Here is a 50255-nt window from a genome sequence, read left to right on the forward strand (position 1 = left end):
TTCCGAACAGAGAAGTTAAGCCCACCAGAGCCGATGGTACTGCGGTAACACGTGGGAGAGTAGGTCGGTGCCAGATCTTAAAGAGAAACCCTTCAATAGAAATATTGGAGGGTTTTCTTGTTTACGGGCAGATTAAAGACGAAAGCATAAAGACGAAAGCGAAAAATGTAATACAACAGCTTTAAGGCCTTGGTCTTTTTCCTTTAAGCTTTTTAAACCATTAAGAAGTTAAGAAGATAAGTTGGTTTTCAGGTTTAACAGCGTAGGATATTAAATATTATTAATGTCCTTGATCCCTTAATGGTCGGAGGCAACGCAATCCGTTAATATTTATTGGTTTTTTCGCTGATACGGCAGGCTTTCTTAATGTTCTTAATTCCTTAATGGTCAACGGGAGCAGTGAATAGCTTTTACCTTTGTTTTCCCTCAGATTAGGCTGATCACCGAAGAACAATATTCCTTAAATATTCACCCCATCAGAAGTTAAATAGCCCTGATGGCAGTGGAAATCCCTTTTGGTTGGCAATTAAACCCGTTTACACCGAAAACCTCCAAAAGGATTGAAACGCACAGCAGGACAGAAACTTTACCATAAGCACAGGTTTTGCGCTTCAAAAAATAGAAATCATAAAATGGCAATGCTGATTAGGACTGACTATTAACCAAAATATTGTTTTGATTATTTATTTCTAAGTTTGGCTGTGAGCAATTATGGTAATTTTCATCATTTTCAATCAACTTTAAGGTTTATGGTGTTTTAGTTTTACCATAGAGCCGCTCTAGGAAGTTCTAACGTACTTATGGCAAATCACTAATGGCAAAGCATACTTTGATAATTGTTTGCTGCTGCAGGGATGAGATTGTTAATGGAAGCAAATAATTAAAATGATGTTGATAATTTAAAGCTATTTTGAAACTGATTTATTGCTAAATATGTTAATATCATAAGGTTTGCCATAATATTTGGTTATCTTTGCTTTTACAAATATATAAACACGAATAATGAGTTTTTTTGCAGATAAAAGAAGGGAAGTAATGGTGCATATAGAAAAATATATGCTTGAGATGATGGATACCTATCTTAAACCAATTGATACAAACTGGCAACCGTCTGATTTTCTTCCTGATTCTACTAGCGAAACATTTTATCAAGATATAAGAATATTGAGGGATAATGCTAAAGACCTTTCTTACGATCTGGTAGCCGTATTAATCGGTGATACAATTACAGAAGAAGCTCTTCCAACTTACGAATCGTGGTTGGCCATGGTGCAAGGCCCAAGCATGAAAGAAGATGGTGGTTGGATGAAGTGGAACAGACATTGGACTGCTGAAGAAAACCGTCATGGTGATTTATTAAACAAATATTTGTATCTATCTGGCCGTGTTGATATGCGCCAGATGGAAATATCAACCCAGTATCTTATTGCTGATGGTTTTGATATTGGTACTGGTCACGATCCGTACCGCAACTTTATTTATACCTCTTTCCAGGAGATGGCAACCAATATTTCGCACAGGCGTGTAGCTTCTCTGGCTAAGAAAGATGGTGATACTTTATTGTCGAAAATGTGCGGTGTTATTGCATCTGATGAGGCCAGACATGCCAAAGCATACAAGGATTTTATGAACCGTATTTTTGAAGTGGATCCTAACGAGGCAATGCTTGCTTTTGAAGACATGATGCGCAAGAAAATTGTGATGCCAGCACACTTTTTACGTGAAGTAGGTCTTAAAATTGGTCAAACCTTTGGTCATTTCACTGATGCTGCTCAGCGTTTGGGGGTGTATACCGCAATTGATTATGTTGATATTATGCAACAGCTAATTATTGACTGGAAAATTGAAGGCATGCGTGATTTGAATGAAGCTGGAGAAAAAGCACGTGATTACATTATGGCTTTGCCATCGCGCTTACTACGAGTTGCGGAAAGAATGAAAAATCCGACTATTGATTATAAATTCAGTTGGATTGCTGGATAAGCAAATGTCCGCTTAAAATATTTAAAACCTATTGCTTTTTGCAATAGGTTTTTTTATGCCTTTTTATTTAAAACAACCTCTTGAGAGGGCAGATCAAGTGGTTTTAAGCTTTATCCCCGTACGAGGTTTATTATTACATATTCCTTCTGTACTGCCCGCCAACTTCGTATAATGCATTGCTGATTTGCCCTAGCGAACAGATTTTACAAACTTCCATCAGTTGTTCAAAAATATTATCGCCTGCAACAGCTGATTTTTGGAGCTGTTTTAATAATGATGCAGCTTTGTCCACATTACGCTCCTGAAACTTCTGTAAGGCCTTAATCTGGTATTGTTTTTCTTCTTCGGTGGCCCTAATTACTTCTCCTGGAATAATTGTTGGTGAACCATTCTTATTTAAAAAAGTATTTACTCCTACAATAGGATATTCTCCGGTGTGTTTGAGGGTTTCGTAATATAAACTCTCTTCCTGAATTTTACCTCGTTGGTACATGGTTTCCATGGCACCTAAAACGCCACCACGATCATTTATGCGCTTAAATTCGGCAAGAACGGCGTCTTCTACAAGATCTGTTAACTCTTCTATAATAAAGGCGCCCTGCAATGGGTTTTCATTTTTGGCCAATCCAAGTTCCCTGTTAATAATCAACTGTATGGCCATGGCCCGCCTTACCGATTCTTCTGTTGGGGTGGTAATGGCTTCATCGTAGGCATTTGTATGTAGGGAATTGCAATTATCGTAAATGGCATACAGCGCCTGCAATGTTGTACGGATATCGTTAAAATCTATTTCCTGTGCATGCAGCGATCTTCCTGAAGTTTGTATATGGTATTTAAGTTTTTGCGAACGATCGTTACCCTTGTATTTGTTTTTGATGGCTTTTGCCCAAATTCTGCGCGCTACACGGCCAATTACGGCGTATTCAGGATCAATTCCATTGGAGAAGAAAAAGGATAAGTTAGGTGCAAAATCATCAATGTGCATGCCCCGGCTTAAATAATATTCAACAAATGTAAAACCATTGCTCAGCGTAAATGCCAATTGAGAGATCGGATTTGCACCGGCCTCTGCAATGTGGTAGCCTGAAATGGAAACGGAATAGAAGTTTCTAACCTTTTCATCGATAAAATATTTCTGTATATCGCCCATCATGCGGAGGGCAAACTCAGTAGAAAATATACAGGTATTCTGTGCCTGGTCTTCTTTTAAAATATCAGCCTGAACGGTTCCTCTAACCGAGCTGATGGCTTTTGCCCTTATCTGCGCATAAATATCGGCTGGTAAAACTTGGTCGCCTGTTACGCCGAGCAGCATTAAGCCTAAACCATCATTTCCCTGTGGAAGTGTTCCATTGTACGATGGCCGTTCTGCGTTTTTAGTTTTGTAAATAGACGCTATTTTAACCTCGACTTCTTTTTCTAAGCCGTTTTGGATAATGTATTTTTCGCATTGCTGATCAATAGCTGCATTCATGAAAAAGCCCAAAAGCATAGGAGCAGGGCCATTAATTGTCATGGATACAGAGGTTGATGGCGCACAAAGATCAAAACCGGAATAGAGTTTTTTAGCATCATCCAAAGTGGCTATGCTTACCCCTGAGTTACCGATTTTACCATAAATATCAGGTCGGGTGTGTGGATCTTCGCCATAAAGGGTAACTGAATCAAAAGCTGTTGATAGGCGGTGTGCGGGCTGCCCTAACGATACGTAATGAAATCTTTTGTTGGTTCTTTCAGGGCCACCTTCTCCGGCAAACATCCTGGTTGGATCTTCTCCATCTCTTTTTAAAGGGAAGACCCCTGCTGCGTAAGGAAACTCGCCAGGAAGATTCTCTGTTAACAGCCATCTTAAAATATCGCCCCAATCTTCATACCTTGGGAGGGAAACCTTCGGAATATTGAGTTTTGAAAGCGACTCGTAAAATAATGGCTGCTTAATTTCTTTATCGCGTACCTTATAAATAAAAAACTCTTCTTTATAAGCCCTTTTGGTATCGGGCCATTGGCGTAGTAGTCTTTTACACTCCCCATCCAGTTGTTCTTCAAAGAAAGTGAAGGTTGCATTTAGGCTCTCAGACACCCCGTCCTGCGGACACCCCTCTGAAAGAGGGGAATTCTTATCGGCTAACAAATCAATTACGCCTTTAAGCTGGTACATCTTTCTAGCTATTGTGGTCTGTTTATCTACCCACTCATTGTACATTTGGCTCGATTCGGCAATTTCTGCAAGGTATCTGATGCGATCGGGCGGAATAATGTAAATCTTCTCCGATTGATCTGCCGTCAGTTCCATCTTTGCTTTAAAATCTGTACCGGTTTTCAGTTTAATCTGCTCCATTAAGGCAACAAACAGGTTGTTCATGCCCGGATCATTAAACTGAGAAGCCATAGTGCCGTAAACGGGAATTTCTTCGTCTTTGGCATCAAAAATATTATGGTTACGCTTATATTGCTTGCGTACATCTCTTAAAGCATCTAAAGCACCGCGTTTATCGAACTTATTGATGGCCACCAAATCAGCAAAATCCAACATGTCGATTTTTTCCAATTGTGTAGCTGCACCAAATTCAGGTGTCATTACATACAGCGAAACGTCGCAATGTTCGGTAATTTCGGTATCAGATTGACCAATGCCGGAGGTTTCTACGATAATTAAATCATAGCCAGCAGCCTTGCATATATCGATGCTCTCCTGCACATTTTTAGAAAGGGCAAGGTTGGCCTGCCTGGTAGCTAAAGAGCGCATATAGACCCTGCTGTTGTTAATCGCATTCATGCGGATACGGTCGCCCAGTAAAGCGCCCCCTGTTTTTCTTTTCGAAGGATCGACCGAGATAATGGCAAGTGTTTTATCTTTTACTTCGACCAAGAAACGGCGTACAAGCTCATCTACTAAAGATGATTTTCCGGCACCGCCCGTTCCGGTAATCCCTAAAATGGGTGCAGTATTATTTTTGGATAGTTTCTTTAATTCATCAACAAATTTTTGAGCACCTTCGGGGTCATTTTCTGCAACGGTAATGGCTCCGGCAATGGCTTTGATATCTTTTGTTGGGATGGTATCTAGCTCGGTGATATTGGCTTTGGTAACAAAATCTGTTTGTACCAGCATATCATTAATCATGCCCTGTAAACCCATCTTGCGCCCATCATCTGGTGAGTAGATTTTGGAAATTCCGTAAGCTTGCAGTTCTTCAATTTCTGAAGGTAAAATTACACCACCGCCACCAGCAAATATCTTGATATGACCTGAACCTTTTTCCTGTAGCAGATCGTACATGTATTTAAAGTATTCGATGTGCCCGCCCTGATACGAGGTCATGGCAATACCCTGAACATCTTCCTGAATGGCGCAGTTTACCACTTCATCTACAGACCGGTTATGGCCAAGGTGGATTACTTCCGCTCCTGACGATTGCAGGATACGGCGCATAATATTGATTGTTGCATCATGCCCATCAAACAGGGATGCGGCTGTGACAAAACGGATTTTATTTTTGGGTTTATATATTTTTACTTGTTGCATACTATGGGATTTAGCAGATGGGGTATACTAAATGATCAACCCCTGTTCCAAATATTTGGTATGCAAATGTACTAAATTAAGCAGCTTAAAGCACGAATACCCTATACCGTTATGGCTTTTGGTTCAGTTATAATTCCTTTCCAAACTGTAATAAATAGCCATTATTGTCGTAAATGGCGAATTCGCGCATGCCGTATTCAAAATCTTCGAGCGGGTAGCAGATTTCGCAAACATCCTTTAGGCTTTCCCACAGTTCGGCCACCTCATTGGTATATATGTAAAACGAGCCGCTCATGATTGATTTAGGGAAGGGACGGTGTTCGTTAGGTGTTGAAAACATAATTTCTATTTGGTTTTTGCTCAGAGCAAACCAACTTAGATCGTCCAGTTTGGCCACACAGGTAAAGTTTAATATTTCTGTATAAAATTTTAAGGTTGCCGCCATATCATGCGAGTTAAGCATAGGCGTAAGTTTGATGGCGTTATAGTTTGACATAATCTAAAATAAGAAAAAACGGAGAGTTTTTACACGTTATCCTCATTTTGAAGATATGGTATGGTATAAAAATTAATATGGATTACTGTTCCCGAGGCCGTCATTTCGAGCTGATCCGATAGCTATCGGGTGAAGCGAAGTCGAGAAATCTATGATCATAGATCTATCCATTCCACTTCGTTTCAGTCGAGATGACGACTCCTACAAAACAAAAAAACTATGCCGGTTAGCATAGTTTTCTTAAAATTATTTATTGGTAATCTCTGTTATCGGTTCTCCAACAGTTCCGTTTGGTGTTTGTATGTGGAGCAACGCAGCTAGGGTAGGTGCAATATCTGTCATGTAATGCATTTTATTTGTAGCGCCTGCTTTGATTCCCCAACCCATAAAAACCAATGGAATGTGCGAATCGTATGGGTTCCAGTTCCCATGTGTGGTACCGGTACTGCCACCGTTAAACCAATTTGGATTTAAAACATAGTAAATATCACCGCTTCTGCGTGCATTATAACCATTGGTAATCATCTTCTTCTGGGTTTCCTGAAGGGTTGTTTGCGATATTTTTGCAATATCTACCGCATTTTGGAATCCATCAAGTCGTTTCAAAAAATCTACAGAAGCTGATTTAATTACATCGAAGCTAACATTGCCTTTATCTGTTTTATCGTGATCGAAAATGATCTGGTTGTTCATCGATCTTAAAACGATGTTGTTTACCTTAAATTTCTCGTTCAGAAAAGCATTTAACTTATTGGCAACATCTCTATCGTTTACCACACCTGCCGGTAAATGGTTTTCCTGCATAAATGCCGGTACATGTGCCGCGCCATGATCGGCAGTTAAGAATACGGTATAGTTTCCTTTGCCCACTTTTTTATCCAGATAGTTGAAAAACTCTTCAAAATCTTTATCCAAACGTAAATAGGTATCTTCTGCTTCTACAGAATTAGGTCCATAAGCGTGACCTACATAATCGGTAGATGAACAGCTAACAGCTAGGAAATCGGTAATGTTATCCTGTCCAAGATCTTCAGAAAGGATGGCCAGTTTAGCCAGATCTAAAGTAATGGTATTCCCGTAAGGGGTACTTCTGATGGCATCGAAATTTTTATCGATATTTTGGGTAAGCTGGTGCGGGAAAGTACTGGTTTTACCTTCGTAGGCATTTTCATCTTTGGTACTGTTTACATAGGTATTAATTGGATACAATGTTTCCCAGTTTTTAGTATAGAATTTGTTTGCCAGTTTAAGTTTATTGTAATCGGCAATCCAGGTAGGTACTTCTTTCATGTAATATGTACTGGTAATCCAGTTTCCGGTACTGCCTTGATACCAGTATGCCGCATTTGCCGAATGACCTGCTGGCAGGATTGAACCTCTATCTTTTAAAGAAATACCAATTACTTTTCCTTTAAAATTGGTTGCCAGGCGCAACTCATCGGTAATGGTATTGGTTAACATGTTTTTTGGCGACATATTCCCTTCAGATGAAGGTGTGCTGCCCACAGTTGTTACGCTCGAATCTTCTGTACAGTATACATTCTTTTTGGTTTCCGGATCGTACCAATCGTTGCCGATAATACCATGGACCGCAGGAACTGAACCGGTGTAGATACAGGTATGCCCACAAGCAGTGTAAGTAGGTGTGTAAGGAATAAATGTATTTTCTACCGAAAAACCTTCATTGATCAATCTTTTAAAACCTCCATTGGTATAGCGGTTGTAGTAACGGTACAGATAATCCCAACGCATTTGATCTACCACAAGGCCAACCACCAATTTAGGACGGGCAATTGTTGCTGGAAATGCTTTTGGCTGCGCTGTTACTGGTTTCTTGGTTTGGGCAAAAGCCACCGGAATGGAGAGGAGTGATATGGAAAGGATTAAACTCGATATTTTATTCATTATGTTTTAGTTAAAGGGCTAAATTAATAACTTTTAAGTGAAGAAATTTTGAACTTTATGTAAAGATTTTATAGCGCTTCGGCCACCACAAATGTACTGCCACCAATAAAAACCAAATCTTTTGCATCGGCTGCCTGGATGGCCGCATCTTTTGCCTTGGCAACTGAGTCGAAACTATTTCCGGTTAGGTTAAATCCGGCAGCCTGTTGTTTAAGCTCATCTGCTGCTAAACCACGTTCTAAATCTGGTTTACAGAAATAATAGGTGGCGTTTTTGGGCATTAGGGATAAAACTTTGGAAATATCCTTATCCTTAACCATCCCGAAAACGACGTGCAGGTTTTGATAAGGTGTTTGGGAGATATTTTTGATGACTTCAGTAATGCCAGCTTCGTTATGGCCGGTATCGCATATTACCAACGGGTTTTTATGCAAAGTTTGCCAGCGGCCCTGCAAACCGGTCTGTTTTTTAACCTCGCTGATGCCTTTATAAATACTGGCCTCAACGGTTTTTATTTCAGTTTTTTCGTTAAGGACAGAAAGCGTTTCTAAAACGGTTAAGATATTTTTATGCTGATAAACCCCTGTTAAATCGCTCTGCAGATTTTTGTAGCGGATCTGACCATCCTGATACACTGAAAGGGAAAGTTTATTGTTTTTGATCTTGAAATCCTGGGCGTTTAGAACAGCATCGGCAAAAATAATGGGTGCAGCTTCGTCCGCGGCTTTTTTGATAAAAACCGGAGCAGATGCTGGATGTGTTTCACCAATTACAACAGGTATATTATTTTTGATGATCCCAGCTTTTTCTCCCGCAATTTCGGTTAAGGTATTGCCCAGCATATTGGTATGGTCTAGGCTGATGTTGGTAATTACTGAAATAAGTGGGGTAATGATGTTGGTCGAATCTAAACGGCCACCTAAACCCACTTCGATTACGGCTACATCTACCTGGTGTTTGGCAAAATGATCGAATGCCATGGCGACAGTTACCTCAAAGAAGGATGGTTCTGTTTTTTCGATCAGCTGCTGTTGGTCTTTTACGAACGATACAACTTCGGTCTTACTCATCATTTTTCCATTGATTCGGATGCGCTCACGGAAATCTTTCAGGTGTGGAGACGTGTATAATCCGGTTTTATAACCTTGGGCCTGCAACACCGATGCGAGCATATGGGAGGTTGAACCCTTGCCGTTTGTACCCGCAACATGGATACTTTTAAACTTGTTTTGCGGGTTACCCAATGCATTGCAAAAAATGATGGTATTGGTTAAATCTTTTTTAAATGCTGATGCGCCAACCCGGGTAAACATAGGGAGTTTACTGTATAAAAAATCAAGTGTTTGCTGGTAGTTCATAATTATGGCCCAAATATAAGCCGACTATCTTTATTCTGGAATGAAAGAAGAAGATTTTGTTAGGGAATGGTAACCTTTAAAGTTCATGGTTTTTGTGATGGTCTGTGAGGACACAGACCATGGAGAAAGAGGTTAAAAGGTTCTGATTTGATGCTTTTAGGTTCAAGCTAGAGGCTAAAAGGTTATAATTTGATACTTTTAGGTTCAAACTGGAGGCTAAAAGGTTATAATTTGATGCTTTTAGGTTCAAATTAGAGGCTCATCGAATCTGAGCGCAATTGGCATTAAATTCTATATTCCACTATACCTCAATCAAAACAAAAAATGGCCTGCGAAACGCAGGCCATTTTTGTTTTTTAATTAATCTAATTGAAGATTATAGCGGTTACTTCACTTTAAAATTAAACACTACTACGCCGGTTTGGTTATCTCCTCCAACATCAGTTTTGCTTAAAGATGATTTTAATACCGCTTGAATACATTTATTTACCAATTCGGTATCGGTAATGGTAGAACCCTTAAGTTCTTGATTAGCACGGATAATGTCGCCGTTTTTGTTGAAATAAATCCGGATGGCCACTCTACCCGTTTTTTGTCCATCATCCTGCGGGACTACCAAATTGGAGAAATGCCTTAAAGCGATAGGTTTATTACCGAAGCCAGAGCCACCTTCACCGTAATTGTTCGATAAAGGATCGCCGTTAACCGAACCTTGGTTGCCTGCAGTAGTACCTGTTCCATCGCCCTGGCCCTGGCCGGTATTCTTTTTGCCTTTATATAAAGCATTTTGGTTAATTACCGGTTTGGCAGGTTTTTCTTCTTCCTGTGCCGTTGGGGTAGTGGTTTTAGTTTTGGTAGGCTTGGTATTAACCGCCAATGCATCTTCGGTATTTTGCGTCTGTATTTCCTTTTCGCTCGATTCAGTTGAATTGTTTGGCGTAACCTTTTCTTCCGGTGTTACTTTTTCAGGTGCTTTTTGGTTTGCATTGGGATCAGCAGATGGTTCTTCAATACTGGTATAATCATCGCCCATACCTTCGGCCGATGTACCATAATTTACAACCATACCACCCATTCCTAAATCTTCCGGGGGTTGAAAAGATCCTATTACAATGAAAAAGCTTATCGCAAGCAGAAATACCATAATCCCTGTGGATATGGCAACGGCTTTTGGGTAATTATTTTCTTCTGCAGTGTTCATTATTTTTTAGGCTCAACTGCTAAAACAAGTTTTAATTTCAATTTGTTGGCTACATCGTAAGCCACCATGATGTTTTCTGCCGGTACATTTTTGGCCACGTATAAAATGATGGTCAAATCAGGGGCCAGTTTTTGATAGCCCTCTATTACGGGCTGTAACTGATCTTCTGTTGTTGGTTTCTTATCAACGAAATATTTTAAATTTTCGTCTATCGTTACCGTTACTGCTTTTTTGGCTGTAGATTGCTGTCCGCTTGATGATTGTGGCAATAACAATTTAACTATCTGAGGATTTACTACCGCAGATGCCAAGAGGAAAAACAGCATCAAGAAGAACATAATATCGTTCAGTGCTGATGTATGTACTTCTACACCTCCTTTTGTTCTTTTGCGTAAATTCATTATTTGCCCGGTTCTTCTAATAAATCAATAAAATCAATTGCATCGGTCTCCATTTTTAAGATGATTTTCTCTACCATGATATTCAGGATATGATACAGCACGTAAGCAATGATACCGATAATTAATCCCGTTGCTGAAGTGATCATTTTGGTATATAAACCGCCAGAAATGGTTCCAATTTCGATGGCTCCTTTAATAGATACCTGGTGGAAAATGGTAATTACCCCAACTATTGTACCTACGAAACCCAACATCGGTGCAATACCTGCAACAATACCCAAAATGCTGATGTTCTTTTCTAATTTGGATACTTCTAATTTACCTACATTTTCGATAGCACCCTCAATTTCTTTGATCGGGCGGCCAATGCGCCTTAAACCTTTTTGCAACATGCGCGAAAGGGGAGAATTGTTATTTCTTAAAAGTGATGTGGCCCCATCTAAATTTCCAGATTGGATATAAGATCTGATCTGTCCCATGAGGTTCGACTCATCTTTGGTTGCTTTTTTTATCGTTAAGTAACGTTCAACAAAAATTACCAGCGCCAAAAAGGCTAAAAATGCCAGTGGGATCATTACCCAGCCGCCTTTAAACAGGAGGTCGATAAAGTGTAGTTCTGGAGCCGGTTGTGTTGCCGCTTGGTTAAGCGCATTCACCGTGTCTTGTAATGCTTGTGTGGTGTCTTGAATTAATAAAGTTATCATTATGGTTGTGTGTTGTTAGATTCTTGTTGTACGAAATATCCTTTTCCCTTTAATTTTTTCTGTAAAATGTCCCTTTGTTCCTTAGCTTCTTTTTCTGTTTTAAAGCTTGCCAAACTTACTTTTTTCAAACGGCCCGGCACATTTGCAATTTCTGCTTTTAAGCCGATTTTTTCCATCTGTTTGATAAATTCAAGTGCTTTTTTCTCTGATTGAAAAGAAGCTGCAATAACGTAGAACGTAGAAGGACGGGTGTTTGGTACAACTTTATTTTCTTTAGGTGTTTCGATAGCTGCTTTAGCTGCAGGTTTTGCTACCGTTTTTTTAACGGTATCGGTTTTCTTTTCTACCTGGTTGGCCTTTAAAATACTATCCGTTTTCGCTATCGAATCCTGTTTGGCCTTTAAGGTATCAACGGCAACTTTAGGCGAATCGATTACAGCAGGAACAGGTTTTACCGGCTCTTGCTGACCTGTAAATAATTCGGGCTTAATCAAATAGGTTATGGCAGCGATAACCACCAGCGCTACAACGGCAATGGCAACCATTAACCAGGTAGACATGCCCTGGGCCGGTTCTTGCTCGTGCGCAATAGGATCGTGGCCAAAACGGTTTGGATGCTCTGCATGCTGTTCTTTTATAAATGCAGGTGCTTCAATAATGGGCTCTTCTGCTTTGCTGTCATCTTCCAGGTGAAGATATGTTTTGGCCGTTTCGGTTTCTGGTGCGTGACCAAAACGGTTGGGATGTTCATCGTGCTGCTGCTTTACCGATTCAGGAACATCAATTTCTTGATGATCGGCGGTTTGGGCTGTATCTTCCGTCTCTGGGGTATGGCCAAAACGTCCAGGCTGTTCATCATGCTGCGCTTTAATAAATTCTGGAGCCTCATTAATTTCCTCAGCAGGTTTTTCCGAATGTTTTAAGGTGTTTTTAAGATCATCTTTTACCTCGTCCAGTTCGATGTTTTCGATTACCGGATGGCGGTAAGATTTATTTTCAAAAGGACTAGTGGCAACAGGGGCCTCAGCAATTTCATCATAAACTTCTTCCTCTTCTGCCGTTTCAGTTGGCTTTACTTCTTCTGTAGCGGTTTCTGCTAAAGTTGGCAGTCCATAAAATTCAGAACCATAGTTAATATTGTTAACAGGTTCGAAGCTTAATCCTTCATGCTCGGTAAAAAACAAACGGCCAACATTTTCCAGTTCGGCCTCGCTGTTTATCTCCAGTTTTTGTTTTACGTCTTCAGCAAATTGCGTAACATAATATTTCGCACTTTCGGCAGAGATACTGCGCTTAGCCGAAATAAGGGTCACAAGCGATTCTTCTTCGGCAACATCAGTAGTAAATTGCAGCGTATATCCGGGAGGCAAAAACGTTTGTTTTTCCTTATCGTATCTTCCTGGGTATTTCTTTTTATAAAAAGTGCCCAAGCCGGTAATACCAACTTCTTTGCGTTGTTGCAAAAGTTCTAAAAGGTATGATAAGATATCCATTCGGGTAAAATTAAGCGTTTTTATCTATTAAATATAATTTACCTTTTAAACACCGTGCTAAGTTTTTCTCTGAAAGTAACAATTTATCCATTATTGCTTTTAAAATTAGATAAGTATGTGTTATCGCCTTGCATTGTAATTGTAACGATTAACAAGATAAAAATGGTATTTAATTTTGTAAATGAGGCAAATCGGCTTCCATATTTTTAAGCGAAAAGGGCATTTCCGGATGGAATGCCCTTTCGCTTAATGGTTTTGGTTAATTAAAAACTGTAAGTTAAACCACCAAAAATATTAAAACCGTTTACCTGGTAATATAGGTACCTGCTGTAGTTTGTATTTAAGATATTGTTTGCTTTGGCAAACACAGAGAATTTTTTGTTGATCCTGTAATCCGCACCTAGGCCTAAATCAACAAAGCCTTTTACGGTAACAATCGATTCTATTAACGGATTCGGAATTACATATTGTAATGGATTAACCGGGGTACTGATGTTTACTTTGGCTTTAACATCATCTTGGATAACTACCCCTGCATTAAAACTTAATTTTTTGTTGTAAGTATAAACAAGGTTAGAGCTTACTTTTAAACCTGGTTTAAACCACGAGTAAGTTTCCTGTGCCGGCTTCCAATCGTCGATGTTCAGCTTGCCGGTCCATTTTAAGGCATCGCTTACCTGAACCGAAATTTCGCCTTCTAAACCCGTTAGTTTGGTTTTGCCAAAATCGTAAATCACATCAAACTTATTAAAGTCGGTGTAATTGTTGATGAAGAGGGGCATATCATCAAACTGCTTCACATATACACGGGCCTTGTAGCCAAAACCTGGTCCGCCGGTACCTTTAATACCTGCACTAAAGCTTAGTTTTTCTACTGTATTTTTAACCAGGATATTGCTGTTTAACCAAGGGTTTTCATCGGTAAAGGCTTTTAGAGAATTTCTGTTCACATCACCTTTAACTTCTCCGAAAACCTGTAAATAATCAGGAATCAGCGTAAAATCTGCGGTAATGGCCGGGAAGATTTTTGAACTGCTAAAAGCGCCAAACTCTTGAACAAAGTTGATTCCGGCGGTAATTTTAGCTCCGTTTACCTGTAAGCGGATATAAGGGTTTAAGCGCAACAGGTTATTGCCAACGCTGGTTAAGGCATCTTTGGTATTGCCAAATTCGGTGGAGGCCGCTAAGCCCAGGTTTAGTGATTTAATGCGCTTGTTTACATACCCATTTAAACTCAGGTAGTTTTCTTTAGCATTAAATTTATCGCTCCAGATGTAGCCATTTGCTTTTAAGGCATAACTAAACGCATCAGGGTCTTCGGTAAAATTGTTTACCAGTTCGCCTTCTAGTTCGATGGTAGTTAAAGCCTGTTTTTCTGGATTGGGGTTCAGCGTGGGCTTATCGTTATCAAAACCGTAAAAATAGGTTCCGTTACGTTCAAAGTTAATGCGCCCGCTAACGGTATTCTGCTCTAATATGCTACGGCCAAAAACACTCAGCTGCTGGTTGCTGCTGTTCTGCTTGTTCAACTTTCCTTCCTGACTAAAATGTTTAAAGTAACCGCCAAGCTGTAAACCTTCATCTTTACCTGTATTAAAATAAGCTTCGCCCAGGAGGGTGGCCAACGAACCGAATGCACCTTTAACATAATTGTTAACCAGGATGCTTTCTTTTTCTTCTGCCAAAGCCTGTGCCTGCAATTTTTGGATATCACTGTTCAGGTCCAGTTTCTTATCAGTAATGCTGTAATTCAGTTTTGCCTTGTAGGTTTTAACATCATCCAGGTTCGGACTTCTTCTGAGCTTTACAGCTTCAGCCAAAATGGGTTTATAGGGGCGAACAACTTCAATTTCTTCGTTTACTACAGCTTTTTCATCCGTTTTTTTATCCTGCGCCTGCGCGGTCAGTATTCCGGCAGCCAAAAAAAACAGTGAACTATATATATATTTAATCGATTTCATAATGCTACTTCTTCTTGTTTAGTTTTTCTAGTTTTTCTTTGGCTGTTGGGATAATATCATCCTTGCCTTCGTAATTATCAATTATACTGAGAAGTGTACTTTTCGCCTGTAAATTATCTTTTAATGCAACATAGTTATCCGATAAAAGGATAAATGCCTTCGCTACCCAATAATCGTAAGAAGCCATGTTGTTGATCAGATCGAAACAGGTTTTAGATGAGGTTTTGAAATCACCTTTGCTGTACTCAAGTAAAGCCAAATTGTATTTAGCCTCTGCAGCTGCAATGGTTTTTGTTTTTGAAACTACATTTTTAAACTCTTTAACAGCTGTTGTGGTATCGCCTTTTAACAGATAAGCTTTTCCGGCAAATAGGCCCGAGCTGTTTTTTTCCTCCTCAGATGCTTTTTCTGATTCTTTGGTCAGCTGCGCATATTTCAGCATATCATCAGGCATGTTTAAAGCCGTATAAGCCTTTAACAGGTTGTTGATGGCAAAACTATAGTGCGATTTGTAATCGGTTGTGGTTTCCAATCTCTTAAGGTAAACAATGGCCTCATTGTATTTCTTCTGATCAAGAAAAACCTGCGAAATACTTACCAGTGAACGTTCGGTATAGTCGCTGGTCCAATCGTTTAAAATAAACTCGTAATCGGCTACGGCTTCATCCGGACGTTTCAGTTTTACCAAAGACTCTGCCCTGATAAACTTGGCTTCTTTTTCGTGTATGGCTTTCGGAAATTTATCAAAGTAAGCATTAATTGCTTGAAAAGCACCGTTGGCATCGCCTTTTAAATAGATGTTGTTTGCTGCGGCAAAAACGATATTGTCCTGCTCGGCGTTAGAGTAATTGCCGAGTGGAGTAGTGCCGGCATAAGCAATAAATCCATTGGCATCGCCACGGTCTACATAAATATTCTTTATCGATTCTAAAGCTTGTTTGGCTTCATCGGCACTTGGATAATCCACAATTACTTTCTTGAACGATTCCAAAGCCGCATCATCCTGATCCTGGTTGTACTGAACCAGTCCGATGGTTACCAATGCTTTTGGCACATAGCTGCTGCGCGGATATTTGGCCACCAGTTCTACCAGATCCGATTTCGATTTGTCGAAATCGCCTTTGTTAAAATAGGTATAGGCCGTTTCGAAACCTGCGTCATCTGCGTAGTTAGAATTCGGAAACTGTTTCAGCAAACTCTGCATGGTAGCAATTTTTGCATCATACTGGTTTTCCAATCCCTGGATCATTCCTTTTTGGAAATTGGCATAATCTTCGGCCGAGGTTTTACGGCTGATGATTTTGTTGTAGTTGGCCATGGCGTCGCCGTAATTCTTGTTTACGAAATACGAATCGGCTAAACGGATGGTCGCATCATCAATCGTTTTTTGATCTTTATCGTTGCCCGCCAAGAATTTTTCAAAGTAATTTGCGGCTTTACTGTATTTTTCATCTTCGAAAGCAGCATAGGCCAAAGCATAGTTAGCGAAGTTATAAACCCCGGTTTTATCAGCATCTGGCATTTTTAAAAACTTCTCGAAAGTAGCAACCGATTCGCCAAACTTGCGGAGCTCATACATCGATTCGGCTTTCCAGTAAGTGCTTAAGGCATGTATTTCATTATCTTCCGGAAATTTTTCGGAACGTAAAAACATAGATAGGGCATTAGGAAATGCTCTTTCGTTATAAAATTCCAATCCGCGGAAATAAGTAACCTTTTGGTAAGCTTCTTTTGCTTCTAAGGTTTTATCAGGGATGGGTTCCAAGATATCAACTGCAGCCTGGTAGTTTTTGGTGGTTAATAAAACCTCGCCCAATAAGGTTTTGGCTTCGTTTAGTTTACGCGATTTTGGGAAGGTTTTTAAGAAACCCTGTGTAGCCTCTAAAGCTTGCTGGTGAAATTCAAGTTCATAGCTTAATTTCGCATAGTTTAACCAGGCTTCCTCCTGGATGGTTTTATCAAAGGCCAAACGCGATGCCCTGAAGAATGCACTTTGTGCTTTTTGTTTATCGCCCAGTTGGATAAAGGCCTTACCCAGGGTGTGCATACCATTTTGTAGGTAAATATCATCCGTGTTTAGTTTTTCTAAAACGGAAACCGACTCTTTGTACTTTTTATTTTGGAACAGCGAATAACCGTATTGGTAAATAAACAGGTTATTTTTGGTTTCGCTCTTATCTTTTGCATAATATTCGGCAAAATACTTTTCAGCATTTTTAAACTCCGATTTAGCAAAGTACGAGGCGGCAACCAAGCTCAACATTTCTGGTTCGAACTGCTGTTTGGTTTTTTGCATGGCTGGTAGAGCATAGCTGATTACATCATCATAACGCTCGTCCAGATAGTACATTGAAGTAATGTAATAGGGATAGCTGGCTTCGTAGGTTGGCGAGCCTTTTAATTTTTCAAAATTGGCAAGTGCTGTTTTGTACTCTTTGTTAAGATAATTGATATAAGCAAAATAGTAAGTGGCACTTTCCTGAAAATCGCCTTCTTCTTTTTTTACTTTTTCGAATAAAGGTTCAGCTTTTTCGTAATCTTTCAATTCGAAATAGGCATATCCCTGTTTAAACTGGTATTCGTTTCTTTGTTTGCCCGAAAGGGTAGAAGGATCGGTTTTTTCGAACCACTCTAAAGCTTTTTTATAGTTTTTTTGGTTGAAATAGGTTTTTCCAACATAAAAATAAGCCAGTTTCGTGTTCGGGTTAAGCGGGTAATCGCGAATAAAAGCCTGGAACAAACTCTCGGCATCGCTGTTGGTTAATTCAAGCGCACAAACTGCCGCATAGAATTTTGCATTCTCTTTTAGTAAAGATAATTCTGCATTACTTTCTGCTTGGGTAGAAGGTTTATAGCGTTGCAGCTCAACCAGTTTAAACTGTTGCGCAGCTGCGGTATATTTTTCTTTTTCTAATAATTCTAAGCCCGTTTGATAGTTTTTGTTGAGGTTCTGCACTGCGCTAACCTGAGCGTAGGTGCTAAAACTTCCTGCTAAAAATAGCGGAATTAGGAGGTATTTTTTCTGCATTGGTTTCAAATATGGTTGGTACTAAATTAGAAATAGTATCAAAGCTTATCAACAGAAGTAATTAACATCTGTTAATAACACAAGTTAACGATGGGATTTTTGGTTTGGTATTATGAATGATACGAATGTGGAAAATTTGCGGGGTTTATTGGTTCATTAGTTCATTTGTCATTCGTTCATTGGTAAGGGCAAAAGTATATGGCAAGGCGCAATGCAAACCATTTGAATCGTAAGCGTTCGTCTGATTGTCATACTGATCCGATGTTTCGTGGTGACACGAACCATGGCGAGAGGAGGGTTCATTTGTCATTCGTTCATTGGTAAGGGCAAAAGTATATGGCCAGGCGCAAAGCAGACCATTTGGATCGTAAACGTTCGTCTGATTGTTATACTGATCCGATGGTTTGTGGTGACACGAACCATGGCAATAGGAGGGTTCATTTGTCATTCGTTCATTGGTAAGGGCAAAAGTATATAGCCAATCGCAAAGCAAACCATTTGAATCGTAAACGTTCGTCTGATTGTTATACTGATCCGATGTTTCGTGGTGACACGAACCATGGCGAGAGGAGGGTTCATTTGTCATTCGTTCATTGGTAAGGGCAAAAGTATATGGCCAGGCGCAATGCAAACCATTTGAATCGTAAACGTTCGTCTGATTGTCATACTATCCGATGGTTTGTGGTGACACGAACCATGGCAAGGGGAGGGTTCATTTGTCATTCGTTCATTGGTAAGGGCAAAAGTATATGGCCAGGCGCAAAGCAAACCATTTGAATCGTAAACGTTCGTCTGATTGTTATACTGATCCGATGGTTTGTGGTGACACGAACCATGGCAATAGGAGGGTTCATTTGTCATTCGTTCATTGGTAAGGGCGAAAGTAGATGGCCGAGCGCAAAGCAAACCATTTGAATCGTAAACGTTCGTCTGATTGTTATACTGATCCGATGGTTTGTGGTGACACGAACCATGGCAAGAGGAGGGTTCATTTGTCATTCGTTCATTGGTAAGGGCAAAAGTATATGGCCAATCGCAAAGCAATGTCCCCACGAACCAAGGCAAGAGATTTTGAACCCGCTACTTGGCTATCAACTATAGACTAATAAACTATTGACTAATAAACTATTGACTAATGACCAATGAACTATTGAACTAACCTACCCCTGGCTAGCCAACAAATACAGCACGGCCATTCTTATCGCTACGCCATTTTCTACCTGTTCTAAAATGATCGATTGCTTGCTATCGGCCACATCACTGGTAATCTCCACACCTCTGTTAATTGGGCCTGGGTGCATTACTATAATTTCTTTATCGAGGTTATCTAGAATCTGTTTGTTAAGGCCATACATCATGGCATACTCTCTTAGTGAAGGGAAATATTTAATATCCTGACGCTCTAACTGGATGCGCAGCATATTGGCTACATCGCACCAGTTTAGTGCCTTGATAAGGTTGTGTTCTACTTTTACACCAAGTTGGTGGATGTGTTTAGGAATAAGTGTTGTTGGACCGCAAACCATTACTTCAGCACCTAAGCGCTGTAGGCAAAGAATGTTCGAAATGGCCACCCTTGAGTGAAGGATATCGCCCACAATTACTACTTTTTTACCGGCTACATCGCCTAATTTTTGGCGGATAGAGAAAGCATCGAGTAAAGCTTGGGTAGGATGCTCATGCGCGCCATCGCCAGCATTTACAATCTGCGCTTTTACGTGTTTGCTTAAAAACTGACCAGCGCCGGCATAAGGATGGCGCATTACCACCATATCTACTTTCATAGATAGGATATTATTAACGGTATCAATCAGTGTCTCGCCTTTGCTTACCGAAGAAGATGAAGCGGCAAAATTGACCACATCGGCTGAAAGTCTTTTTTCGGCCAGCTCAAAGGAAAGCTTTGTTCTGGTAGAGTTTTCGAAAAAAATATTGGCTATAGTAATATCACGAAGCGAAGGAACCTTTTTTATGGGTCTGTTAATCACCTCTTTAAAATTATCTGCAGTTTCAAATATCAGTTCAATATCATTCCGGTTAATATCTTTAATTCCTAAAAGATGTCGGGTTGATAGTTTTTCTGCTGCCATTTTTATTTATTGTTTTTCCGATAATAAAATCACTTTGTCTTCTCTTCCTTCACTCGCCCAGGTTACTTTTACCTGTTGTGAGTTTAAGCTATCTACCTGATGCCCAATATAATCGGGTTCAATTGGTAAATGCCTGCTAAACCTACGGTCTATTAATACCAGCAGCTCTACTTTTTCTGGGCGCCCATAAGCCAGCAGTGCATCAAGCGCTGCCCTAATGGTTCTGCCAGTCCAGAGTACATCATCAATTAAGATTACTTTTTTGCCCTCGATAATAAAATCGATCGAATTGCTGCTTGCAGTTACCAATCCGTCCTTGCGGCGGAAATCGTCTCTAAAGAAAGTAATATCCAGGTTGCCTTTTAATATTTTTTTGTTCTTAAGGATCAATTGAAGCTCTTGATGGATACGATCGGCCAAAAAGATACCCCTTGGTTGAATGCCAATTAAAACGGTATTCGAGAAATCGTCGTGGTTTTCAATTAACTGATGGCAAAGCCTCTTAATTGTAATCTGAATTTTTTGTCCGTCAAGAAGGGTTTTCTTTTGCATTGAAGAAGGATTGGGCAAATATAGAAAAATGTTTTAAGCTTGGAAAGTTGAATTTGAAATTAGCTGATGTTAAAGCCAAATATCATTTTCAGCAGTAAGAATAATGGGTTTATCGCCGGTAATCATAATGGTATGTTCGTGCTGCGCAACGTAACCGCCTTTATTCCCGGTTAATGTCCAGCCATCTTCTTCAGTTTCTGCAATGCTCGATGCTGTGGAGATAAAGGTTTCGACGGCAACGGTTGTATTTTTTCTGAAGCGGTCATGATTATATCTATCGTAGAAGTTTGCAATATCATGAGGAGCCTCGTGCAGACTTCTTCCAACACCGTGCCCGGTTAAATTTTTAATTACCCTGAAACCCGATTTTCTGGCTTCGGTTTCTATTAACCTGCCAATTTCGGCAATGCGCACGCCGCCCTTAATGTTATCAATGGCTTTTTTAAGGATAATTTTTGAAGCGTTTACCAGTATGTTATGTCGATGTAAATCTTGGCCCAGTACAAATGAACCACCATTATCTGACCAAAAACCGTTCAGCTCTGCAGAAACATCTATGTTGATCAGATCGCCTTCACGTAAAATCCTTTTCGCGGTTGGAATGCCATGGGCAATTTCATTGTTAACACTGATGCAGGTCCAGCCCGGGAAATTGTAAGTTAGCCTCGGTGCCGATTTTGCCCCAAAATCTTTCAGAATTTCACCGCCAAAATCGTCTAACTGTTTTGTAGATATACCTGGTTTGGCAAAATTGCGCATTTCTTTAAGTGTATAGGCAACAGCTTTGCTTACCTGTTGCATCCCTATTAATTCTTCTTCGCTTGTGATTGACATGGGTGTGAATTTTAATACGAAGATAGGATTTTAGCCATTAAACTAATAAAATACCTAACTTTATGACTGTTATGTTGTATAATACAGTAATATTTTTTGACGGTGTTTGTAACCTCTGCAACAGTTCCGTTCAGTTTGTTATTAAGCACGATAAAAATAAAAGGTTTAGCTTTGCGGCCTTGCAAAGCCAGTATGCGCAACAATCATTAAAGCCTTTTAGGGTTAGCCCAGGTGAGCTAAATTCGATTATGCTGATGGAAAACGGCAAACTTTATTTACGTTCATCGGCCGCATTACGGATCGCCAGGCATTTAAATGGATTTTGGCCCTTATTGTATGGTTTTATAGTTGTTCCTAAGTTTATCCGCGATTGGGTTTATGGTATAATTGCAAAAAACAGGTACAAATGGTGGGGAAAAAAGGAGAGCTGCTGGGTGCCCACCCCCGAATTGAAAAGTAAGTTTTTGGGTTAATGCTTTATTGACCGTTATTTTTCCTTTTGGGTATCCAGAGCCAAAAACTTAAAATAAACAGCGGAACGGTAATACTCAGTGCAATCACAATCAGAATGGCTTTTTGCTTAACCATATCGGGTTCGGTAGAAGTAAAAACATATACCGTTTCTTTTATGGCAAATAAAGTAATCAGACTACAGATAACAGCAAGAATTTTTCTCATGATTTATTTTTGTGCAAAGATTACATTTATTTTTAAAATTATACATGTGTTCTGTAAAAGTCACAAATTGTCCTGCTTCTCCGATGAATTAATTTTAAACGGTTAGTAAGCGATGGAGCTTAAAAATTACAGCGAAAGAAATTAATTTTCGAGGTATCTTTTTGAATAAGTAATTCCCATTAAATCGTAGCGTTTAAACTGGGCTTTAAGCCTTTTTTGAAAGTCAGGGTAATTTTTCTTTTCTTTCAGACTCCATAGTATTTCGCTCAGGGCATCCAATCTGGGGAAGAGCAGGTATTGTACTTTTGCCGGATTTGTAATATACTCGCTCCACAGGCAGCCTTGGCCGCCCCAAATGTATTTGGCCTGGTCATCTGTTAATCCGGCAGGGATAGGCTCATAATTGTAAACATCAATCAACGGTGAAAATTTGTTGGCCGTTAAACTATCTTCTTTCGCAAATTGAGCATGGTTAAAATACATCTTTTCTTCAGGTGTCATAATGGCTTTGTGCTGTTGCTTGGCAGCTTCTATACCGCCTTTTTCGCCCTGCCAGCTCATTACTACGGCATTGGGAGCCAAGCCGCCCTGTAATATCTCGTTCCAGCCGATAATGGTTTTGCCTTTGCTGTTTACAAATTTTTCCATCCGGCGGATGAAATAACTCTGAAGCTCACTTTCATTTTTTAAGCCGTTCGCCTTCATAATCTGTTGCGAAACGGCAGATTGTTTCCACCACACTTTCGAAGCCTCATCGCCACCAATGTGGATATAAGGCGATGGAAATAATGCCATCACTTCTGTCAGTACGTTTTCCATGAATTTAAAAGTGGTATCCGAAGCCTGTAAAACATTGTTGTATTTGTTCATCATACCCCAGGTTTGGGCAACTTCATATTTTTTATTGGGTTCAGTTCCCAGTTCGGGGTATGCTTCCAATAGGGCCATGCTATGCGCGGGCATTTCAATTTCGGGGATAATGGTAATGTAACGTTTAGCGGCATAATCTATTACATCTTTAATCTGTTCCTGGGTATAATACCCACCATGACGAATGCCATCGGTTTTAATCACGGCATCTTTTGGCGTAATTTTTACCTCGTTTGGTAATACCTGATATTTAATGCTTTCGTTCCCTTTGCCTGGGTATAAACCAATAATGCTGCCGTTGCGCCAGGCACCTATTTCGGTTAGTTTAGGATATTTTTTGATCTCGATCCGCCAGCCATGATCATCCGTTAAATGCCAGTGGAAGTAGTTCATTTTGTGGAGCGCAAGGTAGTCGATGTATTGTTTTATAAATGCTACGTCGAAAAAGTGGCGGCTTACATCCAAATGCATTGCCCGGTAACCGAAACGGGGGTAGTCGGTAATTTCCACTGCCGGAATTGCCAATTGGGCAGATTTTGAAGTGGGTAATAACTGTATCACGCTTTGGATGCCATAAAAGGCAGCGGTATCCGATCCAGCCGTAATGGTAATGGCGTTTCTATCTACTTTTAATTGATATTGGTTTACTTTTGAAATTCCTTTATCAATGATCACATTGATCATGTTTTTTCTTTTGATATCGGCGTTTTTAAACCATTTCAATTTTAAATTATAGTATTTATACAGGTATTCATCTAAAAAACTGATCGAACTGTTGCCGCCCAAATCGGTGTAAAAGCTTGTGGTAATATCTAATTGAAAAGGTTTTTCCTGCGCCTTGAATTGAAGTGATACAGGCTGCGGAATAATGCTCATCTCCTGTGCCGAAATTTTGAACGAAATAAGGATCAGGAACAAAAAGATAATTTTTCTCATGGTGAAAAGGCTAGGTTACGCTTTTCAAAAGTAGTAATAATAGGATGGATGTGCGAGAGAAGTAAGGGAGAAGGGATTATTTTGTTACATAATCAAGAAAGTCGCCATTGCGAGGAGGTACGGCGAAGCAATCTTTCATGTTGGCGATTCTTGCGCGAAAGATTGCTTCGTCGGCTGAAAAAGCCTTCTCGCAATGACAACTTTTCTATTTGGGGGCTGTTAATGGTAGCAATCCTGACGATGGCTATTCCGCTCCGTGCTTCCGTGGCAAAAATAATTACAAAAAAAATCCCGATAACTTTCGCTATCGGGATTTAATTTATTCAGTTAAAAAGAACTAGCCTTTTTTAGCTTTGCTTTCTTCGCCTTCTAATTGCGATTTCAATTGAGCCAATACGTCTAAGTCTCCTAAAGTAGATTTCTCTACAGAATCTTTAACTTTTTTAACCGCAGTTACAGCAGCTTTAGCTTCTTTTTTCTTAGCATTTCTTTCTTCTGCTACAGCTTCAGCTTTAACTTCTTCCCAAATACGAGCGTGAGAAACAACGATGCGTTTAGCTTCTTTGTTAAACTCGATGATTTTGAAGTCGTTAGTTTCTTCAGCTTTAACCGAAGTACCATCTTCTTTAACCATGTGTTTAGTTGGCACGAAACCTTCTACACCGTATGGTAAAGCAATAACAGCACCTTTATCAGTTACTTTAACAACTGTACCCTGGTGAACCGAATCTAAAGTGAATATCGTTTCGAAAGTATCCCAAGGGTTTTCTTCCAATTGTTTGTGACCTAAACTTAATTTACGGTTATCAACGTCTAATTCTAAAACAACTACGTCTAATACATCACCAACTTTAGTGAATTCATTAGGGTGGTTTACTTTTTTAGACCAAGATAAATCAGAGATGTGGATTAAACCATCAATACCTTCTTCGATTTCAACAAATACTCCGAAGTTAGTCATGTTTTTAACAGTTGCTTTGTGCTTGCTTCCAACTGGGAATTTAGCAGCAACTTCTTGCCATGGATCGTTAGATAATTGTTTGATACCTAAGCTCATTTTGCGCTCGTCTCTGTCTAAAGTTAAAACTTCAGCTTCGATCTCATCACCCACTTTTAAGAATTCTTGTGGATTTCTTAAGTTTTGCGACCAGCTCATTTCAGAAACGTGGATTAAACCTTCAACACCAGGGATGATTTCTAAGAAAGCACCGTAATCTGCAACAGTTACGATTTTTCCTTTTACTTTAGAACCAACTTGAATATCGGCACTTAAGTTCTCCCAAGGGTGTGGAGTTAATTGTTTTAAGCCTAAAGCGATACGTTTTTTCTCATCATCAAAGTCTAAAACAACCACGTTGATTTTTTCGTCTAATGATAATACTTCTTTTGGATGCTCTATGCGGCCCCAAGAAATATCTGTAATGTGAAGTAAACCATCAACACCACCTAAATCGATGAACACACCGAAATCAGTAATGTTTTTAACAGTACCTTCAAGTACCTGACCTTTTTCTAATTTAGAAACGATCTCTACTTTTTGTGATTCTAAATCGTCTTCGATTAACACTTTATGAGAAACTACTACGTTTTTAAACTCATGGTTAATTTTAACAACTTTGAATTCCATTGTTTTACCCACGTATACATCGTAATCGCGGATAGGTTTGATATCAATTTGAGATCCTGGTAAGAAAGCTTCAACGCCCATGATATCAACGATTAAACCACCTTTAGTACGGCTCTTAACGAAACCGTTGATGATTCTATCATTTTCAAGAGCCTCGTTAATTGCTTCCCATGATCTTTGGGTTTTAGCTCTTTTGCGAGAAAGGATCAATTGACCGTTAGCATCTTCTGGTGCTTCAACGAAAACGTCAACTGAATCGCCGATTTTTAGATCTGGTGTATCACGGAATTCTGAAGTAGAAACTAAACCGTCTGATTTGAAACCTACGTTTAATACTACATCTTTGTTGTTGATTGAAACAACGATACCGCTGATGATTTCACCTTTAGTGATCTGATTGAATGTTCCAGCATACATATCTTCAAACTTTTTACGGTCTGCTTCATTGTAATTACCGAAAACTTTTTCATCTGCATCCCAGTCGAAATCTTCGGTTGGTGTTGCTAATGATGATTTGATCGATTCGATCGAAACTGAATCAGCTTCTGATTCAATAGTTTCTTTTTCAGTTAGGCGTCCGCCTTCTCCCTGAAGTTCAGCTGTTTTAGCTGCTAATTCTTTTTCTGCTACTTGTTTTTTAGCCATTAATTAATTATCTCCTTTTTTCCCTATTTAGGGACTGCAAAGGTAAAAATTTTTTAATTAATAGAAAAGATTTTTTTAATAAATGTTGCTGATTTTTAGCGGATTAAGAATCAATTAGATAACTAATCCTTATTTTAATCGAAATTCTACTCTTATAACTCCATCGTCATGCTGAATTTATTTCAGCATCAATTTCATTTAGAAAGAGCATATTTGCCTAATTATTTGAAAATGAACATGCAGTGGTGCTGCTGAAACAGCAGTCCCGTTATCGCTTATAGTCCTCTCCCGATGAAACCTGTAGCACAAGCACGCACACAATAAAAACAAAAGAATAGTGCTTAAATCGGGATGCGGGCTATTTGCTACCCATGAGCCGTCCCGATGGGACGAATTACAAAGGCATGTGTCAAAATCTAAATATTACCGTCCCATCGGGACGGATCATGGGTGGTAGCACCAATGTATGTGTCGGAATATTTTGGTTTCGTAGGAAGGTTTGGTTTAATGGGATATTTTATTTCTTCGTAAATGTTCCCCTTGTAAAACCTTCGCCAATTAGTGTCTGGTCATCTCTGATCAATAACATAATCGTATTCTGTTGATCATACAATTTAATCATGTCGCCTTCAATTACATATTTTGAAGTGAAAACAGAATCGGTATAGGCATCGCTAACGGTAACCGAATCTTTCGATTTAAAATTGAACGATTTATATTGGATGTCTTCGCTGCTGGTAAAAGTGCCTGCCACTACTTTTTCTGCTACGAAAGTAATGTAGCAAAAATAGCCAACCACTAAAATAACAATCACCGAAAAGCCAATTATAAATTTGTTGCCACTGGCATATTTAAGCGAGAAATATAAAATAGCAAATAGGATTACCGCTACCACAGCAATAAAAATAATGCCCGAATAATCTTTGCTCGATTGCGGTACTGAAGCAGCAATAGCAGGTTTTTCTGCTGTACTTTTTGCCGGAGAAACCCTCACCAAAAATTCTTTGCTCACCCAACCTTCGCCATTCGTAACTTTTATTTTGTAGAAACTGGTGTTCGATGAATCAATAACGGCTACGTTTTCATTTAGAGGCAAGTGACCAATAATTTTGCTTTTAGGGTCTGCTTTTTCCCGCACACGCAGGTCGGCTGTTGTGGTACGGTATATATCTTTGCTAACCTCTGCGGTTTGCGGAGCAGCTGTTGCGGTATTGGCTTCAGCAGTAGCAGTTTTGCCTGCCGGAGCAATCTTCTCCAAAAAATCTTTACTTGCCCAACCTTCTCCATTTTTTAATTTTACCCTATAAAACTTGGCATCGCTTGCATCTAAAACGGCAACATTTTCATTTTTTGGAATGAAGCCAATAATCTTACTTTTCGAATCTTTGCTTTCCCTAACGCGTAATTTATCGGCGGTTACACGGTACATGTCTTGCGCATTTACGGTAATGGATAATATCAATAGGGCAAAAAACAGGAATAAAGTTCTGATCATAAGTATAGGGTTCTGCAAAGCAGTTTAATAAAAATATGGCAACGACACTAAGAGCAAACATCGTGCTAAGTGCTCCAAAATTAGAAAATACTTTTAATAGGTGAGGATAAGAATGAAAAAAGGTGGCTACAGTCTTTATCTGTATAACCACCCTTTTTATGTACAATATCTTGAAAAATTACTCTTTTAATATTTTGGCCAATACTTTATCCAGTTTGGTCTTATCTTTCATGTACGATTCCAGATCGTAAAGCTGTACTGTTTTAAATTCAATAGGATGGCTTTCGCTTTGCAGGGAAATATAGCCTGATGTTAGTGCTTTTCCATCTATTTTAACTTTAGGATCATAATTGGAAACATTACCGCCACCAATTTGTGGTTTAGTGTACTCTAGCACTACTTCGCCGGCAATGATGTGCTTAATTACCGAATCGCCCAAAACTAAAAACTCTGCAGTAACCCATTGGTCGCCAGCATAGGTTTTCGATTTAGAATCAAGGCAGTGCGGGGTAAATAATTTGCCATTGTAGTTAATTAATGTGCCTGGCGTACAAACATTGCTGGTATGGCGTAAGTGTTCGCCATCTCCACCTAAAATCTGGGCTTCAACCGAAATTGGAAAATCCTGGTCTTTTAACATCGTAGCCGGATCCTGGCAATGCAGCATGGCCCCACTGTTTCGGGTTGCCCAACCCTCGCCACCTTTAGCCTGGTCGCCAACAAAACGGTAGGTTACTTTTAACAGGTAGGCAGAAAAAGGCTTCTTATAGAAAATATGTCCGTACTGTTGGTCAAATTCTTTATAACCATCGTAACTCACTTTCATTACACCGTTTTCTACGCGGAAGGTATTGGCGTAATTTTCTTTATAATCGTGTTTGGCAATTTTGATGTTCCAATCTTTTAAATCTTTTCCATTAAAAAGATTGATCCAGCCTTTTTGGGCGTTGGCACATAAGGTTGAGGTTGCTAAAAATAATGCCGTAAGGCACATTGATCTTAATTTCATATTTGCATTTGGGTTAGGTGCTAAAAATATGAAATTTTTTCCAATGGTCACGGAGCGTTTTAAAACCTGCTTGCTAATGAACCAATGACCAATGAACTTATTTTAGCCACAGATGCACGGATGAACACGGAGATGTTTTTGCATCATGCTTACCAATGAACCAATGGCCAATGAACCACTCAGCCACAGATGCACGGATGAACACGGAAATGTTTTTGCACCATGCTTACTAATGAGCCAATGACCAATAAACTAATTAACCAATGCCTAATGAACTAAAAAAGGCGTAACCTTTTCCAGTGCGAAAGCCAGCTGTTCTTCTTGTGTTAGGTCGGTATTGTCTAAAATTATGGCATCATCTGCTCTTACCAGTGGACTTTCCTTACGGGTAGTATCGGCGTAATCGCGGTGTGCCAGATTTTCAAAAACTTCTTCTAGAGTGGTTTCGTTATTGCCTTTGCTTTCCAGTTCCTTAAACCGGCGCTCAGCCCTGATTTTTGGATCAGCTGTCATGAAAAATTTAACTGGGGCATCAGGAAAAACTGTGGTGCCAATATCGCGGCCATCCATTACAATGTTTTTTGATCTGCCCATACGCTGTTGTTGTTTTACCATATCGTGACGAACAATTTTGTGCGCAGAAACTTCACTTACATTTTCTGAAACGGGCATTAAACGGATTTCATCAGATACTTCTTCTCCGTTGAGTGTAATGTGTGATTCGTAATCGCGCGAGTGGAAATTAAGTTCGATATGCTCTAGTGCATCTGCAACTTTGGCATCGTCAGAAATGTCGATGTTATTCCGTAAAAAATAGAGTGTAACGGCACGGTACATCGCTCCGCTATCAACGTAAATGAAACCTAATTTTTTAGCCAATGCCTTTGCTAATGTACTTTTTCCGCAAGATGAATAGCCATCAATAGCTATAACCAAGTTTTTCTTCATTCGGCCACAAAGGTAAAAAAAGCCAATGGGTTTACGAACTTTTTTTAGTTTGATATTCTTTATATTTTTGCGGCATGTTACCTACCAGAGAAGAAATTTTACGATCGGCTATTTTCAAAACTTCAAGAAGTGGGGGTAAAGGCGGACAAAATGTGAACAAGGTTTCGAGTAAGGTTGAACTGGTTTTTAATGTAGAAACCTTTGCCTACTTTACCGATGAAGAAAAAACACTGTTAAAAGAAAAGCTTCAGAACCGATTAGATACCGATGGACTGCTGCATGTGGTTTCGCAGGAAGATAGGAGCCAGCTTTTAAATAAAGAAAAAACAATCGCGAAACTAATTGAACTATTAAAACGGTCGTTGCAGGTGCAGAAGAAAAGAAAGGCGACAAAAATACCGAAAGGGGTGATTGAAAAAAGGCTTAAAAATAAAGCCTTAACCTCAGATCGGAAAGTAAACCGAAAAAAGCCTATTGTTGATTAAGGCGTGAATGTGGGCAGATTAACCAAATCAAAACAGTTAACCCTTTATAGTTTGCAATTAACAATTAACCAAATCAAACGGTTACCATTTAACCAACTTATTCCTTCCCAAACCTATAATATAAGCTCAAACCACCATAATTCTGTGCTTTTGCCACACTTTTGACTTCTTTGGTTTTAAAAATGATGTTAAAATCTGCCGTAAATCTTTTTGAGCTGTAATTTACCCCAAACTGCTGTTCAAAAACAATGGGCTTTACGCCAAAGGTTAAAGGACTATCGTTATTAAATAGGCTTCCCTGTATAGTGGCGTCGTAAGCAACAAAGTTTAGCTGCGGTTTTACGTAGAAGAAAAACTCTGAGCTATTTAGGCTTTTGGTTTTCGAATTCCCAATTACAGCGTTATGGTAGGCGGTGTTGAACAACTGATTGATTTTACCAGCCCTGAACAATACCGAGGCACCCAAGCCTGAAAAAGTTGTACCTAAATTGGCATAACCCTGCGCACTGATATCGGCAATTGGATCTTCCGGTCTAAAAATCAATTTGCTATAATTTGCAGCTAAATTTACGGCCAGTTCATTTTTGATCTGATAATCCCATCCCGCAGGGGTATAAAAGCCAACGGTTTTATGTAGAAAACGCTGTGCATCCTGGGCCAATGAGTTAGGCCCAACTGTTCCCAGTTCAACGCTGGTTTTTAAAACGCTTTCATTTTTGTAGAAAACCGAATAGGCACCACCAGCATAGAGGTAGCCTGCAAAAGGCCTGTCCTGATCTGCTTTATTTGGAACCTGTCCCCAATATGGAGTATACATCTTCTGTCCGGCAGAAATCTCATAGGTTTTTTTCTCTATTTTATCTGATAATTTTTCGGTGTTTATTGCCCTGCGGAAATAGATAAACAATCCGTTGGTGTAATATCTATCGTTCAAAGTAGCCAGATAGGCATCGTTTTCGGTTTTAAAACCAAATTCGTTTTTAAATGATTGTGCAAAACCTGTTGATACAACCAGGCAAAAAACTATAGTGGATAAAATTGATCTCATAAAAAAGTCCCGATGCTTATCGGGACTATAAAAGTATTTATTGTAAATGGATTTTTAATTGTTAATCTAAAAGATTTACCAATTAGTTTACAATCGGTGCAATTTTAATGCTCAGATCCAACGGTTTTTTAACCTTGTTTTTAGTTAAGGCCAATTCAATTACCTCGCTCATTTCGTTTACGTAATGAAACTTAAGGTCTTTGATATAGCTCTCTTTAATCTCTAAAATATCTTTACGGTTGCTTTTGCAAAGTATAATTTCTTTAATGTTTGCTCTTTTTGCCGCCAATATTTTTTCTTTGATGCCGCCAACCGGAAGCACTTTTCCACGTAAGGTTATCTCACCCGTCATGGCTAAATGCTGTTTAACTTTACGTTGTGTAAATGCCGAAGTTAAGGCTGTAAGCATGGTTACACCAGCAGAAGGACCATCTTTTGGCGTTGCGCCAGCCGGTACGTGAACATGTACATCCCAGTTATCAAATAGGGTGTAATCGATATCAAACTCAGCAGCATGGGCACGTAAATAGGCAAGGGCAATTACTGCAGATTCTTTCATTACATCGCCCAGGTTACCGGTTAAGGTTAATTTTCCTTTTCCGGGGCTTAAGCTCGATTCGATAAAGAGTATATCTCCGCCAACACTTGTCCATGCCAGGCCGGTTACCACACCTGCAACTTCATTTCCTTCATAAAGGTCTTTGTCGTAAATAGGTGCGCCTAAAATTCGCTCAATATCTTCGGGAGTTAAATTAGGATCGTAAGTTTCTTCCATGGCAATTTTGGTTGCCACACCCCGAACCAACGAACCTACTTTTTTCTCTAAACCACGAACGCCCGATTCTCTGGTATAATCTTCAATAACTTTCTCAATCAAGGCAGGTTTAAGGTTAATATCCTTGGTTTGCAGGCCATGATTTTCTTTCTGTTTGGGCAACAGGTATTTTTTCGCAATCTCTATTTTTTCCTCAATGGTGTATCCGTTCACCTCAATAATTTCCATACGATCTAACAGGGCAGGCTGTATGGTGCTCAAAGAGTTTGCAGTTGCAATAAACAGGATGTTGGAAAGGTCGTAATCCATTTCTACGTAATGATCGTAAAATGCACTGTTTTGCTCGGGGTCTAAAACCTCCAGCAAAGCTGATGAGGGATCGCCACGGTGATCGGTGCCCACTTTATCGATTTCATCCAGTACAAAAACAGGGTTATCTGCTCCGGCTTTTTTAATAGAAGAAATAATGCGTCCGGGCATTGCACCAATATAGGTTTTACGGTGACCTCTTATTTCTGCTTCATCGCGGATACCGCCTAAGGCCATACGCACATACTTACGACCTAAAGCTTTGGCGATAGATTTTCCCAAAGATGTTTTACCAACTCCGGGAGGGCCTACCAAGCACAAAATAGGCGCTTTCATGTTGCGCTTAAGTTTAAGTACAGCCAGGTATTCGATAATGCGCTGTTTTACTTTCTCTAAGCCAAAGTGGTCTTTATCTAAGATTCGCTGTGCTCTTTTTAGGTCGAAATTATCTTTCGTAAACTCGCTCCAAGGTAAATCCAACAGCAGCTCCAAATAGTTTAACTGTACCGAATAATCGGGTGCAGCAGGGTTCATTCTGCCGAGTTTATCCAATTCTTTATCGAAGTGATCGGCAACTGCTTTAGACCATTTTTTCTTTTTGGCTTTTTCCTGTAAAGCATCAAACTCCAAATCGGCAGAGTTACCGCCCAATTCTTCCTGGATGGTTTTTAACTGCTGGTTTAAAAAATAATCGCGCTGTTGCTTATCTAAATCGGTACGGACTTTCGATTGGATCTGATTTCTCAGTTCAAGCATCTGAAGTTCGACCATTAAAAGTTCCATTACCTTTTGTGCACGCTCCTGCAGTTTGTCCATTTCAAGGATTTTCTGCTTATCGGCCATTTCGGCATTCATGTTTGATGAAATGAAATTGATCAAAAATGAATTGCTTTCGATGTTTTTTAGGGCAATACTGGCCTCACTCGGAATATTTGGAGACAATTGGATAATCTGAGCCGACATTTCGCGTATAGATGCGATTAATGTTTTAAACTCTTTATCTGCTTTGTGTTTTTGCTCTTCAAATTTTTTAACAACCGCTTTTATATAAGGCTCATTCTGAACTTCTTCTATCAAACTAAAACGTTGTTTACCCTGGATAATTACAGTGGTGTTCCCATCAGGCATCTGTAACAGCTTAATGATGTTTGCTACGGTACCAACGGTGTTAAGCTGCTCAAAGGTAGGGTCTTCTATTGAAACATCTTTTTGAGAAACTACCCCAATAATTTTGTTCCCTTTATAGGCCTCTTTAATCAGTTTTATCGATTTGTCCCTGCCAACAGTAATCGGAATAACTACTCCTGGAAATAAAACGGTATTCCGCAAAGGCAATATCGCCAACGTTTCTGGTGTTTCCTCATTGTTCATCTCTTCCTCGTCCTGTTGGGACATTAGGGGGAAAAACTCTGTATCTTCATTTATGATCGGCATTGCAGTATGGAAATCAAATATATCTTGTTTACTCATTATCACATTTTCCTCTAACGACAAACTGGCAGTTTAATCGTATTCACTTTGTTTAATTTTGGTATTAAGTTAATAATTTCAACTCTTGTGCCAAAGTGAAAATAATATTAATGTTATGTTAAAAAGGCAGAGTAATATAAAAATTTCAGCCAATATCATATAAACTATTTTTTAGCGTTTAAGCTAATGTTTGGCGCATTTGGTTTTTAAGAAAGAAAATTAAAAACTTTTAAATTATCAGAATAGGATTATATTGCAAAAAATTTCTCCTATAAAGTTTTATCAGGCGTTAAATTTGTTAAACTTATTACTCATACATGAACTATTTTAAACAAGCAATTTTAGGGTTAATTATTTTTTCATCGGCCAGTACATACGCACAGAGCAATTACGAAAGAAGCATGCAGGCCATGATGAAGGGAGATTACAAAACGGCTGCCGCACAATTGGAAAAGGCCAATGTTAAAACTCCCGATAATGCAAATGTTCTACAAATGCTTGGTTATTCTTATTTCCAGAACCGGGAATACGAGAAATGTATCGAAACGTATAGCCGTTTGCTTACCGTAAAGCCCAATGAGGTTTCTGCCTATTACTACCGCGGAATTGCAAGGTTGAAAATTGCCAACGATCCGAAAGAATCGTTAAATACCATGCGCGAAAACTTTTATATCGCCTCCCTTAAAGATTTTACCAAAGCAATTGAGATTAATGGCGATGAAGATACCCAGATGTTTCAGAACCGCGGTTTAGCTTATAAGGATTATGCCATTTTTAAATCTTTTAAAGCCAAGAAAAAAGAAGAAAAAGCAGCTTGCGTGGCTTTGTTTAACAACTCTATCGCTGATTTCCAAAAAGTACTTACATTACAGCCGCTAAGAAAAGATATTATTGACTGGGTAACTTACGATAAAGCACAGATTGCTACTTTAAAATAATTTATAGCTATCCATAACAAAAAAAGGAGACCAGATTTATTCGGGTCTCCTTTTTTGTTTTTGATCAGTTTATTTTAACCGGCCTACAATGAAGTAGCTTTTGGGTTTTAATAACCTGATTTTTTGCTCCTTTTTAATTTGATACAGGCTGTCTGGATAATAGGTTAAGGTATCTTGAGATTGGTACAGGATATTCTTATTGTCAATAATCACCTCAATCTTGCCAACTTTAGAGCCGTTTTTTAAGATCGAAAGCTTTTTAACAGGGATTTTTTTATTGTCGGATGAGTAAACATCGGCCCCATTTTCGGTGCTGGTTTTAAAACTGCCTTTCCACGATGTTTTATTAATATCAGCATTTATGAAAATGGCCAGTTCCTTTTGCCAGTCAGTAATTACCGCAGTTTTATTTTCGGCCGTGCCATTTATGCTTACCGTTTTGTTTACCGTTGGTTTAAGCTGTTGTAAACGGTTTATTTCTTTTTTGAAATAGCCCTTTAGGTCAAAATATAGCAAATCGGTATTGGCCTTAGCCGCTTTCTCCTGGTTGCAGGATGAGAAGAGGGCTAAAGCAAATGCCGCGATATAAATTTTTTTAGTCATTATACTAAAACGTTTCCTGTCATTTCTGCCGGAATATCGAGTCCTAAAATCCTTAAAACAGTAGGGGCAATATCACCTAGTTTTCCATCGGCAATGGTTTTGTAATCATTATCAATCAAAATGCAGGGAACCAGGTTGGTTGTGTGCGCAGTATTGGCAGAACCATCTCCGTTAACCATAAATTCTGAATTGCCATGATCGGCCAGGAGAATAAATGAGTAGCCGTTTTCGAGTCCTTTTTTTACAACTGTTTCAGCACATTTATCGGCAGTTTCTACCGCTTTTATTACGGCTTCAAAAACACCTGTATGGCCTACCATATCCGGATTGGCAAAGTTTAAGCAGATAAAATCGGCCCAGCCTGTTTCCATTTCTTTTGTAATCGCATCGGTAATGCCGGCAGCACTCATTTCTGGTTGCAGATCGTAAGTGGCTACTTTTGGCGATGGGATTAAAATGCGTTTTTCGCTTGTAAATTCGGCTTCTCGTCCTCCCGAGAAAAAGAAAGTAACGTGCGGATACTTTTCTGTTTCGGCAATGCGGATCTGATTTTTATGGTTTTCGGCCAATACCTCGCCAAGGGTTTTGGTTAAATCATCTTTCGTGAAAATTACATTTACCTTTTCAAAGCTTTCATCGTAAGTGGTCATGGTTACATAATACAATGGCAGTTTATGCATTTGTTGCTCAGGGAAATCTTTCTGCGTTAATGCGGTAGTAATTTCACGGCCTCTATCGGTACGGAAGTTAAAGCAGATAACCACATCATCGTTTTGGATGGTAGCCACTGGAGCGCCATTATCCTGTGTGAGGACAACTGGTTTTAAAAATTCGTCCGTTACGCCCTCAGCATACGATTTTTTAATCGCGGCTAAAGCATCCTGGGTTTTCTCGCCAACACCATTCACCATTACGTCATATGCTTGTTTAACACGTTCCCAACGGTTATCGCGGTCCATGGCATAATAACGGCCTACCAAGGTTGCCAATTTGGAATTGCTGTTTTGGATATGGTTTTGAAGGTCGGTAATAAAGCCAAGACCAGAGTTCGGGTCCGTATCACGTCCATCTAAAAAAGCATGCACGTAGCTGTTCTGAACCTGCGCTTCGTTTGCGGCATCGCATAAGGCTTTTAAATGTTCGATATGGGCATGAACGCCACCGTTTGAAACCAATCCGATAAAATGTACCGATTTATTGTTTTGCTTGGCATAATCGAATGCGCTAACCAAAACCGGGTTATTGTGCAGTTCTCTATCGGTTATGGCTTTGTTTATTCTACCAAGCTCTTGGTAAACTACGCGGCCAGCGCCTAGGTTCATGTGGCCAACTTCTGAGTTTCCCATCTGTCCGGCGGGTAAACCCACTGCTTCACCAGATGCCTCAAGCTTGCTGTTCGGGTAATGCTGTAACAATGAATCGAAAAAAGGCGTGTTGGCAGCATAGGCAGCATCAGAGTTGTCCTGTTTTCCATAGCCCCAACCATCAAGAATTATAAGCGCGAGTTTTTTATTGTTTACCATGTTTATTGAAAAATTTATTGATCTACCTAAAAACATTTTCGGGTATAACATGTTTTTAGGTTTTGTTTATACGGCAAATATAACTTTATTGGATGTTATACAAATTAAGAAATCCTTTTTTTGATAAGCTAATGGCATAATTTTAGCTGTACGCTTCCGTATAAAATACAGAAATGATCCGGAGCTTATTTTTATTAATCTTTAGTTTATCATCGTTATATCGTCCTACAGCTCTCCAGGCTGATATTATTGATGATTTATCCTCGTATTTTAAAGCCGGTAACGCCAAAGAAATCGCCAAGAATTTTGCTTCAACCATCGAACTGATTACAATTGATGAGGAGGATGTATACTCAAAAGCACAGGGTGAACAGATTTTAAGAGACTTTTTTCTGAAGCACCCACCAACAAAAACAAGTATTTTTCATAAAATTAATACCAATCCCAATTACCGTTTTGGGGTAATTATTTTAAATACCGCTAAAGAAACTTTTAGGGTTTCTATTACCATGAAAAAGTTTAATACCAGTTTTTCAATTACTGAGTTGAGAATCGAACCTGCAAAGGATTAGGTAACTGGTAGAAGAATGCTCTGAGATTTCATGGGATAGTAGCGTTTTATTATAAAATAGCGTTGCTAAATTTCTCCATATGGCAAGTCAAGCCAAAATCAACTGTTCAGAATAGCTTAATATCCGTCAGTAAATTGTCTGCTAACAAATAATTCTTATTTTTGCGGCATAAAAATCTACATTTTGGATACTCAACTGATACATCAATTCATAAAAAATGCCCTAGCCGAAGATGTAGGTGATGGTGATCATACTTCACTTTCTACAATTCCGGCAGGTACACAGGGAAAAGCAAAGCTAATTATCAAAGAAGATGGAATATTGGCTGGAATTGAACTTGCCCTTGCCATTTTTAAAGAAGTAGATAGCGAATTGAAAGTTGAGGTACTGTTACAGGATGGTGATGCCGTAAAAGTAGGAGATATTGCTTTAACGGTTTCCGGAAGTACGCATACCATTCTCATTGCCGAGCGCTTGGTTTTAAATTGTATGCAGCGCATGAGCGGTATTGCAACCAAAACACACCGCATCGTTTCATTGTTAAAAACCACCAAAACCAAAATTCTCGATACCCGGAAAACAACACCTGGGTTGCGTTACCTGGAAAAATGGGCCGTACGGATAGGGGGAGGGGTAAACCACCGTATCGGGCTATACGACATGATTTTGATCAAGGATAACCATGTTGATTATGCCGGAGGGATTGCCAATGCCATTAAAGCCGCTCAGAAATATCTTGAAGTGCAAAATAAACAATTGCAGATTGAGATTGAAGTGCGTAACCTGGAAGAGCTATCGCAGGTTTTAACCATTGGTGGGGTAGACCGGATTATGCTGGATAACTTTAGCTTTGAAAACCTGCGTGCAGCCGTTGCATTAATTGATGGCCGGTTTATTACCGAAGCATCTGGAGGCATTACCGAAGAGAATGTTGCCGAATATGCGGCGTGTGGGGTAGATTTTATTTCGATGGGAGCGCTTACACATTCTGTAAAGAGCCTGGATATGAGTTTAAAAGCATACTAAAGTGATTTGCTATAAAATTAAAAGCTTATTTTTTGTATCATTGTAGGCTATGGTTACGGTTTATTCTCTCAGCGCTTTATTAATTGCTTACCTTTTTGGATCTATACCAACGGCTGTATGGCTTGGTCAGGCCTTTTATGGCGTTGATGTAAGGGAATACGGAAGCGGTAATGCTGGCGCAACCAATACTTTTAGGGTGTTGGGTAAAAAAGCCGGAATTGCAGTCATGATAATCGATATAGCCAAAGGCTATACGGCAACCAATCTGGCATATTTAATCGGGATGTCGGTAACGGGGCCACAAAATTCAGTTGTTTTTGTTAACTATCAGCTAGCATTGGGCGTAACAGCCGTAATGGGTCATTTATTTCCTGTTTTTGCCGGTTTTAGGGGCGGAAAAGGTGTTGCCACACTTTTTGGAATGATTTTGGCAGTTAACTTCGAAGCATCTATGCTTTGTGTTCTGGTTTTTGTGATTGTACTGTTATTAACCAAATATGTTTCGTTAAGCTCCATCTGTGCGGGATTTACTTTTCCGTTAAGTGTAGTGTTTCTGTTTCAGGTTTCCATTAAATCTGAAGTATTGTACGGAATGGTAGTTTGTATACTGATTTTAGTTACACACCAAAAAAATCTCGAAAGATTGCTGAAAGGCAAAGAATCTAAAGTGTATTTGTTTAAAAAGAAAACTATTTAATAAACAATTACAATCTTCGAAACTTATTGCTGAGATGCCTGTTAATAAGGATAATTACAGATAAGGATCAAATCATTAACTATATTTTTATGAAAAAGTTATTTTTAACAGCCAGTGTTGCTGGAATTTTACTGTTCAACTCTTGTTCTACAGTACCTTTAACTGGGCGTAGTCGTTTCGATCTGGTTAGCAACGATCAAGTTTTGCCCATGGCATTCCAAGCTTACAGTACCTTTTTAACTGAAAATAAGGCGACGGTTTTACCGGCATCTAATGCACAGGCATTAAAGGTAAAAACAGTTGGCAGCAGGTTAATTACTGCAGTGAAATCTTACATGAACAGCAATAACTATGGTAACCTGATTGCAGATTACCAGTGGGAAGTGAATGTGGTTCAGAATAACGAAAAAAATGCCTGGTGTATGCCTGGTGGTAAAATTGTAGTGTATACCGGAATTTTACCGGTAACGCAAGATGATGCCGGTTTGGCTACGGTAATGGGACATGAGATTGCTCACGCGATTGCAGGTCACTCGGCCGAACGTATGTCGCAAGAAATGGTGGCTCAGGGGATCGGCGCAGCAGCTGGAGTAGCTTTATCTAAAAATCCTAAAACGCAATCTATTTTTAATACGCTTTATGGTGTTGGTACCCCAGTGGCCATGTTAAAATTTAGCCGTAACCAAGAGTTAGAGGCCGATCGTTTAGGCCTTATTTTTATGGCTATGGCTGGTTATAATCCTCAAAATGCAACAAGTTTCTGGAACAGGATGTCGGCTGCATCTGCAGGTGCGCAAAAACCAGCTGAGTTTTTAAGTACCCACCCAAGTGATGCTACCCGTATTGCCCAGATTCAAAAATATTTGCCTGAAGCACAACAGTATTACAAGAAATAAGGTAAGGTTGAAGTTAGAAAGGTGGAAAGTTTTGCAAAATGCAATACTTTCCACCTTTTGTTTTTTATATCTTTTCGTCACCCTGATCCGATAACTATCGGATTTATTTCAGGGTTTTTGGCATCTTGCTAAGACTTTTGTCTATATTATGATAATGTTTTAATGGCATGATAGATCCTGTAATAAATTCAGGATGACGGATCGCTTGGGAAGTGGACCAATAAAACCAATGACAGATGAACTATTGAACTAACGAACCTGAAAGCACCTTCAAAATTGCACTGGCTTTCAGTAGGCATTCTTCGTATTCTAAACTAGCATCGCTTTGGTAAGTAATGGCCCCGCCCACTTGGAACGACAGGTATTTCGCACTTGCATTGTACAAGATACTGCGGATAACTACATTGAAATCGAAATCACCATCCGGATTAATGCAACCAAACGAGCCAGAATAGATTCCGCGTTTCGTTTCTTCGTATTGCTCTATTAATTTCATGGCTTTAACTTTAGGTGCACCGGTCATGGAACCCATAGGGAAAGCATTTTTAATGGCATCGATAAAATGGACTTCGGGATTGAGCTCGCAGCTAATGGTAGAAATCATCTGGTGTACCTGCGGGAAGCTGTAGATGCCAAATAGTTCATCAACAGTAACCGAGCCCCTCACAGCTGATTTGGTCAAGTCGTGGCGCACCAGATCAACAATCATAACATTCTCTGTCTGCTCTTTGATATCGTTTTTAAGCTGCAGCTTGATGGCTTCATCTTCTATGGGGTCTGAGCTTCTTCTGGCTGTTCCTTTAATGGGCTGCGATGTGAGCTTAGTGCCTCGTTTACATAAAAACCTTTCTGGTGTTGCTGAAAGAATGTATTGATGATGAATTTTAAAGTAACCTGCAAATGGCGTAGGGGATACTTGATTTAGCCACTCGAATGTTTGAACGGGGTTTATCATTGCATTTTCGGCAAAAAACTCCTGACAGAAGTTAACCTCGTAAATATCGCCTCTAATGATATGATCTCTTAAAGCCTGTACTTTGTTGATATACTGATTTTTAGATAATCTTTGCGAAATGTTTATTGTTTTCGGTTGGTTTTCTGCTTGAAGTGGGAAGGATTCAATCTCTGCCAAAATGGATTTGGTCCCAATCAAAACCTCCGCCTTGCCATTTTTATAGGCAATTAGGTGTTTTGGAGCAAAGAAAAATAGATCAGGAAAAGCTAAATGATCTGCATTATTTGAATCTAGTTCTTCAATTTCATTTTTAAGATCGTAACTGAAAAAGCCGAAAACCCATTGTTTATGTGCTGTATAAAAGCTTTTTAACTGTTCGAAGGCATCACCTGTCGTGCATGTTAACTCATGCTCGGTCCCGGCAGCAATGATAAAATCGTAGGCCGAATAAGCATCCTCATAATGATTGGAATCTAAAAAACAGCAAACCTCGAACTGGTTGGCCCAGTGTAAGGCTTTTTGTTTAAAGTGGGATATGTTTTGCTGGGTTTTCAAGTTGCGCAAAGGTAAAAATAGAGATGATAATTGTAAGAAATTAATTTTTTAATCTAATAATAGTCCCCTTTTGTAACTAGGATTGATGAGAAAAGCGATTTTATCGCTTAGAGGTATGGTAGTCACATTGCAAATGTGATTCCCGTACATCTTCGTTGCAAACAAGGTCGAGTGTCTATTTCTAGCGCTATTATATTAAAGTTGACAAGCCCTAAACGAAAAAAGCAACCCAGTTATGGATTGCTTTCTTTTATTAAACGTTATCCTGAACGAAATTCAGTACAACGGATTTTTATATTTTAATGTAATTCTAAAGTTTGTGCTCTATCTGGTCCTACTGAAAGGAATTTAATCGGCACTTCTAGTTCTTTTTCTAAGAATGCGATATAATCAGTCAGTTTAGAAGGTATCTCATCAACTGAAGTGATTTTGGTTACATCGGTAGCCCAACCATCAATTGCTTTTAAAACCGGCTTAGGTTCGATGGAAATGATATCATAAGGCATATAATCAATCGTTTCGCCGTTGTATTCATAGTGGGTACAAGCATAAATGGTATCGAAAGTATCCAAAACGTCAGCTTTCATCATAATCAGTTCGGTTACACCGTTTAACATGATGGCATATTTTAGTGCAGGAAGATCGATCCAGCCACAACGGCGGGCACGGCCTGTAGTTGCGCCAAATTCATGACCAAGGGCACGTAAATTCTCACCAACTTCGTTATCTAACTCTGTAGGGAAAGGACCGCCACCAACACGGGTGCAATACGCTTTAAAAATACCATAAACAGCGCCTACTTTATTTGGTGCAATACCTAAACCAGTACAGGCTCCGGCAGTTGTAGTATTGCTTGAAGTTACGAAAGGATATGATCCGAAATCTACATCCAATAAAGTTCCTTGTGCTCCTTCTGCTAAAACAGCTTTTCCTTCTTTTAAATAACCATTTACAAAATGCTCGCTATCTACATGTGGAATGGTTTTTAAGAATTCGATTGCTTCGAAGAAAGCGGCTTCTTTTTCAGCCAATTCGTATTCAAAACCCTCGTAGTGAGAAAGGATTTCAGTATGTTTTTCTACTAGTTTAGCATAACGCGCTGCAAAATCAGGTAGGGTAGTATCACCAATACGTAAACCATTACGGCCAGTTTTGTCCATATAAGTCGGGCCAATACCTTTCAAAGTAGATCCGATTTTATTTTTACCCATGCGTGCTTCATTAGCAGCATCCAATAATTGGTGGGTTGGTAAAATTAAGTGTGCTTTACGGGCAATTACCAATTTGCCATCGGCAACAGGATCATGACCAGCTTTTTTTAAATTATCTAATTCTCTTTTTAAGATAATAGGGTCTATTACTACACCATTACCAATAAGGTTCATGGTTTTTTCGTTGAAAATTCCTGATGGGATGGTGTTTAAAACGAATTTTTTGCCATCGAACTCTAAAGTATGTCCGGCATTTGGGCCACCCTGAAAACGGGCAATAAGATCATATTTTGGACTTAGTACATCAACGATTTTTCCCTTTCCTTCATCACCCCATTGTAGGCCGAGAAGTACATCTACTTGCGTCATTATTTAATAAATTAAGCTGGTTTTATTTGTATTTTGATTTAATTTGCTTCAATATTTGCTGTTGTAGCTGCACTTTCATTTACTTTTCTGGCCATACTGCAATCAGAGCAGAAACCATAAAGGTTTAACGAATGGTGCTTAACATCAAATTTTAAAAGATCACCAACCATGGTTTGGATCTGGTGTATGCGCGGATCGCAAAACTCTACTACTTTACCGCATTCGATACAGATAACGTGATCGTGCTGACGGTAGCCATAAGATTTTTCGAATTGTGCCATGTTTTTACCAAACTGGTGTTTGGTAACTAAATCGCATGAAACCAATAGCTCCAATGTATTGTAAACCGTAGCACGGCTAACGCGGTACTTTTGGTTTTTCATGTGGATATACAGGGTTTCTACATCAAAGTGGTCGTTTCTTGAATATATTTCTTCCAATATAGCGAAACGCTCTGGTGTTTTACGTAGATTTTTGTTTTCTAAATAAGCCTCAAAAATCTTGCGAACGAGCTCATTTGTTTTTTGTTCAGACATAGTTTTTAAACTCCATTCAAAGGTAGGTAATTAGTTTGATTGTTCGAGGGTTAGATTGTTGAAATGTTGTAATAAGTAGGAGGTTTGGAAGACTTGGGGCTGAAGTTTAATCGGTAAATACCATTTTGCCTTCCGACTCCGCACCTTTGACTTTCGGACTACCTAAGCATCAAACCTCGTCACGCCTGTTACCCCTTTTACTTTTAATAAATTTCTGATCAGGTTTTGTAAATGTTCGGTATCGTTTACAAAAATCATAATCGAACCATCAAATATACCTTCATTCGTATCAACAGTGATCGAACGCATATTTACTTTAAAATCAGTAGAAATAACGCGGGTAATGTTGTTAATTAGACCAACATCATCAATACCTACAATCCGCAGGCCGGTTAAGAAAGTCAGTTCCTGTTGTTTGTTCCATTTGGCCTTTACTACACGGTAACCATAATTGGCCATAAGCTGAGCTGCATTTGGACAATTGGTACGGTGTATTTTAATGCCTTCGCTCACGGTAATAAACCCAAAAACATCGTCGCCCGGAATCGGGTTACAACAGGCAGCGAGCGTATAATCAATGCGCTGCATATCTTCGCCAATCAGCAAAATGTCTGATTCGTTGCCTTTAATTTTATTTTTAATGCCATCAACCGTCAAATTTTCAGGACGTTCAGGCGAGCGGTGTTCTATCTCTTTCTCGCTTGATAAATACTCTTTAATATCTTTCAGCTCAATTTTTCCGAGTGCTACATTTACAAAAAGCTCTTGGGTAGAGGGCAGTTTAAAGAAATAACTCAGCTTTTGCAGGTTATCTGTATTGTAGGTTATTTTTAGCGATTTCAGTTTTCTTTCTAAAATCTCTTTTCCGTTTTCGGCAATTTTCCGTTTTTCTTCTTTTAAAGAAGATTTAATTTTTGATTTGGCCTTCGCCGTAACCACTACATTGAGCCAATCTTCTTTGGGCGTTTGCTTGCTGGAGGTTATAATTTCTACCTGATCGCCATTTTGAAGCTTGTACGAAATGGGTACCAGCTTATGGTTTACCTTAGCGCCGATACAGGTTGCACCAACATCGGTGTGGATTTCGAAGGCAAAATCTAAAGCCGTAGCCCCCAAAGGCAATTGGATAAGGGCCCCTTTTGGCGTGAAAATAAAAATTTCATCAGAAAAAAGGTTCATCTTGAAATCATCCAGGAAATCTAAGGCGTTGGCCTCAGGGTTGTTGAGCATTTCGCGTACTTTCTGGATCCATTGATCTAAACCATTATCGTTGCTCGATTCTTTGTATTTCCAGTGGGCCGCAAAACCTTTTTCTGCAATCTCGTTCATGCGCTGCGTACGGATCTGGACTTCTACCCATTGCCCTCGCGGACCCATTACCGTAGTGTGCAAACTTTCGTAACCATTTCCTTTTGGAGATGAAACCCAATCGCGCAAGCGGTCGGGGTTGGGGCGGTATAAATCTGTTACAATCGAATAGGCCTTCCAACAATCGGCTTTTTCATTTTCAGGTGCCGAATCCAAAATAATCCGGATGGCAAAAAGATCGTACACTTCTTCGAAAGGAATGTTTTTCTTTTTCATCTTGTTCCAGATGGAATGGATTGATTTTGGCCGTCCATAAACATCGGCAACCAGGCCTTGTTCGTGAACAATCTCGTCAATTGGCTCGACGAATTTTTTGATGAAGAGTGCGCGCTCTGCTTTTTTCTCGTTCAGTTTTTTGGCAATAAATTTATACGTATCTGGATCAAGATATTTCATTGAAAGATCTTCCAGTTCTGATTTTATGGCGTATAAACCAAGGCGGTGGGCCAGGGGGGCATATAAATAAATCGTTTCGGAAGCAATTTTAAGCTGCTTGTGGCGGGGCATAAAATCCATTGTACGCATATTGTGCAAACGATCTGCAAGTTTGATCAGGATTACACGTACATCATCGGCCAGGGTAAGCAGCATTTTACGGAAATTCTCGGCCTGCAGCGAACTGTTGGTGTCAAAAACGCCCGATATTTTGGTCAAACCATCGATAATCTTGGCGGTTTTCTTGCCGAATTCGCGTTCAATATCCTCCAAAGTAATGTCGGTGTCTTCTACCACATCGTGCAATAATGCGCAAACAATCGACGTAGTACCCAGACCGATCTCTTCGGCCGCAATCTGCGCTACAGCGATAGGATGATAGATGTAAGGTTCGCCTGATTTACGGCGCATATCTTTATGGCTTTCGAGTGCCATATCAAAAGCTTTCCTGATTTCTTTCTTATCGCCCTTTTGTAAAGTAGATTTGCTAGCCCGTAATAATGCCCTATATCTTTTGAGAATCTCTTGCTTTTCTGCCTCTAAATCAATCACTAACTCTGTTTTCATTTGTATTTTTTGCGTAAAAATTGCGTCTTATTTATGAATAAAACTTATATTAGTTCTGTGGAACAACTAATATATGAAATAACACCTAACTTTGTAAAAGTATAAATTTATGAAAATTAAAGGGCTCTTTTTTCTTTGTATTGTAATGATTTGTAGCTTTTCGCTATGGGCCCAGGATCCCGTAGCCCCTGTTTTTCCGAAAATGGGAAAGAGCGATACGATCAGGGTAGCTTCTACAAATGATAATGGTGTAATGATTCCGTGGATGCAGTTAGAAGATGTGAGCATATATGCCGCCAGGATTTGGAAATCGCCGGCCGAGCAGGCAGCTTATAACCGTTTAAGATACAATGTATTAAAAGTAATGCCTTATGCATTATTTGCCAAGCGCAGGTACGAACAGCTCGAGCAGGATATTGCCCGTACACCGGAGAAAAAAGAACAAAAACAACTGGTTAAACAATGTGATAAAGAAATTAAAGACATGTTTAACCGCGAGATAAAAGAATTGACCATTACGCAAGGCCAAATTTTAACCAAACTGATTGACCGTGAGGTGGGAAGAACAACCTACGATATAATAAAGCAGACCAAAGGCGGTTTTGCTGCATTTTCTTATCAGATTGTTGCCCGTGTAGTAGGCCATAATTTAAAAAGCACTTACGACCCAAGTGAGGATAGGGATATAGAATCGATTATCCGCACTTCGGGATTTTACCAATAACATATAATGCACAAAAGCATTCCGAATATCTATTCGTTCAAGGTTAAAAAGATTAATGGCGAAGAACAGCCCTTATCGGCCTACCGGAACAAGGTTGTTTTAATTGTAAATACCGCTTCTGAATGTGGATTTACGCCGCAATTAAAAGAACTGCAACAGTTAAAGGACGAGATCAATAATCCCGATTTTGAAATTTTAGGTTTTCCAACCAACGATTTTGGAAAACAGGAGCCTTTAAACGGGGCAGAAATCAGTTCTTTTTGCGAAATTAACCATGGAGTTAAATTCCCTGTTTTTGATAAGATTATGGTCCGCGGACCGCAGGCGCACCCACTATACCAGTTCTTGAGTGATAAAAAGCAAAACTTAAAGCTAAGTTCAACACCACGTTGGAACTTCCATAAATACATTTTGAACAAAAATGGTGAGCTGGAGGATTATTTTATGCCCTTTACCAAGCCTTTAAGTTCGAAGATTAAAAAGAAAATTCAGCACCTGCTGAATCAAAATGCCCAATAGCATATACATAAATGCAAAAGCATTGCAATAATTATTTAAGCCAGGTGGAACATGCATTACTTTATTGATCAGATGTGCCATCTGACCATTGAAAATATAAAACACAGATGAAATTAGATATTTTAGTTATAGCCGTACATCCTGATGATGCAGAACTTTGCTGCTCGGGAACCATTTTAAAACATATTGCCCTTGGTAGAAAAGTTGGTATTGTTGATTTGACAAGAGGTGAATTGGGTACGCGCGGCACAGCCGAAACCAGAGATGAAGAAGCCGCAGAATCGGCTAAGGTTTTAGGCCTGCACGCCCGTGAAAATTTAAGGTTGCGTGACGGATTTTTTCAGAATGATGAGTTTCACCGTTTGGAAGTAATTAAAGCCATAAGAAAATACCAACCAGAAATTATTTTGAGCAATGCACTGGAAGACCGTCATCCCGATCATGGTAGGGCGGGAGATCTGGTATACGATGCTGTTTTTTTATCTGGTTTACCGAAAATAGAAACTTTAGTTGATGGGATTAAACAAGAAGCGCATAGGCCAAGGCTGTTACTTCAGTACATTCAAGATAGGTATTTGAAACCAGACATTATTGTTGATATTACGGAGCATATGGATAAAAAAATCGAATCCATTAAAGCTTTTAAAACCCAGTTCTACAATCCCGATGTGGATGGATTACAAACTTATATTTCATCGCCAGAGTTTTTCGAAAGCGTAATTGGCCGTGCCAGGGAGTTTGGAAAAAGCATTGGTGCAACTTTTGGCGAAGGTTTTACTTCGAGGAAGTTGCTGGGTGTTGATAATTTGTTTGATTTGAGGTAGAAAAGTTACTCCTTTAGTTTTGACATTTTTATACGATCGTCCTGAATTTATTTCAGGGTCCTTTGGTAAGAAAGATGCTGAAATAAATTCAGCATGACGGTTGCATTACTTAAAGTGAGCCAACAAAAACGCCCCTATATTTGTTATGCTCAAAACAAATAATAATGGCGAATATATTCTCTTCTCTCAAAAACGCTTACAATCTTTTTAAGCATGTAGATTTCGGTAAGCTTGATGCTTTATCGAAAAAAGTAGATTTACCCAAAATGGTCGAAACCATATCTAACCTGGATGATAAACAGATCCAGGGGATGATGAAAATGATGGGGGGATCGGGTAAAAAGAAAGAATTACCACCAATTGAAGGCGATTTTTACCATTTGGGCGATGAAGCCTTGAAAGATGAAGACCGCGAACTCCAGCTAAAAGTACGCGCTTTTTTAGAAAAGGAAGTAAAACCAATTGTAAACCATTATTGGAACAAAGCCGAATTCCCTTTCGAAATTATACCAAAACTTGCTGAACTTAATATTTGTGGCTTAACCTACAAGGGCTACGGCTGTCCCGGGAAATCAAATTTAATGGAAGGGATCTTAGCCATGGAAATGGCCCGCATTGATACTTCAATTTCTACGTTTTTTGGTGTGCAGAGTGGTTTGGCCATGGGCTCTATCTATTTATGTGGCTCAGAGGAGCAAAAACAGCAATGGTTGCCTTTAATGCAACAATTTAAAATTATAGGTGCTTTTGGTTTAACGGAACCTGAAGTAGGATCGGCAGCAGCAGGAGGATTGACCACCACGTGTAAAAAAGTAGCAGGTAAATGGGTGTTGAATGGTCAGAAGAAGTGGATTGGCAACGCAACTTTTGCCGATATTCTGATCATCTGGGCCCGCGACGAGGAAAGCGGTGAGGTTAAGGGTTTTATTGTGAAAAAGGATAACCCTGGCTTTGCAGTAGAGAAAATGCAGGATAAAATGGCGCTGCGGATTGTGCAAAATGGCATTATTACCTTAACCAATTGTGAGGTAGAAGAGGCGGACCGGCTTCAAAATGCCAACTCGTTTAAAGATACGGCCAAAGTTTTACAGATGACAAGGGCGGGGGTGGCTTGGCAGGCCGTTGGTTGTGCCAGGGGTGCTTACGAAAATGCTTTGGAGTATACGCGAAACAGAAAACAGTTTGGAAAACCAATTGCTTCCTTTCAATTGATCCAAAACCATTTGGTAGAAATGTTGTCGAATTTAACTGCAATGCAGACACTTTGTTTTCGGTTATCGCAACTGCAGGATCAAGGTTTGTTAAAGGATGAGCACGCTTCGTTAGCCAAGGTTTTCTGTTCGCTTAGAACCCGTGATGTGGTAAGCAAAGCCAGAGAAGTAATGGGTGGAAACGGAATTTTATTGGAATATAATGTAGCGCGTTTTGTGGCCGATGCGGAAGCGATTTATTCGTATGAGGGTACGAAAGAAATTAATACACTGATTGTTGGTAGGGCGATAACCGGTTTTTCTGCTTTTGTTTAGGCCAGATCACAAAGTTTAAGTGGTTGGATGATAGATAAATGTCTAATTCCATGGTCTGTGTCCTTACAGACCATTTTGGTAGGATAATCTTTTCTGTTCAATAACCATAGAACGCTTGCAGTGCATTACGAAAGATTGTTTCCGTTCTGTGGGGACAAAGACCGGGGATTATGAATAAAGGTCATCAATCCATGGTCTGTGTCCTCACAGACCATTTTGGTAGGATAATCTTTTCTGTTCAATAACCATAGAACGCTTACAATGCATTACGAAAGATTGTTTCCGTTCTGTGGGGACACAGACCGGGGATTATGAATAAAGGTCATCAATCCATGGTCTGTATCCTAACAGACCATTTTGGTAGGATAATCTTTTCTGTTCAATAACCATAGAACGCTTACAATGCATTACGAAAGATTGTTTCCGTTCTGTGGGGACACAGACCGGGGATTATGAATAAAGGTCATCAATCCATGGTCTGTGTCCTCACAGACCATTTTGGTAGGATAATCTTTTCTGTTCAATAACCATAGAACGCTTGCAGTGCATTACGAAAGATTGTTTCCGTTCTGTGGGGACACAGA

Annotated in this window: 39 protein-coding genes and 1 rRNA gene; 13 read left to right on the forward strand and 27 right to left on the reverse strand. The window is 39.5% G+C overall.

The genetic code is table 11. From position 1 onward, the window contains the following. Together rrf and ACS5PU_RS23255 are read left to right on the forward strand one after the other, a co-directional pair. Nucleotides 1-76: ribosomal RNA gene (rrf, locus tag ACS5PU_RS23250) — 5S ribosomal RNA — on the forward strand; the annotation flags it as partial. Between the two features lie 926 nt (nt 77-1002). Continuing rightward, entirely contained in the window at nt 1003-1983 is a 981-nt protein-coding gene (locus ACS5PU_RS23255; protein ID WP_439461550.1) for an acyl-ACP desaturase, read from the forward strand. A 133-nt stretch (nt 1984-2116) separates the two neighbouring features. Here ACS5PU_RS23255 and ACS5PU_RS23260 read toward each other — a convergent pair whose 3' ends face one another. From ACS5PU_RS23260 to map, 13 genes are all read right to left on the reverse strand, one after another. Then, nucleotides 2117-5509, reverse strand: coding sequence for a methylmalonyl-CoA mutase family protein (locus ACS5PU_RS23260; protein WP_439461551.1), 3393 nt, complete (start codon nt 5507-5509; stop codon nt 2117-2119). Nucleotides 5510-5636: 127 nt separating this feature from the next. Beyond that, entirely contained in the window at nt 5637-6005 is a 369-nt protein-coding gene (locus ACS5PU_RS23265) for a VOC family protein (RefSeq protein WP_439461552.1), read from the reverse strand. A 246-nt stretch (nt 6006-6251) separates the two neighbouring features. Continuing rightward, complete coding sequence (pafA, locus tag ACS5PU_RS23270) at nt 6252-7910, reverse strand: alkaline phosphatase PafA (protein WP_439461553.1); 1659 nt, start codon at nt 7908-7910, stop codon at nt 6252-6254. A 68-nt stretch (nt 7911-7978) separates the two neighbouring features. After that, a complete protein-coding gene (locus ACS5PU_RS23275) occupies nt 7979-9268 on the reverse strand; it encodes a bifunctional folylpolyglutamate synthase/dihydrofolate synthase (RefSeq protein WP_439461554.1) in 1290 nt (429 codons plus the stop codon). Nucleotides 9269-9653: 385 nt separating this feature from the next. Continuing rightward, nucleotides 9654-10469: an energy transducer TonB gene (locus tag ACS5PU_RS23280; protein WP_439461555.1), complete on the reverse strand. Its 816-nt coding sequence runs from the start codon at nt 10467-10469 to the stop codon at nt 9654-9656. After that, nucleotides 10469-10870: an ExbD/TolR family protein gene (locus ACS5PU_RS23285; RefSeq protein ID WP_439461556.1), complete on the reverse strand. Its 402-nt coding sequence runs from the start codon at nt 10868-10870 to the stop codon at nt 10469-10471. Before ACS5PU_RS23285 ends, ACS5PU_RS23280 begins: the two co-directional genes overlap by 1 nt. Then, nucleotides 10870-11574: a MotA/TolQ/ExbB proton channel family protein gene (locus tag ACS5PU_RS23290; RefSeq protein ID WP_439461557.1), complete on the reverse strand. Its 705-nt coding sequence runs from the start codon at nt 11572-11574 to the stop codon at nt 10870-10872. Before ACS5PU_RS23290 ends, ACS5PU_RS23285 begins: the two co-directional genes overlap by 1 nt. Continuing rightward, nucleotides 11574-13067: an SPOR domain-containing protein gene (locus tag ACS5PU_RS23295; RefSeq protein WP_439461558.1), complete on the reverse strand. Its 1494-nt coding sequence runs from the start codon at nt 13065-13067 to the stop codon at nt 11574-11576. Before ACS5PU_RS23295 ends, ACS5PU_RS23290 begins: the two co-directional genes overlap by 1 nt. A gap of 263 nt (nt 13068-13330) precedes the next feature. After that, nucleotides 13331-15028 (reverse strand): hypothetical protein, encoded by a 1698-nt coding sequence (locus ACS5PU_RS23300; protein ID WP_439461559.1) that lies wholly within the window; start codon nt 15026-15028, stop codon nt 13331-13333. A gap of 4 nt (nt 15029-15032) precedes the next feature. Continuing rightward, nucleotides 15033-18056 (reverse strand): tetratricopeptide repeat protein, encoded by a 3024-nt coding sequence (locus ACS5PU_RS23305; protein WP_439461560.1) that lies wholly within the window; start codon nt 18054-18056, stop codon nt 15033-15035. Between the two features lie 1160 nt (nt 18057-19216). Then, nucleotides 19217-20146, reverse strand: coding sequence for an aspartate carbamoyltransferase catalytic subunit (locus tag ACS5PU_RS23310; protein ID WP_057933671.1), 930 nt, complete (start codon nt 20144-20146; stop codon nt 19217-19219). Between the two features lie 6 nt (nt 20147-20152). Continuing rightward, nucleotides 20153-20698 (reverse strand): bifunctional pyr operon transcriptional regulator/uracil phosphoribosyltransferase PyrR, encoded by a 546-nt coding sequence (gene pyrR, locus ACS5PU_RS23315; RefSeq protein ID WP_439461561.1) that lies wholly within the window; start codon nt 20696-20698, stop codon nt 20153-20155. 69 nt (nt 20699-20767) lie between these two features. Beyond that, complete coding sequence (map, locus tag ACS5PU_RS23320; protein WP_439461562.1) at nt 20768-21532, reverse strand: type I methionyl aminopeptidase; 765 nt, start codon at nt 21530-21532, stop codon at nt 20768-20770. A gap of 71 nt (nt 21533-21603) precedes the next feature. On the opposite strand from map, the gene ACS5PU_RS23325 reads away from it, so the two are divergent. Next, nucleotides 21604-22005: a thiol-disulfide oxidoreductase DCC family protein gene (locus ACS5PU_RS23325; RefSeq protein WP_439461563.1), complete on the forward strand. Its 402-nt coding sequence runs from the start codon at nt 21604-21606 to the stop codon at nt 22003-22005. A 4-nt stretch (nt 22006-22009) separates the two neighbouring features. On the opposite strand, the gene ACS5PU_RS23330 is transcribed toward ACS5PU_RS23325, so the two are convergent. The 6 genes from ACS5PU_RS23330 to cmk form a co-directional block, all read right to left on the reverse strand. Further along, nucleotides 22010-22210 carry a hypothetical protein gene (locus ACS5PU_RS23330; RefSeq protein ID WP_439461564.1) on the reverse strand — a complete coding sequence of 67 codons (201 nt, stop codon included), beginning with the start codon at nt 22208-22210 and terminating at the stop codon, nt 22010-22012. Between the two features lie 141 nt (nt 22211-22351). After that, a complete protein-coding gene (locus tag ACS5PU_RS23335; RefSeq protein WP_439461565.1) occupies nt 22352-24016 on the reverse strand; it encodes a beta-N-acetylhexosaminidase in 1665 nt (554 codons plus the stop codon). A gap of 337 nt (nt 24017-24353) precedes the next feature. Next, entirely contained in the window at nt 24354-26288 is a 1935-nt protein-coding gene (gene rpsA / locus ACS5PU_RS23340) for a 30S ribosomal protein S1 (protein WP_439461566.1), read from the reverse strand. 517 nt (nt 26289-26805) lie between these two features. After that, a complete protein-coding gene (locus tag ACS5PU_RS23345; protein ID WP_439461567.1) occupies nt 26806-27783 on the reverse strand; it encodes an SH3 domain-containing protein in 978 nt (325 codons plus the stop codon). A 178-nt stretch (nt 27784-27961) separates the two neighbouring features. Continuing rightward, a complete protein-coding gene (locus tag ACS5PU_RS23350; RefSeq protein WP_439461568.1) occupies nt 27962-28792 on the reverse strand; it encodes a 3-keto-disaccharide hydrolase in 831 nt (276 codons plus the stop codon). A gap of 267 nt (nt 28793-29059) precedes the next feature. Further along, on the reverse strand, nt 29060-29740 hold the full coding sequence (cmk, locus tag ACS5PU_RS23355) for a (d)CMP kinase (protein WP_439461569.1): 681 nt from the start codon (nt 29738-29740) through the stop codon (nt 29060-29062). A gap of 74 nt (nt 29741-29814) precedes the next feature. Between cmk and arfB the strand changes: the two genes are divergently transcribed. Next, nucleotides 29815-30225: an alternative ribosome rescue aminoacyl-tRNA hydrolase ArfB gene (gene arfB, locus ACS5PU_RS23360; RefSeq protein WP_439461570.1), complete on the forward strand. Its 411-nt coding sequence runs from the start codon at nt 29815-29817 to the stop codon at nt 30223-30225. Nucleotides 30226-30322: 97 nt separating this feature from the next. Here arfB and ACS5PU_RS23365 read toward each other — a convergent pair whose 3' ends face one another. Together ACS5PU_RS23365 and lon are read right to left on the reverse strand one after the other, a co-directional pair. Next, nucleotides 30323-31273 carry a lipid A deacylase LpxR family protein gene (locus ACS5PU_RS23365; RefSeq protein ID WP_439461571.1) on the reverse strand — a complete coding sequence of 317 codons (951 nt, stop codon included), beginning with the start codon at nt 31271-31273 and terminating at the stop codon, nt 30323-30325. An 82-nt stretch (nt 31274-31355) separates the two neighbouring features. Then, nucleotides 31356-33827, reverse strand: coding sequence for an endopeptidase La (lon, locus tag ACS5PU_RS23370; protein WP_439461572.1), 2472 nt, complete (start codon nt 33825-33827; stop codon nt 31356-31358). A 317-nt stretch (nt 33828-34144) separates the two neighbouring features. Between lon and ACS5PU_RS23375 the strand changes: the two genes are divergently transcribed. Beyond that, a complete protein-coding gene (locus tag ACS5PU_RS23375) occupies nt 34145-34765 on the forward strand; it encodes a tetratricopeptide repeat protein (protein WP_439461573.1) in 621 nt (206 codons plus the stop codon). 69 nt (nt 34766-34834) lie between these two features. On the opposite strand, the gene ACS5PU_RS23380 is transcribed toward ACS5PU_RS23375, so the two are convergent. Continuing rightward, nucleotides 34835-35368, reverse strand: a complete 534-nt coding sequence (locus ACS5PU_RS23380) for a hypothetical protein (protein WP_439461574.1) — start codon at nt 35366-35368, stop codon at nt 34835-34837. Beyond that, nucleotides 35368-36891, reverse strand: coding sequence for a 2,3-bisphosphoglycerate-independent phosphoglycerate mutase (gpmI, locus tag ACS5PU_RS23385; RefSeq protein ID WP_439461575.1), 1524 nt, complete (start codon nt 36889-36891; stop codon nt 35368-35370). Before gpmI ends, ACS5PU_RS23380 begins: the two co-directional genes overlap by 1 nt. A gap of 173 nt (nt 36892-37064) precedes the next feature. Here gpmI and ACS5PU_RS23390 point away from each other — a divergent pair, with 173 nt between their 5' ends. The 4 genes from ACS5PU_RS23390 (at nt 37065) to ACS5PU_RS23405 (ending at nt 40082) form a co-directional block, all read left to right on the forward strand. Further along, nucleotides 37065-37463, forward strand: a complete 399-nt coding sequence (locus ACS5PU_RS23390) for a DUF4783 domain-containing protein (RefSeq protein ID WP_439461576.1) — start codon at nt 37065-37067, stop codon at nt 37461-37463. A 183-nt stretch (nt 37464-37646) separates the two neighbouring features. Next, nucleotides 37647-38489, forward strand: coding sequence for a carboxylating nicotinate-nucleotide diphosphorylase (gene nadC, locus ACS5PU_RS23395; protein ID WP_439461577.1), 843 nt, complete (start codon nt 37647-37649; stop codon nt 38487-38489). A 49-nt stretch (nt 38490-38538) separates the two neighbouring features. Further along, nucleotides 38539-39186, forward strand: a complete 648-nt coding sequence (gene plsY / locus ACS5PU_RS23400; protein ID WP_439461578.1) for a glycerol-3-phosphate 1-O-acyltransferase PlsY — start codon at nt 38539-38541, stop codon at nt 39184-39186. An 89-nt stretch (nt 39187-39275) separates the two neighbouring features. Continuing rightward, a complete protein-coding gene (locus ACS5PU_RS23405) occupies nt 39276-40082 on the forward strand; it encodes a M48 family metallopeptidase (RefSeq protein ID WP_439461579.1) in 807 nt (268 codons plus the stop codon). 241 nt (nt 40083-40323) lie between these two features. On the opposite strand, the gene ACS5PU_RS23410 is transcribed toward ACS5PU_RS23405, so the two are convergent. The 4 genes from ACS5PU_RS23410 to ACS5PU_RS23425 form a co-directional block, all read right to left on the reverse strand. Next, nucleotides 40324-41592: an anthranilate synthase component I family protein gene (locus ACS5PU_RS23410; protein ID WP_439461580.1), complete on the reverse strand. Its 1269-nt coding sequence runs from the start codon at nt 41590-41592 to the stop codon at nt 40324-40326. Nucleotides 41593-41891: 299 nt separating this feature from the next. Further along, entirely contained in the window at nt 41892-43172 is a 1281-nt protein-coding gene (locus ACS5PU_RS23415) for an adenylosuccinate synthase (protein WP_439461581.1), read from the reverse strand. 38 nt (nt 43173-43210) lie between these two features. Further along, the gene (locus tag ACS5PU_RS23420) at nt 43211-43708 is read right to left on the reverse strand and encodes a Fur family transcriptional regulator (protein ID WP_439461582.1); all 498 of its coding nucleotides are present in this window, start codon (nt 43706-43708) and stop codon (nt 43211-43213) included. A 162-nt stretch (nt 43709-43870) separates the two neighbouring features. Beyond that, complete coding sequence (locus ACS5PU_RS23425; protein ID WP_439461583.1) at nt 43871-46078, reverse strand: RelA/SpoT family protein; 2208 nt, start codon at nt 46076-46078, stop codon at nt 43871-43873. A 109-nt stretch (nt 46079-46187) separates the two neighbouring features. Between ACS5PU_RS23425 and ACS5PU_RS23430 the strand changes: the two genes are divergently transcribed. The 4 genes from ACS5PU_RS23430 to ACS5PU_RS23445 all read left to right on the forward strand — a co-directional run bounded on the left by ACS5PU_RS23430 (nt 46188) and on the right by ACS5PU_RS23445 (nt 49671). Then, on the forward strand, nt 46188-46802 hold the full coding sequence (locus ACS5PU_RS23430) for a DUF4294 domain-containing protein (RefSeq protein ID WP_439461584.1): 615 nt from the start codon (nt 46188-46190) through the stop codon (nt 46800-46802). Nucleotides 46803-46808: 6 nt separating this feature from the next. Further along, nucleotides 46809-47321: a glutathione peroxidase gene (locus ACS5PU_RS23435; protein ID WP_439461585.1), complete on the forward strand. Its 513-nt coding sequence runs from the start codon at nt 46809-46811 to the stop codon at nt 47319-47321. A 107-nt stretch (nt 47322-47428) separates the two neighbouring features. Then, nucleotides 47429-48145: a bacillithiol biosynthesis deacetylase BshB1 gene (bshB1, locus tag ACS5PU_RS23440; protein WP_439461586.1), complete on the forward strand. Its 717-nt coding sequence runs from the start codon at nt 47429-47431 to the stop codon at nt 48143-48145. Nucleotides 48146-48309: 164 nt separating this feature from the next. Next, nucleotides 48310-49671 (forward strand): acyl-CoA dehydrogenase family protein, encoded by a 1362-nt coding sequence (locus ACS5PU_RS23445; RefSeq protein WP_439461587.1) that lies wholly within the window; start codon nt 48310-48312, stop codon nt 49669-49671. Nucleotides 49672-50255 lie beyond the last annotated feature (584 nt).

Origin of the sequence: Pedobacter sp. GSP4, assembly GCF_051857575.1 — a bacterium.
GTDB lineage: Bacteria > Bacteroidota > Bacteroidia > Sphingobacteriales > Sphingobacteriaceae > Pedobacter.

What these genes read in the sequence shown, in the direction of transcription:
- plsY (WP_439461578.1), top strand. Translation starts at nt 38,539, where the DNA reads ATGGTTACGGTTTATTCTCTCAGCGCTTTATTAATTGCTTACCTTTTT.
- rpsA (WP_439461566.1), bottom strand. Translation starts at nt 26,288, where the DNA reads ATGGCTAAAAAACAAGTAGCAGAAAAAGAATTAGCAGCTAAAACAGCT.
- gpmI (WP_439461575.1), bottom strand. Translation starts at nt 36,891, where the DNA reads ATGGTAAACAATAAAAAACTCGCGCTTATAATTCTTGATGGTTGGGGC.
- ACS5PU_RS23265 (WP_439461552.1), bottom strand. Translation starts at nt 6,005, where the DNA reads ATGTCAAACTATAACGCCATCAAACTTACGCCTATGCTTAACTCGCAT.
- ACS5PU_RS23310 (WP_057933671.1), bottom strand. Translation starts at nt 20,146, where the DNA reads ATGGCAGCAGAAAAACTATCAACCCGACATCTTTTAGGAATTAAAGAT.
- ACS5PU_RS23280 (WP_439461555.1), bottom strand. Translation starts at nt 10,469, where the DNA reads ATGAACACTGCAGAAGAAAATAATTACCCAAAAGCCGTTGCCATATCC.
- ACS5PU_RS23380 (WP_439461574.1), bottom strand. Translation starts at nt 35,368, where the DNA reads ATGACTAAAAAAATTTATATCGCGGCATTTGCTTTAGCCCTCTTCTCA.
- ACS5PU_RS23365 (WP_439461571.1), bottom strand. Translation starts at nt 31,273, where the DNA reads ATGAGATCAATTTTATCCACTATAGTTTTTTGCCTGGTTGTATCAACA.
- ACS5PU_RS23300 (WP_439461559.1), bottom strand. Translation starts at nt 15,028, where the DNA reads ATGAAATCGATTAAATATATATATAGTTCACTGTTTTTTTTGGCTGCC.
- ACS5PU_RS23295 (WP_439461558.1), bottom strand. Translation starts at nt 13,067, where the DNA reads ATGGATATCTTATCATACCTTTTAGAACTTTTGCAACAACGCAAAGAA.
- ACS5PU_RS23275 (WP_439461554.1), bottom strand. Translation starts at nt 9,268, where the DNA reads ATGAACTACCAGCAAACACTTGATTTTTTATACAGTAAACTCCCTATG.
- ACS5PU_RS23345 (WP_439461567.1), bottom strand. Translation starts at nt 27,783, where the DNA reads ATGATCAGAACTTTATTCCTGTTTTTTGCCCTATTGATATTATCCATT.
- ACS5PU_RS23420 (WP_439461582.1), bottom strand. Translation starts at nt 43,708, where the DNA reads ATGTCTGAACAAAAAACAAATGAGCTCGTTCGCAAGATTTTTGAGGCT.
- ACS5PU_RS23405 (WP_439461579.1), top strand. Translation starts at nt 39,276, where the DNA reads ATGAAAAAGTTATTTTTAACAGCCAGTGTTGCTGGAATTTTACTGTTC.
- ACS5PU_RS23325 (WP_439461563.1), top strand. Translation starts at nt 21,604, where the DNA reads ATGTTGTATAATACAGTAATATTTTTTGACGGTGTTTGTAACCTCTGC.
- arfB (WP_439461570.1), top strand. Translation starts at nt 29,815, where the DNA reads ATGTTACCTACCAGAGAAGAAATTTTACGATCGGCTATTTTCAAAACT.
- ACS5PU_RS23430 (WP_439461584.1), top strand. Translation starts at nt 46,188, where the DNA reads ATGAAAATTAAAGGGCTCTTTTTTCTTTGTATTGTAATGATTTGTAGC.
- ACS5PU_RS23255 (WP_439461550.1), top strand. Translation starts at nt 1,003, where the DNA reads ATGAGTTTTTTTGCAGATAAAAGAAGGGAAGTAATGGTGCATATAGAA.
- ACS5PU_RS23445 (WP_439461587.1), top strand. Translation starts at nt 48,310, where the DNA reads ATGGCGAATATATTCTCTTCTCTCAAAAACGCTTACAATCTTTTTAAG.
- ACS5PU_RS23415 (WP_439461581.1), bottom strand. Translation starts at nt 43,172, where the DNA reads ATGACGCAAGTAGATGTACTTCTCGGCCTACAATGGGGTGATGAAGGA.
- ACS5PU_RS23375 (WP_439461573.1), top strand. Translation starts at nt 34,145, where the DNA reads ATGAACTATTTTAAACAAGCAATTTTAGGGTTAATTATTTTTTCATCG.
- ACS5PU_RS23350 (WP_439461568.1), bottom strand. Translation starts at nt 28,792, where the DNA reads ATGAAATTAAGATCAATGTGCCTTACGGCATTATTTTTAGCAACCTCA.
- ACS5PU_RS23335 (WP_439461565.1), bottom strand. Translation starts at nt 24,016, where the DNA reads ATGAGAAAAATTATCTTTTTGTTCCTGATCCTTATTTCGTTCAAAATT.
- ACS5PU_RS23435 (WP_439461585.1), top strand. Translation starts at nt 46,809, where the DNA reads ATGCACAAAAGCATTCCGAATATCTATTCGTTCAAGGTTAAAAAGATT.
- bshB1 (WP_439461586.1), top strand. Translation starts at nt 47,429, where the DNA reads ATGAAATTAGATATTTTAGTTATAGCCGTACATCCTGATGATGCAGAA.
- cmk (WP_439461569.1), bottom strand. Translation starts at nt 29,740, where the DNA reads ATGAAGAAAAACTTGGTTATAGCTATTGATGGCTATTCATCTTGCGGA.
- ACS5PU_RS23305 (WP_439461560.1), bottom strand. Translation starts at nt 18,056, where the DNA reads ATGCAGAAAAAATACCTCCTAATTCCGCTATTTTTAGCAGGAAGTTTT.
- ACS5PU_RS23290 (WP_439461557.1), bottom strand. Translation starts at nt 11,574, where the DNA reads ATGATAACTTTATTAATTCAAGACACCACACAAGCATTACAAGACACG.
- ACS5PU_RS23390 (WP_439461576.1), top strand. Translation starts at nt 37,065, where the DNA reads ATGATCCGGAGCTTATTTTTATTAATCTTTAGTTTATCATCGTTATAT.
- ACS5PU_RS23425 (WP_439461583.1), bottom strand. Translation starts at nt 46,078, where the DNA reads ATGAAAACAGAGTTAGTGATTGATTTAGAGGCAGAAAAGCAAGAGATT.
- ACS5PU_RS23330 (WP_439461564.1), bottom strand. Translation starts at nt 22,210, where the DNA reads ATGAGAAAAATTCTTGCTGTTATCTGTAGTCTGATTACTTTATTTGCC.
- pyrR (WP_439461561.1), bottom strand. Translation starts at nt 20,698, where the DNA reads ATGCAAAAGAAAACCCTTCTTGACGGACAAAAAATTCAGATTACAATT.
- ACS5PU_RS23260 (WP_439461551.1), bottom strand. Translation starts at nt 5,509, where the DNA reads ATGCAACAAGTAAAAATATATAAACCCAAAAATAAAATCCGTTTTGTC.
- ACS5PU_RS23285 (WP_439461556.1), bottom strand. Translation starts at nt 10,870, where the DNA reads ATGAATTTACGCAAAAGAACAAAAGGAGGTGTAGAAGTACATACATCA.
- lon (WP_439461572.1), bottom strand. Translation starts at nt 33,827, where the DNA reads ATGAGTAAACAAGATATATTTGATTTCCATACTGCAATGCCGATCATA.
- map (WP_439461562.1), bottom strand. Translation starts at nt 21,532, where the DNA reads ATGTCAATCACAAGCGAAGAAGAATTAATAGGGATGCAACAGGTAAGC.
- pafA (WP_439461553.1), bottom strand. Translation starts at nt 7,910, where the DNA reads ATGAATAAAATATCGAGTTTAATCCTTTCCATATCACTCCTCTCCATT.